General features: G+C 47.3%; 45 protein-coding genes and 1 riboswitch (1 of these 46 running past the window's edge). Of the genes, 28 read left to right on the top strand and 17 right to left on the bottom strand.

Features of this window, described 5'->3' with window-relative positions:
- Window positions 1-228: 228 nt before the first annotated feature.
- Entirely contained in the window at window positions 229-1,395 is a 1,167-nt protein-coding gene (locus tag ABD031_RS09050; protein ID WP_343850544.1) for an ABC transporter substrate-binding protein, read from the bottom strand.
- A gap of 101 nt (window positions 1,396-1,496) precedes the next feature.
- Window positions 1,497-1,746, top strand: a riboswitch (cobalamin riboswitch).
- A 122-nt stretch (window positions 1,747-1,868) separates the two neighbouring features.
- On the opposite strand from ABD031_RS09050, the gene ABD031_RS09045 reads away from it, so the two are divergent.
- Window positions 1,869-3,752: a TonB-dependent receptor plug domain-containing protein gene (locus tag ABD031_RS09045; RefSeq protein WP_343850542.1), complete on the top strand. Its 1,884-nt coding sequence runs from the start codon at window positions 1,869-1,871 to the stop codon at window positions 3,750-3,752.
- Complete coding sequence (locus ABD031_RS09040) at window positions 3,749-4,798, top strand: YncE family protein (RefSeq protein WP_343850539.1); 1,050 nt, start codon at window positions 3,749-3,751, stop codon at window positions 4,796-4,798. The genes ABD031_RS09045 and ABD031_RS09040 overlap by 4 nt, the downstream gene beginning before the upstream one ends.
- Before the next feature lie 300 nt (window positions 4,799-5,098).
- On the opposite strand, the gene ABD031_RS09035 is transcribed toward ABD031_RS09040, so the two are convergent.
- Window positions 5,099-5,515 (bottom strand): nucleotidyltransferase substrate binding protein, encoded by a 417-nt coding sequence (locus tag ABD031_RS09035; RefSeq protein ID WP_343850537.1) that lies wholly within the window; start codon window positions 5,513-5,515, stop codon window positions 5,099-5,101.
- A 302-nt stretch (window positions 5,516-5,817) separates the two neighbouring features.
- Here ABD031_RS09035 and ABD031_RS09030 point away from each other — a divergent pair, with 302 nt between their 5' ends.
- The 3 genes from ABD031_RS09030 (at window position 5,818) to ABD031_RS09020 (ending at window position 11,378) form a co-directional block, all read left to right on the top strand.
- Window positions 5,818-9,021: a SusC/RagA family TonB-linked outer membrane protein gene (locus ABD031_RS09030; protein ID WP_343850535.1), complete on the top strand. Its 3,204-nt coding sequence runs from the start codon at window positions 5,818-5,820 to the stop codon at window positions 9,019-9,021.
- 46 nt (window positions 9,022-9,067) lie between these two features.
- Window positions 9,068-10,462, top strand: coding sequence for a SusD/RagB family nutrient-binding outer membrane lipoprotein (locus tag ABD031_RS09025; RefSeq protein WP_343850533.1), 1,395 nt, complete (start codon window positions 9,068-9,070; stop codon window positions 10,460-10,462).
- A 205-nt stretch (window positions 10,463-10,667) separates the two neighbouring features.
- Complete coding sequence (locus ABD031_RS09020; RefSeq protein WP_343850531.1) at window positions 10,668-11,378, top strand: SusD/RagB family nutrient-binding outer membrane lipoprotein; 711 nt, start codon at window positions 10,668-10,670, stop codon at window positions 11,376-11,378.
- Between the two features lie 158 nt (window positions 11,379-11,536).
- On the opposite strand, the gene ABD031_RS09015 is transcribed toward ABD031_RS09020, so the two are convergent.
- Window positions 11,537-12,976: a S1C family serine protease gene (locus tag ABD031_RS09015; RefSeq protein ID WP_343850529.1), complete on the bottom strand. Its 1,440-nt coding sequence runs from the start codon at window positions 12,974-12,976 to the stop codon at window positions 11,537-11,539.
- A 222-nt stretch (window positions 12,977-13,198) separates the two neighbouring features.
- On the opposite strand from ABD031_RS09015, the gene ABD031_RS09010 reads away from it, so the two are divergent.
- From ABD031_RS09010 to ABD031_RS08980, 7 genes are all read left to right on the top strand, one after another.
- Window positions 13,199-14,365: a 1-deoxy-D-xylulose-5-phosphate reductoisomerase gene (locus ABD031_RS09010; protein WP_343850527.1), complete on the top strand. Its 1,167-nt coding sequence runs from the start codon at window positions 13,199-13,201 to the stop codon at window positions 14,363-14,365.
- Window positions 14,365-15,678: an RIP metalloprotease RseP gene (gene rseP, locus ABD031_RS09005; protein WP_343850526.1), complete on the top strand. Its 1,314-nt coding sequence runs from the start codon at window positions 14,365-14,367 to the stop codon at window positions 15,676-15,678. The genes ABD031_RS09010 and rseP overlap by 1 nt, the downstream gene beginning before the upstream one ends.
- Before the next feature lie 208 nt (window positions 15,679-15,886).
- A complete protein-coding gene (locus ABD031_RS09000) occupies window positions 15,887-17,155 on the top strand; it encodes an outer membrane beta-barrel protein (protein ID WP_343850524.1) in 1,269 nt (422 codons plus the stop codon).
- Window positions 17,156-17,159: 4 nt separating this feature from the next.
- On the top strand, window positions 17,160-19,217 hold the full coding sequence (locus tag ABD031_RS08995; protein WP_343850522.1) for a Kelch repeat-containing protein: 2,058 nt from the start codon (window positions 17,160-17,162) through the stop codon (window positions 19,215-19,217).
- Window positions 19,218-19,340: 123 nt separating this feature from the next.
- A complete protein-coding gene (gene lon, locus ABD031_RS08990; protein WP_343850520.1) occupies window positions 19,341-21,821 on the top strand; it encodes an endopeptidase La in 2,481 nt (826 codons plus the stop codon).
- A gap of 86 nt (window positions 21,822-21,907) precedes the next feature.
- Window positions 21,908-23,305, top strand: a complete 1,398-nt coding sequence (gene hslU / locus ABD031_RS08985) for an ATP-dependent protease ATPase subunit HslU (RefSeq protein ID WP_343850518.1) — start codon at window positions 21,908-21,910, stop codon at window positions 23,303-23,305.
- Window positions 23,306-23,339: 34 nt separating this feature from the next.
- Window positions 23,340-24,074, top strand: a complete 735-nt coding sequence (locus ABD031_RS08980; protein ID WP_343850516.1) for an SDR family NAD(P)-dependent oxidoreductase — start codon at window positions 23,340-23,342, stop codon at window positions 24,072-24,074.
- Here the strand turns inward: ABD031_RS08980 and ABD031_RS08975 are convergent.
- Window positions 24,071-24,562, bottom strand: a complete 492-nt coding sequence (locus tag ABD031_RS08975; protein WP_343850514.1) for a SixA phosphatase family protein — start codon at window positions 24,560-24,562, stop codon at window positions 24,071-24,073. The two genes, ABD031_RS08980 and ABD031_RS08975, sit on opposite strands and share 4 nt — an antisense overlap.
- An 89-nt stretch (window positions 24,563-24,651) precedes the next feature.
- On the opposite strand from ABD031_RS08975, the gene ABD031_RS08970 reads away from it, so the two are divergent.
- Window positions 24,652-24,843 carry a cold-shock protein gene (locus ABD031_RS08970; RefSeq protein WP_343850512.1) on the top strand — a complete coding sequence of 64 codons (192 nt, stop codon included), beginning with the start codon at window positions 24,652-24,654 and terminating at the stop codon, window positions 24,841-24,843.
- A gap of 18 nt (window positions 24,844-24,861) precedes the next feature.
- Here ABD031_RS08970 and ABD031_RS08965 read toward each other — a convergent pair whose 3' ends face one another.
- Complete coding sequence (locus ABD031_RS08965; RefSeq protein ID WP_343850510.1) at window positions 24,862-27,408, bottom strand: mechanosensitive ion channel family protein; 2,547 nt, start codon at window positions 27,406-27,408, stop codon at window positions 24,862-24,864.
- A 220-nt stretch (window positions 27,409-27,628) separates the two neighbouring features.
- Between ABD031_RS08965 and ABD031_RS08960 the strand changes: the two genes are divergently transcribed.
- The 4 genes from ABD031_RS08960 (at window position 27,629) to ABD031_RS08945 (ending at window position 32,121) form a co-directional block, all read left to right on the top strand.
- Window positions 27,629-28,057, top strand: a complete 429-nt coding sequence (locus tag ABD031_RS08960) for an Hsp20/alpha crystallin family protein (RefSeq protein ID WP_343850508.1) — start codon at window positions 27,629-27,631, stop codon at window positions 28,055-28,057.
- A gap of 168 nt (window positions 28,058-28,225) precedes the next feature.
- Complete coding sequence (locus ABD031_RS08955; protein ID WP_343850506.1) at window positions 28,226-29,722, top strand: S1C family serine protease; 1,497 nt, start codon at window positions 28,226-28,228, stop codon at window positions 29,720-29,722.
- Between the two features lie 311 nt (window positions 29,723-30,033).
- Entirely contained in the window at window positions 30,034-31,311 is a 1,278-nt protein-coding gene (locus ABD031_RS08950) for a serine hydrolase domain-containing protein (protein WP_343850504.1), read from the top strand.
- Between the two features lie 126 nt (window positions 31,312-31,437).
- The gene (locus tag ABD031_RS08945) at window positions 31,438-32,121 is read left to right on the top strand and encodes a dioxygenase family protein (RefSeq protein ID WP_343850502.1); all 684 of its coding nucleotides are present in this window, start codon (window positions 31,438-31,440) and stop codon (window positions 32,119-32,121) included.
- A 282-nt stretch (window positions 32,122-32,403) separates the two neighbouring features.
- On the opposite strand, the gene ABD031_RS08940 is transcribed toward ABD031_RS08945, so the two are convergent.
- Window positions 32,404-33,867, bottom strand: coding sequence for a sodium:solute symporter family protein (locus tag ABD031_RS08940; protein WP_343850500.1), 1,464 nt, complete (start codon window positions 33,865-33,867; stop codon window positions 32,404-32,406).
- A 102-nt stretch (window positions 33,868-33,969) separates the two neighbouring features.
- Complete coding sequence (locus ABD031_RS08935; RefSeq protein ID WP_343850498.1) at window positions 33,970-34,908, bottom strand: dihydrodipicolinate synthase family protein; 939 nt, start codon at window positions 34,906-34,908, stop codon at window positions 33,970-33,972.
- A 452-nt stretch (window positions 34,909-35,360) separates the two neighbouring features.
- Between ABD031_RS08935 and ABD031_RS08930 the strand changes: the two genes are divergently transcribed.
- From ABD031_RS08930 to ABD031_RS08910, 5 genes are all read left to right on the top strand, one after another.
- Window positions 35,361-36,731, top strand: coding sequence for a sulfatase family protein (locus ABD031_RS08930; RefSeq protein WP_343850496.1), 1,371 nt, complete (start codon window positions 35,361-35,363; stop codon window positions 36,729-36,731).
- A 252-nt stretch (window positions 36,732-36,983) separates the two neighbouring features.
- Complete coding sequence (locus tag ABD031_RS08925; protein WP_343850494.1) at window positions 36,984-38,957, top strand: FG-GAP repeat domain-containing protein; 1,974 nt, start codon at window positions 36,984-36,986, stop codon at window positions 38,955-38,957.
- A gap of 150 nt (window positions 38,958-39,107) precedes the next feature.
- Window positions 39,108-40,580 (top strand): DUF3748 domain-containing protein, encoded by a 1,473-nt coding sequence (locus ABD031_RS08920; RefSeq protein WP_343850492.1) that lies wholly within the window; start codon window positions 39,108-39,110, stop codon window positions 40,578-40,580.
- A 33-nt stretch (window positions 40,581-40,613) separates the two neighbouring features.
- Window positions 40,614-42,281, top strand: coding sequence for a ribulokinase (locus tag ABD031_RS08915; RefSeq protein WP_343850490.1), 1,668 nt, complete (start codon window positions 40,614-40,616; stop codon window positions 42,279-42,281).
- A gap of 163 nt (window positions 42,282-42,444) precedes the next feature.
- Window positions 42,445-42,984 (top strand): SRPBCC family protein, encoded by a 540-nt coding sequence (locus tag ABD031_RS08910; protein ID WP_343850488.1) that lies wholly within the window; start codon window positions 42,445-42,447, stop codon window positions 42,982-42,984.
- Between the two features lie 201 nt (window positions 42,985-43,185).
- On the opposite strand, the gene ABD031_RS08905 is transcribed toward ABD031_RS08910, so the two are convergent.
- From ABD031_RS08905 to ABD031_RS08880, 6 genes are all read right to left on the bottom strand, one after another.
- Window positions 43,186-43,380: a hypothetical protein gene (locus ABD031_RS08905; RefSeq protein WP_343850486.1), complete on the bottom strand. Its 195-nt coding sequence runs from the start codon at window positions 43,378-43,380 to the stop codon at window positions 43,186-43,188.
- A gap of 63 nt (window positions 43,381-43,443) precedes the next feature.
- A complete protein-coding gene (locus ABD031_RS08900) occupies window positions 43,444-43,791 on the bottom strand; it encodes a hypothetical protein (RefSeq protein ID WP_343850484.1) in 348 nt (115 codons plus the stop codon).
- Between the two features lie 416 nt (window positions 43,792-44,207).
- Window positions 44,208-45,551: a Gfo/Idh/MocA family protein gene (locus ABD031_RS08895; protein WP_343850482.1), complete on the bottom strand. Its 1,344-nt coding sequence runs from the start codon at window positions 45,549-45,551 to the stop codon at window positions 44,208-44,210.
- 563 nt (window positions 45,552-46,114) lie between these two features.
- Window positions 46,115-46,945, bottom strand: a complete 831-nt coding sequence (gene nagB / locus ABD031_RS08890; RefSeq protein WP_343850480.1) for a glucosamine-6-phosphate deaminase — start codon at window positions 46,943-46,945, stop codon at window positions 46,115-46,117.
- Between the two features lie 200 nt (window positions 46,946-47,145).
- A complete protein-coding gene (locus ABD031_RS08885; protein ID WP_343850478.1) occupies window positions 47,146-47,598 on the bottom strand; it encodes a YciI family protein in 453 nt (150 codons plus the stop codon).
- 11 nt (window positions 47,599-47,609) lie between these two features.
- Window positions 47,610-48,983: a TIGR00341 family protein gene (locus ABD031_RS08880; RefSeq protein ID WP_343850476.1), complete on the bottom strand. Its 1,374-nt coding sequence runs from the start codon at window positions 48,981-48,983 to the stop codon at window positions 47,610-47,612.
- Between the two features lie 374 nt (window positions 48,984-49,357).
- Between ABD031_RS08880 and ABD031_RS08875 the strand changes: the two genes are divergently transcribed.
- From ABD031_RS08875 to ABD031_RS08860, 4 genes are all read left to right on the top strand, one after another.
- Window positions 49,358-49,726, top strand: a complete 369-nt coding sequence (locus ABD031_RS08875) for a response regulator (RefSeq protein WP_343850474.1) — start codon at window positions 49,358-49,360, stop codon at window positions 49,724-49,726.
- A gap of 275 nt (window positions 49,727-50,001) precedes the next feature.
- Window positions 50,002-50,799 (top strand): MlaE family ABC transporter permease, encoded by a 798-nt coding sequence (locus ABD031_RS08870; protein ID WP_343850472.1) that lies wholly within the window; start codon window positions 50,002-50,004, stop codon window positions 50,797-50,799.
- 3 nt (window positions 50,800-50,802) lie between these two features.
- Entirely contained in the window at window positions 50,803-51,561 is a 759-nt protein-coding gene (locus ABD031_RS08865) for an ABC transporter ATP-binding protein (protein ID WP_343850470.1), read from the top strand.
- Window positions 51,558-52,541 (top strand): MlaD family protein, encoded by a 984-nt coding sequence (locus tag ABD031_RS08860; protein ID WP_343850468.1) that lies wholly within the window; start codon window positions 51,558-51,560, stop codon window positions 52,539-52,541. Before ABD031_RS08865 ends, ABD031_RS08860 begins: the two co-directional genes overlap by 4 nt.
- A 130-nt stretch (window positions 52,542-52,671) precedes the next feature.
- Here ABD031_RS08860 and ABD031_RS08855 read toward each other — a convergent pair whose 3' ends face one another.
- From ABD031_RS08855 to ABD031_RS08840, 4 genes are all read right to left on the bottom strand, one after another.
- Window positions 52,672-53,724 carry an endonuclease/exonuclease/phosphatase family protein gene (locus ABD031_RS08855; protein WP_343850466.1) on the bottom strand — a complete coding sequence of 351 codons (1,053 nt, stop codon included), beginning with the start codon at window positions 53,722-53,724 and terminating at the stop codon, window positions 52,672-52,674.
- 210 nt (window positions 53,725-53,934) lie between these two features.
- Window positions 53,935-54,714: a hypothetical protein gene (locus ABD031_RS08850; protein ID WP_343850464.1), complete on the bottom strand. Its 780-nt coding sequence runs from the start codon at window positions 54,712-54,714 to the stop codon at window positions 53,935-53,937.
- A gap of 128 nt (window positions 54,715-54,842) precedes the next feature.
- Window positions 54,843-55,619 (bottom strand): hypothetical protein, encoded by a 777-nt coding sequence (locus ABD031_RS08845; RefSeq protein WP_343850462.1) that lies wholly within the window; start codon window positions 55,617-55,619, stop codon window positions 54,843-54,845.
- An 85-nt stretch (window positions 55,620-55,704) separates the two neighbouring features.
- Window positions 55,705-56,163: a hypothetical protein gene (locus ABD031_RS08840; RefSeq protein WP_343850460.1), complete on the bottom strand. Its 459-nt coding sequence runs from the start codon at window positions 56,161-56,163 to the stop codon at window positions 55,705-55,707.
- A 269-nt stretch (window positions 56,164-56,432) separates the two neighbouring features.
- Here ABD031_RS08840 and ABD031_RS08835 point away from each other — a divergent pair, with 269 nt between their 5' ends.
- Window positions 56,433-56,570 carry a hypothetical protein gene (locus ABD031_RS08835; protein ID WP_343850458.1) on the top strand — a complete coding sequence of 46 codons (138 nt, stop codon included), beginning with the start codon at window positions 56,433-56,435 and terminating at the stop codon, window positions 56,568-56,570.
- A 198-nt stretch (window positions 56,571-56,768) separates the two neighbouring features.
- Window positions 56,769-57,671, top strand: the 5' portion of a protein-coding gene (gene pgi / locus ABD031_RS08830; protein ID WP_343850456.1) for a glucose-6-phosphate isomerase. Its footprint extends 747 nt past the window's final position; the window shows 903 of its 1,650 coding nt (coding positions 1-903); the start codon lies at window positions 56,769-56,771; its stop codon lies beyond the right edge, outside the window.

Below are 57,671 nucleotides of genomic sequence, written 5' to 3'. Positions count from 1 at the left end.
TGTTAAATTCGGATACAGGCAATTGGAGATTCGTTCACCAAGAGAATTTGAAAGATATGAAGACGACTGAGAAATCATTTGATGCTGTAAAGTTTATGCGGCAAGAGAGGGATAAAATTACTAAAGAATTGGTAAACCTTTCCGACCGGGAAATTTTGGAGTATTTCGAAAAGAAGAGATCACAAAAGCCTCAGAGAGCTTAGCAGGCTGGATTTAGGTTTATAATTTTTACTCCAACTTTTGATAAAAATACAAATCGTAATCCGGGAGCAAGTCCGGATGCAGGATTTTGATCATGTCCTTGAGCAAAAGGTCGGGGCGTACATAGCCGAGTTCGAAATACTCCAGCCCGCCGGTGGCGCCCTTTTTCGCAGTGTAGGTATAGACCTGCCCAGTTTTCCAAGCTTGGAAAGCCTGATAGCGGGGTTCCGAACTGCCCATCGTCTCGAGGTCAGGGAAGTCCGCCGAACCTACCCAAAAGTTCGCTTCCAGTCCCTTATCCAATACAAATTCATAGTTGAGCTGGAGGCTGCCCGTGCCGGCTTGATCGGCAAAGATGTAAGCCCCGCCGGCGTTTTCAAGGATCTGGGCTCCCCAGCTTTCGGCTCCCGGGGCGTACCAAATGTCCTGATACATCACCCCGCTGAGGACCTTTGGTTTTTGTTCTTCCGAAAGGGAAGCGGTGAGTTTTTCCGCAGCTTGGTAGGCAGATTTTATCTCTTCGAAAGCCGCCACCGACTCCTCGTATTTTCCCAGCAAAATGCCCGTAAACTTGATCCATTCGGCCCTTCCAAGCGGGTTTTGCTCCACGTATTCCCCGTTGATCAGGGCAGGGATTCCAGCTTGCGCAAAGAGCTCCAGATAGCGTAGGTCTTCGCCCAAGGTAGAGATCATCATCCAATCCGGCTGCAGGTCGATGACCATCTCCGGATTGGCGGATGGGCCGCTGCCGAGGTCGCTGACTTGGCCGGCGTCTATGAGCTTTCGGGCGGTGGGAGAGGAGACGAGATCCGTGTTTGGAAAACCCGCCAAGAGGCCCGCGGCATCCAGTAGGTCGAGGTGTGGAATATGGGTTGTCGAGGTCAACACCACTTTGGCTATCGGCAGCTGCACGACGGCGTCAAATCCGCTTTGGTCGGCGCTTGCGTTTTCTTCCAAAACGAGGTATTTGAATGTTCTGTCCGCGCCGGTGTAGCCTTGGGTCACGTGGATTTCCCAAAAATCATTTCCCTTGAAAATTTCAAATCCCCGGGCATATTCCAGGGCGATTGGCTTTTTTTCGGAGGCGGTTTCTACTTTTATTCCGCAGGCGGAAAGCAGGAAAGCTGCACAAAACAGAATCTGGCAAGCGATTGAAAATGAGCAGAAAAAGTGGTTTTTCGATTTTGAAGACATGGATATTACCAGACGAAATATTCTGCCAAGGTAAAAGAGTTAATTCCGGTTTTCCAAAATTATTGACGGTCTGGCGCTTTTTTGCCAAATCAAAATCGCTTTACTTTGCTCGCGATTTAGGTTCCCGATCTGAGCTGGTTCATCGGCTTGGCGCTCGGGATGAAAAGGGAATCCGGTGCAAAACCGGAGCTGTCCCCGCAACTGTAAGTCTGTCCTTTCCCGATAGCCATCGGGATCGGAAAATGCTTTTGCACCACTATGCCATTTTCGGCTTCGATAGCAATCGGGGTCGGGGAGAAGGCCGGCAAAAGTCAGATGAGCCAGGAGACCTGCCTTGATCTTTTTGATTCTGTGCTTTCGGAGGAAAAGCAAAAAGGATTTGTCGATTTCCCATCCCGCTGTCGGGACTGGACAGTTTTCAATTCTTTCCATTTCTCTTCAAGCCCGAATCGTTTTATCAAAATCGATTTGGCATGACGCTCTTGCTTTGGGTATTTTCTGTTTTCGCCTTTTCGGCGCCGCAAGACACGGTGGCGCTGGAGCAGGTGGAGGTCTATGCCCCAGCTTTGGAGCGTTTTGCGCAGGGGCAAAAGGTGTTCACCTTCCAGCCTGAGGCGCTGAGTGCCTATTCTGCCCGTTCGTTGGGCGATCTTTTGCAGGAAAAGAGCCCGGTCTTTGTCCGGCAATACGGCGCAGGCATGCTTGCCTCACCCTCGTTTCGGGGCACATCGGCCGGACATACGGCCATTTTTTGGAACGGCCTTCCCATCAACAGCCCCTCTCTGGGACAAAGTGATCTCAGCATCCTGCCGGTGGAGGCGATGGATGAAGTCCAGTTACAGTTTGGCAGTTCGGGGGCGCTCTTTGGCAATGAAGCGATTGGCGGAAGTGTGCATCTGGGCACCCAATCAGACTTTGGAGCGGGTTTCCAAGGCAAATTCTCTCAGACATTTGGCAGCTTTGGTTTGTTCAATTCCGCCGTGTCTACCGGATTTTCTTCCAAGAAAACCCTCCAAGGGTTTGGAACACTTGGAGGGTTAAAGGTCTTCAGCGCCAAAACCCGTCTTTACCGACAGTTTGCAGACAATGATTTTGCCTATCGCGATCTTTCCCAAGCCGGAATTCCTGAAATACGAGAAGATCATGCCCAAGTGGAGCAGATCGGCTGGGTACAGGATTTGGCTTGGAATCTGAGTGAAAAGTCCCAGCTGAAGGGTGCCTTTTGGTGGCAAAAATCCAACCGGGAGATCCAGCCGCCCATGGGTTCCAATACCCAAGACTCCCAGTCTGACGAAAGTATTCGCGCGGTGCTGGACTACTATCGCTTTGGCAGGCAGTCCGTCTGGAACCTGAAAGCCGGATTTGTTCAAGACGAACTTGTTTTCAACGAAACCCGAAACCAAACCCGGCAATATTCCCTGGCAACCGACTACGACTTTGAATACGGAACTGATTGGAAGCTGAAGGCAGGTGTCCGGGCGACCTTTGCGGAAGGTGATTTGAGCACCTATTCCGCCGATGATCAGCGCTACGAGTTTTACCAATCCGCCAACTGGCAGGCTGCTGAAGATCTCGCACTTTCCCTTAACCTCCGTCAATTTGCCTACCAAGATGGTTTTGCGCCCTTCCTGCCAGGTATCGGGATGGATTGGGGGTTTTGGGGAAATGAAAAGCAGCAAGTTTTGCTGAAAGCCTCGCTGGGAAAAGGCTTCAAAGTACCGACGCTCAACGACCGCTTTTGGGAGCCGGGAGGGAATCCAGACCTCCTTCCCGAGGAAAGCCTCAACTGGGAACTCGGGCTTCATTGGACAAAAGAAGGCGCTTTCTCTTGGGATCAAAGCCTGACCTACTACCGCATGCAGGTGGACAACTGGATCATCTGGCTGCCGATGGGTTCAGTTTGGACCCCGCAGAATATCCGCGAAGTGCGAAATCAGGGGGTCGAATACCAAGGCAAGACGGGATGGAAGATCGGAAATTGGAATTGGGACTTAGCCTTGAGCTATACCTATTCTCAGGCTTTGGATCTGACAACGGAGCCCTCCAATCCACAGCAATTGCCCTACACGCCAGAGCATCAGGCCAATGGGAATCTCAGCGCGGGGATTGGCGGACTCGCCCTGAACCTAGGCTCCTTTTTCGTGGGCCAGCGCGCCATCGGCACCGGCAATGCCCGGATCATGGACAGCTATCAGATTTGGAATGCGGGACTTGCTTTTTCCAAACTCAAATGGGGTAATACCAGCTTTCCGCTCAGCTTTCAGGTGCTTAACCTCCTGGACAAAGACTATCAGGTCCTCTACCTCCGGGCTATGCCCGGCCGATCGTATCAATTTAATTTAACTATACACTTATGAAGAATCTTCTCAAAAACCAACTGGGAGCGCTGGCTCTGATTTTTGTACTTTTTTCCTGTAATGATAATGGAGGAGAACAGCCGCTCGGTAAATATGATACCGGTGTCCTCATCATGAACGAAGGGAACTTTGGTACGAACGACGGGGAAGTTTATCACCTGGATCCGAGCACCGGAACTTTGACCGCCGATATTTTTGAGTTGGAAAATAACCGTCCTTTTGCAGGATTGCTGGAGGATATGGTATTGGAGCAGGATCGCTTGTACCTGGTCGCCAACACGGGCAAAGTGGAGATCGTAAATCCGGGCGACTTCAAATCTGTCGGTTCGGTGACTGATGAGCTGAATCAGCCAAGGTCTCTGGCCGCAGCGAGCGGCAAGCTTTTTATCTCCGATTATGGGCCCTATGACGCGAGCTATGCAACTCCGGATTCCTACATCGCGGTAGTTTCCGGATTGGATGGAGGGACCGTGAAAAAGAAGATCGAAGTATCCAACAAGCCGGAGGATCTGTTTGTCAACGGCAAATTTGTTTGGGTGGCAGGTTCGGAAGAAGGAAAGCTGGAAATCATCGATGCAGATGCGGAGGCAATATCCAAAACCATCGAGGTGGAAGGTCGCCCTGTTCTGTTTTTCGAGCAAAGCGGTGAAGTATGGGTCTATTCATACGACGAAAGCAATGTCTACTTTCACTCTTTGAACCTTTCCAGCGAGACGGTAAAAGAGGTGAAATCTTTTCCGATGGCCAATCCAACCGGCAGAATCGCAACAGGCGAGGACGGCAAAATCTACGTCACACTTAGCACGGGCTGGCCTGAGTATGTGGACAACATTATAGAAGTGTCTTTGGCTGATAACTCTGCCAAGCTATGGATGAATGGATCTGGCTTCTACGGGATCGGCTACGATTCCGAGCGCGGGAAAGTCTATGTGGCCAATTCCAAAGGATTCCAAGGAAACGGTGAGGTAAATGTCTACGAAAAGGACGGGGCTGACCTCAGTACCTTGGACGTCGGCAGAGGGCCGTCTGGCTTTTTGTTTAGATAATTGAATTGTCAACAGACGAAGGTCGGGCGTTCCTGGCAAGGCTCAATTTCGTTTTGAACTTCAGCTCTATTACGCCAGTGAAGTCGAATTAAACTTCAAGCTAGATGCTGCATCGTTACGAATAAAAGATAAAAAGCTGCCTCATTGGCAGCTTTTTTACGTTTGGTTGCATCAAGCGAATTGATTAGAAATGCTGGAATTTGGTTTTAGGGCTGGCTAATTCGTTACCGCCAGCTATCGACCTTTGACCGTCCTCTGTGGCTTTTTTGCCTATTGCCACTGCCAGCTGAATTTTTGTCTTTACTCCTCCAGCTTTTCCATCATTTTTCTTTCGAATCTGTCAAACATGCGGATATAGCGGTTTCGGATGTTTTCAAGGAAATTTTGTTGGGTATCCAGTGCATATACCGGGTTGTATTGGATACGGTCGATCACCATGTCCAACCAGCCCTTGCCATTGTCGATCAATTCGGCATGGAAGGCTTCTACTGTTGCATCTCTTGAACCTGAGAAGGGTCCTTTGCCTTGTTTTTCAAAATACTTGGAGATGACTTTCAAGGCCAGTTCGTGAGTCTCTTCAAAATGGGCGATCAGTTCCCGGGATTGGGATTCGCTCAGGCCGGAACTTTCACCACGGGTGGCATAGGATTTCAGGTCTTCCAGTGAGATTGAAAACTGTGTTAATAATTCTTCGCAGGTTTTGGGGGTTGCTTTCATTTTTATTTTGATGTTCTATAGTTTGACTTACTTTAATTTCGAAAAAGATATTTTAGGATAGTATTTATATCTAGGGGTTTTGTTTAAAAGTAATATACTATATAATGAAATAATATGCGCTTATAGACATTAATTTTTGTTTTAGCATTTATCAAATATTAAAAAAATGTTAAAAATTTCGCTCTTTTCATCCTGAATATTACCCGTTCATAACAAGAATGAGTCCGTTTATGTACGGTTTTGAGGTGGTTCCATTTATTAAAGGTCATATTGGAGGGTATTATTAAACCAAATTAACACTTATGAAGAAAATCTTATTCTTAGGACTTTCGCTATTTCTGGTAAGTGCGGTAGCATTTGCTCAGGGGCGTAGAGTGACCGGAACAGTAACTTCTGACGAAGACGGTTTGCCAATTCCCGGCGCCACCGTACTAGTCAAAGATACTAGCGTAGGAGCTGCCACAGACATTGATGGCAAGTACTCCTTGACCCTCCCAGAAAATGGGACTGTGTTGGTCTTCTCTTTTATAGGTATGGCTACTCAGGAAATTCCAGTAAGTGGTCAGTCGGTAATTGATGTTGTATTGGAGTTCGATGCCTCGGAGCTATCCGAAGTGGTTGTAACTGCGATGGGTATCGAGAGAAATAAAAATGAGCTCGCCTATTCTGCCCAGCAGGTTCAAGGGGATCAGGTTTCTCGGACAAGATCTGCGGATTTTGTATCTACACTTTCCGGTAAAGTTGCCGGTTTAGATATCCGTTCCAACAATACTATGGGTGGATCTACAAACGTAGTAATTCGTGGCTATTCGTCTATTTCCGGAAACAACCAAGCTCTCTTCGTGATCGATGGAGTGCCGGTAAGCAATGCCAATAACAGCCCCTCCGCTGTGGATTTTGGTAATACCGCTTCGGATATCAACCCTGATAACATCGAATCCATCAACGTGCTGAAAGGTGCTGCAGCGACTGCCCTGTATGGCTCTCGTGCCGCAAACGGTGTGATCATGATCACAACCAAGAAAGGTAAAAAGAACAGCATGAGTATTGACATCAACTCTGGTGTGATCTGGAGTAGCATGGACAAGTCCACTTTTGTAGAATACCAAAAGGAATACGGTGCTGGTTACATTCAGTCATTCCGAGCTTCCCAGGATCTGGGAAGTGGGGAAGCTCCGGTCGTACGGTTTCAAGATGATGCTTCCTATGGGCCTGCTTTTGATCCAAACTTACAGGTTTATCACTGGGATGCAATTGATCCTACCTCTCCCAACTTTGGAAAGACCAAGCCTTGGGTGGCTGCAGAAAATGATCCCAGCGCGTACTATGAGACCGGACTGAACTCCAATCAAAGTATCACTATTAGCGGCGGCGGAGATGAGACCACATTTAACTTGGGTTATACTCGAAACGATATCAAAGGCAACCTGCCAAACAGTACCATTGATAAGAATATGGTCAACTTTTCTGCTGCTTACAATGCTACAGAGAAGCTGACGGTAAGTGCTTCGGCAAATTATACCCGAACTGAGGGCATTGGTAGATATGGTGTCGGATACAATGGTACCAACCCAAACCAGCAATTCAGACAATGGTGGCAGACTAACGTGGATGTCAGGGAACAAGAGTCTGCCTACTTCAGAAACAGACAAAACGAAACCTGGAACTGGAACGGTGCCAATACCGGACCTATCTATTCCGATAACATTTATTGGTCTCGCTACGAAAACTACTCTAATGATGCCAGAGACAATATCTATGGGTATATCATGCTCAACTATGAGCTTACCGACTGGATGAGCGTCATGGGTAGGGCGACTCTGAATGCTACCACTGACATGCAGGAGGAAAGACTAGCAGTAGGTAGTGCGGGTGTGCCGTTTTATTCAAGATACAATAGGGATTTTAAAGAGTCCAACTATGATTTGATGTTGAACTTCGACAGGGATATCTCCGAAGATTTGTCCTTCAATGGTTTGTTGGGCGGAAATATCCGTAGAGAAGAGACCAGCTCAATTGATGCGAGCACTAACGGTGGACTTGTCGTTCCAAGACTTTATTCCCTGTCGAATACTGTCAACCCAATGACACCACCAGTAGAGGGATATTCCCGTAGAGGTGTAGACGGTATTTATGCCAATGCCAACTTTGGTTATAGAGAGAAGCTGTTTTTGGAGTTATCCGCACGTCAGGATAAGTCCACTACTTTACCGGAAGGTGATAATACCTACTTCTACCCAGCTGCGGGTTTGAACTACGTACTCAATGATGCTCTCAAAAACGTATCATGGATCTCTGCGGGTAAGATCCGTGCCAATTACGCTGAGGTAGGTAATGATGCCGCTCCTCTGAGCGTTTATGATATCTATGACAAGCCAACTGCTTTCGGTTCGATTCCGCTTTTCTCACTTCCAAGTACTAAGAACAACTCCAACTTGAAGCCGGAAAGACAGAAAAGTTATGAAGCTGGTTTGGAGATGGATTTTTTCAACAGCTTGTTTGGATTTGATTTTACCGTCTATCAGACCAATACTGTTGATCAAATCTTGCCTGTGGACATTACTGCAGCTACAGGCTATACCCGCAGATATGTCAACGCTGGTGAAGTTGAAAACAGGGGTTTTGAAGTGAGCGCTTACGTGACTCCGATTCAAACCAACAATTTCACATGGGATATGCGCCTTAACTTTTCCCGTAACCGAAACGAGGTGATCAGTCTTTATGGAGAGGGAGACAGCAAGGTTGAAAACGTGCCTTTGGCATCCTTTCAGGGAGGAGTTTCTGTCAACGCAGCTGTAGGGCATCCTTACGGCGTGATCCGTGGCAATGACTTTGTCTATACCAACGGACAAAGAACTGTTGATGAGAATGGCTACTATATGGTGGGCGCTGACCCAAGTACGATCATTGGAGATCCAAATCCGGACTGGTTAGGTGGCATCAACAATACCTTTACTTATAAAGGCTTATCACTTGCGTTCCTGATTGATATCCGCAAAGGTGGCGATGTATGGTCACTTGACAGGTGGTATGGCGATGCCACCGGGATATATCCTGAGACTGCCGGATTGAATGACAAAGGGAACCCTTCCCGACTTCCAGTATCGGAGGGTGGGGGAATGTTGTTGCCTGGTGTAAAAGAAGATGGTACGCCTAACGACATCTATGCAGAAAACCAAAATGGTGATGGACAGACTCCTTTGGGTTATGCCGCAAATAACTATGTGGGCACTCCAAGATCTCTGTATATCTATGATGGTAGCTATGTGAAATTGAGAGAATTGGTGCTTTCTTATTCCTTGCCATCTTCAATCTTCGGAAGCAATAGCGCGATCAAAAAGATCGATTTGGAGTTGGTGGGACGCAACTTATGGATCATCCATAAGAATATGGAATATTCTGACCCTGAAGAAGGTTTAGGAAATGGAAACTCTGCCAGAGGCTATCAGAGTGGTGCCTATCCAGCTATGAGAAACTATGGTTTTAACGTGAAATTGAATTTCTAAAATTGCAGAAATGAAAAAGATAATTTTAAGTCTATTGTGTTCATCCATGTTACTTGCAACGTCCTGCGTTGACAGCTTGGATGACTATAATGTGAGTCAAAAAAATGCGGCTGCGGTACCCAGTGAGACGCTGTTTAGTAACGCCGTGAAGAACCTGACGGATGCCTTGACCTCGGCGAGCGTCAATTCCAACAACTACCGTTTCTATGTTCAACACTGGACTGCGACCACGTATCTGGATGAACCGCGGTATAATATGACCTCCAGGATTATTCCCCAGAATATGTGGCAGAGTCTTTACCGCGATGTCCTGTCGGATCTCAAGGAATCCAAAAGGCTGGTGATGGAAAACACTGCGACGATTGAGAGTGTAAAGAATAACCAATTGGCGCAGATTGAGATCATGGAAGTATACGCTTGGTCTGTTCTGTTAAATACCTTCGGTGATGTTCCTTACACGCAGGCACTTGATCCGGAAAATTCGCTACCAGTATATGACGATGCGCAGACTACCTACAATGCCATTCTTGTGCGTTTGAACGATGCTCTGAGCTTAATTAACGACACTGCTGCAGGCTATGCGGATGGAGATCTTCTGTATGAAGGAGATATGGAAAAATGGGTAATGTTTGGAAACTCTCTCAAGCTGAAATTGGCCATGGTGATAGCCGATGTGGATGCCGCCCAAGCCAAGTCTCTTGTCGAACAAGCTGCACCGAATGTCTTTACCAGTAATGATGACAATGCTGTCTTACGTTATCTCTCGTCGCAGCCAAACAACAACCCGGTGTCGAATTCTGTGACCGGTATATATAGTACCCGAGAAGATTATGTTGCTGCCAATACTTTGGTAGATATCATGAATGATCTGGAGGATCCTAGAAGACAGCAATTCTTCACTCAGGTGGATGGTGAGTATGTTGGAGGTATATATGGGTATACGAACAGTTATCCCGACTTTTCTACCGTTAGTGCAAAAGTAGCTGCTCCTGACAATGAAGGATTGTTACTGGATTATTCTGAGGTGAGTTTTCTACTTGCCGAAGCTTTGGAAAGAGGATTTGCAGTAGGCGGAACAATTGAAGATCATTACAACGAAGCTATTACTGCATCTATCGAGTATTGGGGTGGAACTTCTGCCGAGGTGGATGCATATTTGGGACAGTCTTCTGTAGCTTACAATAGTGCAGCGGGGGATTGGAAAGATAAAATCGGGACCCAAAAATGGATTGCCTTGTACAATAGAGGATTTGACGCTTGGTTGGAATGGAGAAGATTGGACGCACCAACCTTGTTGCCACCCGTCGAAGGACTGGTTGTGCCATTGCGCCTAATCTATCCTGTCAATGAAGCAACTCTAAATGGCACCAATAAAAATGCTGCATCTGCGGCCATAGGTGGTGATAGTTCCGCCACCCCACTTTGGTGGAATGTCAACTGATTGTAAATACAGATCAAAAGCTGTTAAAAAAATAAAACAGTAGTTTTAATAATTTAAAAAACCGGTTGTTTAAGCCGGTTTTTTTTTCTATTCATGGCAGCTAGGTAAAAGAGGTAACTCTTTCCGAAAAGGAGATGGGCCGGATGTTAAAGCTATAGAGAGAGGCGTATCTGCGCTTAGCCACCTACATTGAAATTTTGCAAAAATGGCTGTCAGTTGGTGCGAGGCCAACAACCAAAACCCGTGGTATGGCAGATACTTGACTCGCGTCGATTATGCGATCAGCAACACCATGTATGACTACATGAAGCCGCTTGGTGACCCTCGTCTGGCTGTGTATGCTGACCCAGCTGCCAATACAGGTACTATTGTGTCGATGCCTTATGGTATCTCCAATGCAGAAGCCGGATCCATCACCAATGCCGAGGTTTCTTACTTGGGCATGGCCATCCGTGAACAAAATGCGGAATTGCCAATCCTGACTACTTCCCAGATCGAATTCAGCTTGGCTGAAGCGGCGTTGAAAGGATGGATCAGTGAGAGCGCTGAAGAGCATTACCTGAAGGCGATTGCGGCTTCATTCAGACAATATGGCGTGTACTCTCAGGCAGCTTTTGACGCCTTCGTTGCGCAGCCAGATGTGGCTTGGGATGCTACAAAAGGTATAGAGAAGATCGGTTACCAAAAGTGGGTAGCGCTTTTCCTTCAAGGATTTGAGTCTTGGGCAGAGTGGAGAAGGCTGGATTATCCAGTGTTGGCCCCAGCCGAAGCAGCGCTCAACTCCAGTAAGGAGATCCCGGTAAGACAGGCTTATCCTACTACCGAGCGTGATATCAACACAGACAACTATCTGGAGGCTGTAGCTCGCCAAGGCGAAGACGGCTTGGATACCAAACTGTGGTGGGATGTGAACTAATCCAATCCCTTTAAACGGGTCGGATTTAACAAACAAAAGTCCCGGGATCTCTCCCGGGACTTTTTTTATCTAACTCCGGTGATTTGACAACTTTTTGCACTCCGGTTTTTCGACGACAGCCTCATTATATATATAACTTTAGATTTGGCAAGATTGTTTTATCTCACATTGAAGCTTTGCAAAAATGGCTGCCCATTGGGTGCGACACCTTCGAGTCTTAGCCGACCGCTGTAGTTTTCCAGATATTTTCCCGCGACATCCGGATCTTTTGCAGGAATTTGATTGATATGAGTGATCACATATCCATCTCGGAATCCAAGATCCCGGAGATATCCTCTCGTCAGTGAGGTGATTTTGACTCCATAGGGTATTTTCAGCCGGTCTTTTTCTATGGTATTGACAGCTTCGAGTTTTGCACCCAGCAGTCCTGAGCTGTAGAATTCCCGCTTGATTACCCCTGTCGTGCCTTCCAGATTCTGCAGGGTTAATTCTGCGACTTGTGGGCTTCCTCCACGGGTATATTCTATGTTGATCTTGTCACCTGGATAATAATAAGAGATCGCCTCTTCGAAACTGCCTTTTCCTATAATCTTCCAGTCCGCTACCTTGGTTACCACGTCGTTTTTCATCAGCCCAGCACTTTCAGCGGCGCCTTCATTGACCACGTGAGTGATGATCACACCGTCCAGACTTTTAATCTTCATTTCTTCCGCCAACTCAGGAGTCAGCTCGACCACGTCCATTCCCGGAATAGCTTTTTGGACTTCGCCAAATTTGATCAGGTCATTGGCAATCTTCACCGCTATGTCTACCGGCACAGCAAAACCATATCCGGTATAGGTTCCTGTTCGGGAAAGAATCGCGGTATTGATTCCGACTAGCTCGCCATTTACATTGACCAGCGCACCTCCGGAGTTGCCGGGATTGATGGGAGCGTCGGTCTGGATAAAGCTTTCCAACGGAAACTCTCCCCCCAAAATATTGATCTGACGCTCTTTGGCCGAAACGATCCCGGCGGTCACGGTTGAGGTCAGATTAAATGGGTTTCCTACTGCCAATACCCACTCGCCGATCTTGAGATTGCGGCTACTTCCACGCTTGATTTCCGGGAGGTTCACAGCCTCGATCTTGAGTACGGCGATATCGGTGTTTTTGTCCGTTCCGACCAACTTTGCGGGATAGGTTCGTTTTTGATGGACGACTTCGATGGTTTCTGCGCGCTCAATTACGTGATTGTTGGTGATGATATAGCCGTCTTTAGACATGATCACACCGGATCCGGTGCTTACCTGCTGTTGCGGCCCGGTGCCAAAGAAGAAGTCAAACATGCTGTACCTGCTGGGATCGGTACCGCTGAAATTTTTGATAAAAACGACAGACTCGGTGCTGTTTTGAGATGCCTCGACAAAGGAAATGGTCGGGTCTACTCGCATTTCCGAAGGGGTATATTGAGAAGTAAATTGGTTATGAGCCACCGAATAAGCGTCGTTTAAAGGGAATTCAGAACCGGTAGGTTCCGAATCTATACTTGTCCAAAGTGCCGCTCCCGAGAGTCCTGCGACAAATGGAATTGCAATTGATTTGATCAGAGTTTTCATAGGTCTATTTAATCGGATATGCATTCTACAAGTTGTTTACCTTGGGGTTCCTTTACAAAATTTAAGAAATATTTCACCGGAGGAAGAGGCAATAATTTTTCCAATTCCCAAAATCTGACGGATTGTACAAGGAAAAGTCTTTTCAATTGGTAATTTTGTCAGCCTCAACCGGAAACCTTTCCCCAAAAGCAGAGGTTTTTTGTTGGTTTTTAATCCCACTGAATGACAGAAACAAAACGTGTAGCCATCCTCGGAAGTACCGGAAGTATTGGCACTCAGACATTGGATGTAATCCGTCAGCACGCCGATAAGTTTACGGTGGAGGTTCTTACCGCCCAGAATAACTCCAATTTGCTGATCGCCCAAGCGCTGGAGTTTCAGCCAAATGCAGTGGTCATCGGAAATGAGGCCAATTACCAGCAGGTCAAGGAAGCCCTTCTCCCTCACGATATCAAGGTTTTTGCCGGGCAAAAAGCAATCGCCCAAATCGTCGAAATGGATACCATCGACGTGGTTTTGACCGCATTGGTTGGCTATTCCGGATTGATTCCAACGGTAAGCGCGATCAAAGCCGGTAAACAAATTGCACTGGCAAATAAGGAGACGATGGTCGTGGCCGGTGAGCTGATCACGAAGTTGGCAAAGGAAAACGCAGTCAATATCTATCCCGTGGATTCAGAACATTCGGCGATCTTTCAGTGTTTGGTAGGGGAGTTCCATAATCCGATCGAGAAAATCATCCTTACCGCATCGGGCGGACCCTTCCGCGGCAAAGACCGGGCTTTTCTGGAAACTGTAACACGGGAGCAAGCACTCAAGCATCCCAACTGGGACATGGGCGCCAAGATCACCATCGACTCCGCGTCCCTGATGAACAAAGGATTGGAAGTGATTGAGGCCAAATGGCTTTTTGGGCTGAAAACGGAGCAAATAGAAGTAGTAGTCCACCCGCAGAGCATCGTGCATTCACTGGTTCAGTTTGAGGATGGTTCGATCAAAGCGCAACTTGGCTTGCCAGATATGCGTATCCCCATCCAGTTTGCCCTGAGCTATCCGCTTCGATTCAAAAGTGATTTCGAGCGGTTTGATTTCCTCAGGTATCCCCAATTGACGTTCGAGCAACCGGATTTGAAAACTTTCCGGAACCTTCAGCTGGCTTTTGATGCTTTGGCTAAAGGTGGAAATGCGCCTTGTATTCTAAATGCTGCGAACGAAATAGTCGTCGCTTCCTTTTTGAAAAATGAGGTTGGTTTTCTGGAAATGTCTGATTTGATAGAAATCACCATGGAAAAGGCTACTTACATCGCTCGTCCGACCTTGGAAGATTATGTGGAATCTGACCGGGAAACAAGAATTATTACAGATCAATTAATTAAGTCGAAAGTATAATGGAAACATTGATTATGGTGGGCCAGTTGCTCCTGGGATTGTCGATCCTGGTGGGGCTACATGAGTTGGGCCACTTGCTTACCGCCAAGATGTTTGGCATGAGAGTAGAAAAATTCTCCATCGGATTTCCTCCGAAGATCGCCGGATTTCAATGGGGAGAGACTGAATATTCTATAGGAGCGATTCCTTTGGGAGGTTTTGTAAAGATCTCCGGCATGGTGGACGAATCCGTGGACACCGAACAGTTGGCTGGGCCACCTCAGCCTTGGGAGTTTCGATCCAAGCCAGCTTGGCAGCGACTCATCGTGATGCTAGGAGGAATTATCGTCAATGTCGTCACCGGTATCCTTATTTTCTGGGCTTTGGTTTACAGCAACGGGGAAACATACTATTCTAGCGAGCAAGTCAAAGAAAACGGAATCGTAGCCTACGAATATGGAGAATCTATCGGCCTGAAGACTGGTGATAAAATTCTTGATATCAACGGCGAGCCCTATACAAGCATTTCGGAACTGACCAGCGGATCGGCATTGCTAAGCGAAAATGGCTTTTATACCGTGGATCGAAATGGCGAAATCCTTAAAATCGAGATACCGAGAGGCTTCATCAATACTTTCAATTCTGAGGAGGCTTTTACCAAATTTGTCGGAATCCGCCTTCCTTTTGAAGTCGGAGGCGTGGATCCGGGCAGCGCTGCAGAAGCGGCCGGACTTCGTACCGGAGATAAAATTCTGGCAATGAACGGTCAGGAAATCCAATATTTTGACCAGTTGCACGCTTCTTTGCAAGAAACCGCCAATCAGTCTGCGGAAGTAGTCAGACAAAGTGGAGCCACTATTGATACCCTCACGATTGCGGTGAATGATGAGGCAAGGATGGGATTTGTTGCATCAATCCTGACCCAACCGGTTAAAAGGAATTATGGCGTGGGTGAGGCTTTGGTGAAAGGCACTTCCCGGGCCTTTGGAGTAGTCATCGTCAATGCTCGGGCACTTGGCAAGATGTTCACCGGCGAGGTTTCAGCCAAAAACGTCAGCGGACCGATAGGTATGGCAAAGATCTATGGCGCATCTTGGGACTGGGGAAAGTTCTGGGGGATTACCGGCATGATATCCATGATTTTGGCCTTCATGAACTTGCTGCCTATTCCTGCACTGGACGGAGGGCACGTGATGTTCCTACTTTATGAGATGGTATCCGGTCGAACTCCTTCGGACGGATTTCTGGAAAACGCCCAAAAAGTCGGGATGGTTATCCTGCTGGCCCTGATGGTGTTTGCTATAGGAAATGATATTCTGAAGCTGTTTAATTAAGAGACGGAAGACGGGAGACCGAAGAACCTTCGAACGAATGCTACGATAAGACTGGGTCAGAGATGACCCGGTCTTTTTTTGTCCAAAATCAAAAAAGCCAGACCGGAAAGAAATTATTTATCAGTGTTTCAGGATCTTATTTGTGCAGCTTTTTAGACAATAGTTAATTTATCTATTCCTTCTTAACTAGACATTCAATTCTAGTTTTATGCTTAAAAAAATTACGCTACTTGCCTTGTTTGGCTGGATTTTCTATTCTCCGCCTCAGGCTTTCTCTCAAAGTAACAGACATGGGGACATCAACTGGACAGACCTCGATCCGACCTCGGGACGAGAGTCAGACTTTGTAGTTCTGAATTCAGGTGAAAAGCTTTTTGGAAAAATCCTCCGAAATTTTGACAAAACCTTCTATTCCGAAATCCGGTTCCAATCCGCCGGAGCGGTGAAGCATTATCTCCCCGCAGATCTCAAGGGCTTTGGCTTGGATAATGGGCAGTTGTTTTTTTCAAGACAGCTACCCGGTCAGACGGGTCTGTCCTTTGTGCAAATACTCGTGTCAGGCACTTTGGAGTTGAGCGAGTATCGAGGCAGTCTGTTTTTCGATGATGGTAAAAGCTATCGGAAGCTTGACGCCTACCAACGGGATATTGAGCGGAATGGTCAGACAGTCCGCAAGCAATACAAGCCTTTTATTTTCATTCTCAAGACTGCCTTGAATGGGGATTGTGCGGTGATGCTCTATCCACGAGTCGACCGGCTCAACTACCACCAAGACCAAATCGTCCGCTTGTTGGAAGACTACTATGTCTGTCAGGGAAGCGAATATACGGTTCATGTAGAGCGCGTGCCCATGTTGCAACTTTCGCCGACAGCAGGAATCGGAATGCCGTATTATTCCCTGGGCAATCCCCAAAAAGATGAAGGGAGAAATGATCAATTGGTAAATAATTCCGGATTTCAGGGGTTTGCTGGCTTGAGGATTCATGATTTCAGGATAATACCGCGACTCAGCATGGATTTGAGGCTGGGGTATTCCATTTTTAACACCACGGTGATATCCAGCTACGAGGCACCGCAATTTCTGTGGACTGCTTCCGAGGATGTGAGGGAAACAGCATTTTACGTTCCGGTGAGCCTCAATTATAGTGTGGTCAAAAACCAACAGTCGGACTTGTATGTCGGTGTGTTTGCCGGGCTCTGGGCCAAGCAGGTGACCTTGTCGAATGGGATAGTTGACGAACGGGTTTTTGGCTCGGGAGAAACGTTGATTTGGGAAGAGGCGATTACCACAGTCACCGATTCCAATTTTATCTCAGGAGTGAAAGTCGGCTATGGTTTTTCACTCACCGAGATGGTTCGGCTGTTTGGTGAGCTCGAAGTCAGTTCCCAAAAAGAGTACTATCAGTTTAGCTTGTTCGCGAATGATTCGGAATACGCTAGAGACAGATTTTCATTTCAGATCGGTTTAGAATTTTGAGCGCATGATCAGACGGATACTTATAAAGGTTTTAGCGGCCTGGACGATGATTTCCTGCGGAGAGGATGAGGTTGCGCCTCGAAGCAATCCGAGGTTCAGTGTGGCTTATGTGCAGGATATCAATGCAAAAGGAGCCGAGTTTGTGGCAAATGTCTATGACTTTGGGTCGGAGGAGATTCTGGAATATGGCTTTGTGTACAGCAAGGGCGCTGAGCCAAGAATCGGGAAGGGGGAAGTGATAAAATTGGTAGGCAGGCCTGAAAACTCCTTCAAATTGACCGGAGACCACTCCATGAGCAAGGGGCAGATATACTACGTAGTCGCATTCATCAAGACAGAACAGTCGATTGTGTATTCCGAACCTATGGCTTTCACGAGTCTGGGGGTAGAAGGCTTCGTTTTCGAAAGAATTGAGGGTGGGCCTGAAGTTTACTATGGGGACACCCTGACGGTGTTTGGGGATCGGTTAAGCACTGACCAGAGCCACTATGAAATCAAAATTAATGGCGCTGAAGCAAGAGTAACGGATTTGGCCAAAAATAGCTTTAAGATTATCATACCCGACGAGATGGGGTTTGGATATCCTTTTGACTACGATGGTAAGCTTGTGCTGTCGATCAAAATTCTGGATAAAAGGCTGGAATTAAACTCTGACCTTCAATTTTATGCCCCCGTTTTCTATGCTGCGGACAGGGAGTCTAAATACGAGGAAAACTTCAGCATCAAGGGCAGGTATTTGCGAGACCCAAATTTGACAATTCGATATCCCAATTATCATACGGAGCTTGTCAGTAACTCGGATACGCTGATCGTGTTTAAGGCGCTCGCTAATTTTGGGACGCTTGAGCCCTCATTCCAAGTGTATATGCGAGGTAGGAGCTACGAAGTAGACGGAAGCGTACGAATCGAGCCGACTGAGATAGAGCCAAATCAACACTTGAAGATCGGATCAATCTATCACCATCTTCTGATCAAAGGGACAAATTTCAACGCAACCTTGCCTTACTCGAATGTTTTTGTTTCCGATGTTGAACAGGAGGCTCAGCAGTTCTATGTAGATGGGATGGCTTCCGATGAGGCAAAAGTGTCTGTATACATCGATGTGGTGCCGAGCCCAAGGTTCTTCAAGGTATGGGCGTTCAATGGAGGAGTCAAATCTTCCCACTACGCTACGATAGAAAACACGGAGCCGATGCTGCCCTACCTGCGGACCCATTCATTTCCTTTCAATGCAGCTGCGGATGGCAGGTCGGTCACTTGGCGGGATAAGGGGATTTGGTTAGCCGATGGCAAAATCTCCGAAGTGGATCCCAAAAATAATTCCGGCAGAATTTTGAAAGCGGTCGATATCAACCGGGGAAACATCGCTTCCTCTTTTGCTGTGATCCATCAGGATGTAGTGTATTTCGCCGGCAAAGAAAACACGATCTCGGACACACCCGGAAGATTCTACAGTTATAATTTGAATTCGGGGATTTTGCAGGAACTACCCGCCATTCCGTCTAAGGCATCCACTCCCCGTGCTGTTTTCGTGTCGGGCGGGTACCTCTATTTTGGAGGTGGGTTCTATAGAGATGAAGTAGATGTTCACAAGGTCACGGAGGGCTACAAGTTTAATTTGGCTACGCAGACCTGGAGCACTTGGGCCAAGAAATTCCCGATTTCAGACTATTGGGATTTTGAGAATACCTTCGTTCACAAAAGCCAGGTGTATGGACTGGTGAATGAGGTGGATGATTCTGGTTACCACGGTACCAGATTGATGCGGTTTGACCCTTCTCGGGAAGATTGGACGGAATTGGCAAAGTATCCTTATCTGGGATATACCAATGGCTATTCGGCCATGTCCCTAGGGGATGCGGTGTATGTTTTCATCGGGGAAGCACTCGTCAAGATCGACATGGACAGTTATCGCAAGAGGACGATATCCGGGATTTCGCTGTATGACAGAGGGTACACAGGGCCGCCATTTTTCTTCCTTTCAGAAGGAAAGATTTATTACGCAGCCTACAACGAATATCTGATTCATCAGATCGATCCATTTTACTTTCGGGAGCAGTAACTGCCAATTTGACCCGATCCCCTTTTGGCATTGACCTTGACTTAATTGGAAGAACCTTCGTAAATAGAAGGTTCTTCTCTTATTTTAGCTAATTACTGACAGCTTGGCTGTCATCCTGTCCATATGCATCAATTCGAAAATACGTTCTTCCAAAACCTAATGACTGGCGACTATTCCGGCGAAGGCGATCTGATCCAGCTGATTACCGACGAGGAAGAAGAAGATCCGGGCAAAGAGGCCTTTGGAGAAGAAATCCCCATTCTTTCCGTCCGCAACACCGTCCTTTTTCCCGGCGTAGTCATCCCGATCACGGTTGGGAGGCAGCGCTCGATTCGCTTGGTAAAAAAAGCCCACAAGGGCGATAAGATGATCGGAGTATGCGCACAGATCAATCCAAACAATGACGATCCGGCCTGGGATGACATCTATTCCGTAGGCACTTTGGCCAAGATCATCAAGATGATTGTCCTGCCTGATGGCAATACGACGATCATCATTCAGGGAAAAAAACGATTCAAAGTCCGTGAGCAGATTACCGATGATCCATATTTCATGGCCAAGGTGGATTATCTGGATGAAAATTTCCCCAAAAACTCCAAGAAGATAAAGGCGCTGGAAGAATCTCTGAAAGAGGCAGCAACCAAAATACTTCACCTCAATCCGGAGATCCCCCGCGAAGCTCAGGTAGCCTTGGACAATATTGACAACACGCCCTTTCTGACACATTTTCTTTCATCCAATATCAACTCGCCAGTGGAATCCAAGCAGCGTCTGCTGGAGATCAACGATGGTGTAGAGCGCGCGACGCTTCTGCTGGAGTACATGATGAAAGACATCCAAATGCTGGAGTTGAAATCTGAAATCCACAAAAAAGTCCATACCGATATCGATCAGCAGCAGCGGGATTACTTCCTAAGACAGCAGATGAAAGTCCTGCAGACTGAACTTGGAGAAGAAGGGCCTGAAAAGGAAGTGGAAGACCTCCGCGAAAGAGGAGATTTGAAGCTTTGGTCTCCTGAGGTGAAAAAGCACTTTGACAAAGAGCTCGACAAAATCCTACGCATAAACCCTGCGGCAGCGGAATATCCCATCGCGCTCAACTATGCCGAAACCTTGGTGGATTTGCCATGGAATGAGTTTACTCAGGATAACTTTGATCTAAAAAATGCAAGGGCAATCCTGGACAATGACCATTTTGGTCTGGACAAAGTCAAAGACCGGATCATCGAATACCTCGCGGTATTGAAGTTGAAAAATGACCTCAAAGGTCCTATCCTCTGCCTCTATGGTCCTCCGGGTGTGGGGAAAACTTCCCTCGGAAAGTCGATTGCCGCAGCTTTGGGCAGAAAGTACATCCGAATGTCGCTCGGCGGATTGCACGACGAAGCAGAGATCCGCGGACACCGCAAGACCTACGTCGGGGCGATGCCGGGCAAGATTATCCAAAATATGAAGAAGGTCAAGATCTCCAATCCGGTCTACGTGCTGGATGAGATTGACAAACTTTCCTCCGATTTCAGAGGCGATCCTTCTTCCGCATTTCTGGAAGTGCTCGATCCGGAGCAAAACAGCACTTTCCTTGACAACTACCTCGAAGTCGAATATGACCTGAGCAAAGTACTCTTCATCGCCACTGCCAACTCGTTGGATTCGATCCAGCCGGCGTTGAGAGACCGGATGGAGATCATCGAAGTGACCGGATACACCCAGGAGGAAAAGCTGGAAATTGCCAAGCGCCACCTCGTGCCTAAGCAGCGTAAAGAACATGGCCTAAAAGCCAAGGACATTACCTTTGAAAAAGCAGCTTTGGTGAAGATTGTCGAAGATTACACCCGTGAATCCGGGGTCCGAAGTCTCGAACGAGCCATTGGTAAAGTCATCCGAAACATCGCCAAATCCATTGCGATGGAGGAGGAATACGATCATAAAATCAATGCGGCAGCGGTACGGAGGATTTTGGGTGGTGAGATTTTTGACAAAGAAATCTACCAGGACAACAGCGTCGCCGGTGTGGTGACTGGTCTGGCTTGGACGAGTGTGGGGGGAGAGATCCTGTTCATCGAGTCCAGTCTGAGCAGAGGCCGCGGGAAGCTCACACTTTCCGGCCAATTGGGAGACGTAATGAAAGAGTCCGCGATGACGGCACTTTCCTATCTGAAATCCAGAGCAGAAACTTTGGGCATCGACCATCGGGTCTTTGACCAATATGATTTGCACGTTCACGTGCCCGCCGGCGCGGTGCCAAAGGACGGGCCGTCTGCGGGTATCACCATGCTGACCGCGATGGCTTCCGTCTATACCCAGCGGAAAGTGAAGGCCAAAGTGGCCATGACCGGCGAGATCAGTCTGATCGGCAAGGTCATGCCTGTCGGTGGGATCAAAGAGAAAATCCTTGCGGCAAGAAGAGCCGGGATCAAGGAGATTATCCTTTGTAAAAAGAACATTCGAGACATCGAAGAGATCGATCCACAGTACGTCAAGGGTGTTGAATTTCATTTCGTGGATCGTGTACAGGAGGTTTTGGATATCGCATTGACCAATACCTTGGTGACACGCCCACTGAAATTTACCTTCTCTTCGGAGACTAAGACAGCTCAGGAATAATACTTGGGAAATGGCTTTCACCCAGAACGGGGGAGCCTTTCAATCATTTGGAAACCAAACCATTTCACTAGACCACAACATTTCCTATGAAACCTATCGAATCACTTACTCCCAGACAGATCGTCGTGGAGCTGGATAAATACATCATCGGACAGAAAGACGCCAAGCGAAACGTCGCCATTGCGCTCCGCAATCGCATCCGGCGGATGATGGTGACTTCCGAAATCCAAAAAGACATTGTCCCTAACAACATCTTGCTGATTGGCAGTACCGGTGTTGGTAAGACGGAGATTGCCCGCCGGTTGGCGAAAATTGCCAATGCGCCTTTTACCAAGGTGGAGGCGTCTAAATTTACCGAAGTCGGCTACGTCGGCCGGGATGTAGAAAGCATGGTTCGCGACCTCGTGGAGCAGTCAGTTCACCTGGTGAGTGAGATTAAAAATGAAGCGGTGAAAGTCAAAGCGGCGGAATCGGTCGAGGAGGTTATCCTTGATATTCTGATTCCACCAGTGAAGAGTGCAGGTTTCACGCGGGCGATTCCTGTAAATATAGATTCCGAAACTGAGCCAGAGTCCGACTCGGAACTGAATGAGAAAACAAGAGACCGCTTCCGCGAAAAACTTCGAAACGGTGAATTGGACGATCGAAAGATCGAGATCAATGTCAAAGCCAGCTCCTCTGTAGGGATCGGAATGATCGGCAATGGGATGATGGATGATGCCAGCATGGCAGGATTGCAGGATATGATTTCGGGCATGATGCCGAAGAAAACAAAAAAGCGAAAGCTGAGTATCGCTGAAGCGAGGAAGGTGTTGTTGGACGAGGAGGTTTCCAAGTTGGTTGACTTTGATGAAGTCAAAGAGGAGGCGATCAAACTAGCCGAAAACAACGGGATCATCTTCATCGATGAGATTGACAAGATTGCGTCCAAGTCAGGCAAAGGTGGTGGCGGTCCGGATGTGAGCCGTGAGGGCGTTCAGCGGGATTTGCTTCCTATCGTGGAGGGATCTGCCGTAAATACGAAATATGGGGTGGTGAATACCGACCATGTGCTGTTCATAGCCGCCGGAGCTTTTCATGTGAGCAAGCCGTCTGATTTGATTCCTGAGTTGCAGGGGCGATTCCCGATCAGAGTGGAGCTGCAGAGTCTGAGTCAGGAGGACTTTTCGAGGATTCTCCGCGAACCTAAAAATGCGCTGACTAAGCAGTATCAGGCGCTCTTTGGGGCTGAGGAGGTTTCGTTGGAATTTACCGACGATGCGATTGAAGAGATCGCACGAATTGCTTTTTTGATCAATCAGGAGGTAGAAAATATCGGAGCCAGAAGACTTCATACCGTGATGAGCCACTTGCTCAACGACTTCCTCTTTGAGGTGCCGGATGTGATCGAGCCCAATTCCAAGATCATGGTGACACATGAAATGGTGCTTGAGCGACTCAATCCACTGGTCAAAAACCGGGATCTGTCTCAGTATATCTTGTAAAACTAATCTGGCACTTCGGTGCCTTTTTTATGCCGTGAAAAAGTCACTCCTCATTCTCACCGGGCATACCAAGGGACTTGGTAAAGCCATTCTGGAAGGATTTCTATTACAGGAAAACTTCCAGATTCTGGCAGTTTCGAGGTCGGGTTTGGATATGCGAAATGATAACCTTACACAAGTTAATCTAGACTTGAGCGATCTCGAAGCCCTGGAAGCAAAGCTGCCAGAGATTTTTCCCGCAGGGGAGTTTAAGAAAGTAATCCTGATCAACAACGCAGGCTGGATAGGCGAGGTCAAGCCGGTGGGCAAGCTGGAACCAAGGGCTATAGCGAAAGCCATGAGCCTGAATACCGTCGCTCCGATGATCCTGGTAGATGCATTTGTCAAAGCCTATTCAGACTCGAAGTCCGAGAGGCTCATTTGCAACATCAGTTCCGGTGCCGCACGCAAACCGATGCCGGGGTGGGCAGAATATTGCAGTAGTAAAGCCGGCCTGGAGATGTATTCCAAGGTCGTAGCAGAGGATCTTCGGGAAAAAGGATTTCGGGTTTTTTCCCTGGCTCCGGGAATAGTGGATACGGAGATGCAGGCGGAAATCCGAACCGCCAACCCATCAGATTTCCCTGCGTTGGAGCGATTCACGGATTTCAAAAGTGAAGGAATGCTGAGCACTCCTCAGGAAGTTGCGGAGAAGATTTTCTATCTCCTGAGCAATCCTGAACTCTTTAATGACGTCGTTCAGGACGTCCGAAATTTCGAAGCGCATTAGTCGTCTTTCTTGGGATAGTCTAAAAACCAAGGTTGCACATTTTCAGGCTTCAGTTCTGCCCAATGCTCTGATTTTAGCTTGAAACCAAACTGACCTGCGGTTGGTAGATTGTCGATCTCGCCACCCAAAAATGTGATCAAATCGTTGAATCCAGGGTTGTGGCCAAAGATCAGGATCGTGTTGTGGTTATCATTTTGACTACGGAGGTATTTCAACAAGGAGTGTGGAGAGGCATGAAACAAGCTGCTATCAAATACAATTTTTTCTTTCGGGTAGTCTAATTCCTTTGCGGTAATCTTGGCGGTTTCTTTTGCCCTAATGGCTGAGGAGCTGACAAGCAGGTCAGCGTGGATTCTCCGTTTTTTGAGTCGTTTGGCCATTTTAGGAGCATCTTTCAAACCTCTTTCTGCAAGTGGGCGGTCGTGATCGCTGAGAGAAGGGTCGTCCCAAGCAGACTTTGCATGTCTTACCAAAATTATTTTTTTCATAGCGCCATAGAATATGCGTTTATTTTTGTTTTTTTTAATCAAATATTTACTTTTAATGCACTTTCACTTACAAATTATCACTATTTATTATGTTTACCGGAACAGTAAAATTTTACAATGAAGCAAAAGGTTTTGGATTTATCGTTGATGACCAAACCCAAGGAGATGTGTTCGTTCACGCTACTGGTTTAGTTGACAAGGTTGTTCAAAACGACAAAGTCACCTTCGATATCAAAGAAGGTAAAAATGGCCCCAACGCCATTAACGTCAAGAGAGCCTAATCCAATCGAGCGAATAGACTAGCTTAAATCATCCTCTGAATTCAGATTCGGAGGATTTTTTTTGTCCGATTTTTTAGGAGTGGCTTCAGTGGAGCGCTCGATTTTCGGTATATCAACTTTCGACATCTCTTCAGCGAGATTTTTGATGTACAGATCTCGTTTTGGAAACGGGATCTCTATCCCATTTTCCTTGAAAGTCTGAAAGATGGCGATCATTACTTCATTGCGCATCTCCAACATCATATCCATAGATTCGATCCAAAAGAGCACTCTGAAATCGACAGAGCTCTCATTGAAATTTTGCATCAAAACCCGCGGAGTTGGGCTGGTTAAGATTCTGTCTTGCCGAAGTACTTCGTCGATTAGAGCTTTTACTTTCACCATATCTGAGTCGTAGGCCACGCCAATCAGCAGCTCGATCCGGCGCCTTTTATCCGAAAGCGTCCAGTTAACCAGGCTTTGCGACAGCAAGTCGCCGTTTGGAATTACTACTTCAGAACCGTCATAGGCCAGAATCTTGCTCGCCCGGATTCCGACCTCTTTGACCTGTCCACTATTCATGCCTACCTCGATGTCATCACCGATCTGAATCGGTCTTTCGAAAGCCAGGATGATTCCGGAGACCAAATTGTTGATGATGGTTTGCAGGCCAAAACCTATCCCTACAGAGAGTGCTCCCAGGACGATGGTGACTTTGTCTAGTGGAATTTCCGCTGCGGTAGCAGCGATTACAAATCCAACGATCAGGACGGCTAAGCGGATCAATAGCACGGAACTTCCCAGTCGTTTGGTTCGGTTGCCGGAATGCTTCTGATCCTTTAGGGAAGCGAAGTAAGCAATATTGTTTGCGAGAATAGAGGAGACGTAGATCAAGGCGGCAAACAAGAGGATGCTGCCAAAAGTAAATGAGGTGGATCCAAGTGTTCTTTCCTGATTGAGCAGGGTTGTCAGCAAATCGAACACGTAGTCGCTGAGGGCAAGATTTTGAAGAAATATCAGTACCCAAAAAAGTATAGCTACGAACATGAAGAAGCCACGGATTCTTTTCTGAATACCCTGAAAATCGATGTAGGAAGTGAATGCGTCTGCATCGCGTTTGTTTTCCACTACGACATAGATGATCTCCATGATGACTTTGATGAAAAAATACAGCACGATCGCGTAGACAAAGCCAACCACCCCGGCGACGCTGAGGATTTTTGCGAGGCTAAACCTGCCGAAGATATTGGCGATGATCCCCGAAACAAGGAAAACCATCGTCAAAACCCGAAGCCGGTTGAGAAAGCTTACTTCTTTATTTTCTCCAGACTGGAAGCTTTTTGGGATTTGCCACAGAAGGATCAGTGATAGGATATTTCCGATCTGAAAATAGATTCGTTCCTGATAGGCGATTTCCCAATAGAGGTTGCTAATAGAAAAAAACAAGAACACTCCTACCAGCGTGATCCATTTGAAAAAAACACGAATCGAAAACGCCATGTGTATCAAAATGGAGGAAAAGAATACCATCAGATACATGAAAAAAGTCAGCAGTGCTATTGAGCCCGTATCAAACATGAAAAACACCAACGGAAGTATTGCCACCATCGAGGAAGCGATAGGCCTCTTGGCCAAGTATTGTACTCGTCCCAAGATGATTTTCCCGTATTCCTTGTCTTTTTCGATGCTTTTCATCAGCCGATAGATCAGCACACAGCTGATGAATAGGATAAAAATTGCCACGACTAAGACCAATGGTTCAGAGCGGAGATAGCTTATGAGAAATACGTAGTTGATCTTGAGTGAGTCCAGGGTGATATCGAGGATGCTTTTTGGGGAAGGGATGGAGTAGGATTCCCAAATGAAATTGATTTCTTTTTTTAGAATATTCTTTTCAAGAATCGTCTTGTTGGTTTCCACATAGCGCTTCAGTTCCATGATGCCAATCGAAATGGAGCTGAGCTTTGATTGATAGCGAGCGGCCTGCAGCTCTTGTCTGTAGATCGTGCTGTCGAGACTATGGATATTTTCTTTGAGGTTCTCTATCTCTTCTGAATACATCGGGAGAAGTAGTGTGTCCCGGATTTTGTATTTGAAAAAACTATCCTTTCTGATGTTGCTCAACATGCTGTCCAGATTTTGCAGTCTGTCGAGGCGTGATTGTAGAATCTTGTTCAAGTCCCGGTTGTTTTCCTCAGTGGTAGACATGATTCTCAGCAGCGCATTGACATAGCGGAAGTTGAACTTGGTGTTGGGGTTTTTTGCCCGATCGCTTAGGTCAGCAATTCTTTGCTGCATTGTGGGGATTTCCTCAGCAAATCGCGTCGTGTCCAAGGTCTCATCCAGCTCGAGCATGATCTCATTGGCCTGTAGTGTATAGATCCTACCCTTATTGATCAGGTCTTCCAGAGTGGGTGCGGCGATAATTTCCGGTTCCACTGTTTGAATAAATGTGGAATCCAGAAAGATCAGGCTGTCCTTGGGTGAAGTCAGGAGACTGTCAATTTTTTCAGTAGGGACGGGTTCCTGGCCGAAAACGGGAATGGCTAGCACCAGGAAAAGTAGGATCGAAAAATGCTTTTTCATCAGGTCAGTGTACGCGAATAAAATTAAGGATTAAATCTAGAATTGTCGGAAGTGTTCCGAAGGCGTTTATTACAGGGAATCCGGCAAAAAATTCAGATTATTCGGACGTTTTGTCTTGATTTTGCGACGAACAGATTAAAATCAAGACAAAAAGGCTGAAAAAAGCTATTGGAATAGATTTTACAGGAATGGAAACATTGAACATTAAACCACAAGCAAAATGAAATTTGTAAGACACAATCATCTCGAAAACCAGGTTCCGGCGACATTCAGTGCGATGCTCGACACCTTGTTTAACGACTCTTTGAAATCAAATCTGAAGCAATTCAATCCAGCGGTGGACATCGCGGAGGATGAGAAATCCTACGAAATCCAACTTGCCCTGCCGGGAATGAAAAAGTCTGATTTCAAGATCGATTTGGTAGACCGCAAGTTGACTATCTCCGGTGAACGTAAGCAGGAAGAAAAGAGGGAAGGTAAAAACTTTCACAGCCTAGAGACTCAGTTCGGTTCATTCCGACGCTCCTTTTTTGTACCAGAGGATGTGATCGAGGAAAGCGTAGAAGCTAGTTATCAGGACGGGATGCTCAACTTAGTTCTTCCCAAAAAAGAGAAAAAGATCAGCAAAGCTACGATCGAAATAAAATAAGTTGGAAGTGGGGTCGCCCACTTCTTTTTATTTACGGGTATTGAGCAAAAACCTCCTAAAAGCGGTTAAATCTTGTTAATTTGAGAGATTGGATTAATCGTTGCAGGATACTTTTGAGTCTATACATCAAATACGGTTTAAGACAGAAACATAAAATCAGAAAAAATTATGAGCAAAAAACAGTTCTTTCTAGGTATGTTGCTCGCTGCATTTATAGGTGGTGTAGTAGCGCTGGCGGGTGTGAGTTTTCTTGTCAAACCACAAAACGCCGGAAACTTTGACGAAAAACAGCAAGCAAGTTTTGTTAACCTTCTTTCGGGTGAGGATTTTACCATCCCCGACGGAATAAATTTTGTAGCCTCTGCACAGCTGGTGACTCCTGCGGTAGTACACGTGAGGAGTCAGGTTGGCTATGCTTCGAGATCGGAGCGGGATCCCGTACAGGAGTTTTTCGGATTTCCGGATCCGAGCGAGGAGCAGAGAGGCCGGGGAGGTTCGATGCCAATGAGCTCAGGCTCTGGGGTGATCATCTCCAAAGATGGCTACATCGTGACCAACAATCACGTGGTAGAAGGTGCCTCTAGGATTGAAATCTCCCTTGAAAACAACAAGCGATACGAGGCTACCCTGGTGGGAACCGATCCTACGACGGATTTGGCACTTCTGAAAATCGATGGCAATAATCTTCCTTTTGTCAAGTTTGGCGACTCAGATAAGACAAACATCGGGGAGTGGGTCTTGGCTGTCGGCAACCCATTTAATTTGAATTCCACGGTGACAGCAGGGATTATCTCTGCCAAAGCAAGAAACATAGGAATCCTGCGAGGTGTTGAAAACAACCTTCAAATCGAATCCTTTTTGCAAACGGATGCCGTGGTCAATCCAGGGAACTCAGGAGGGGCTTTGGTCAATCTTGCAGGAGAACTCATCGGGATCAATACCGCTATTGCAACTCAAACCGGCACATTTTCCGGATATTCATTCGCAGTGCCGAGCACGCTGGTGAAGAAAGTAATGGATGACCTTATGGAGCATGGGGCTGTCCAAAGAGGCTTGTTGGGCGTGAGCATTCAAAATGTGAGCCCTGAGTTGGCAGATTACCTTGATAAGTCCTTCCCAGTAGAGCAAGGCGTGTATGTGGGTGGAGTCAATGCTAACTCAGCTGGCCTAGAAGCAGGCTTGAAAGAGGGCGATATCATCATCGGTATAGATGGTAGAGCTGTCACTAATGTGGCTAATCTACAGGAATTAGTAGCTCGGAAACGTCCTGGAGACAAGATTGACGTGGAATATATCCGGGACGGGAAAACTGTTAAAACTTCAGCTACTTTGAAAAATTTTGCTGGCGATACGAATATCGTAAAGCGTGAGGTACCAAAGACGTTTACGTTCGATGGGCTTCAATTTGAAGAAGTCAAAGAGCAGGTTAAGGAGAACCTGGAGATCAGCGGCGGAGCGGTGATCAAGATGAACAGCAACGAGGCTTGGCGCAAAGCCGGTGCCAGAAATGGGTTCATCATTACCTCAGTCATCTCAGATAGCGGCAGAACGCGTATCAACTCTGCGCAAGAGATGATCGATTTCCTCGAGGAAAATTCCGGAGAAGATATTGTGATTCTAGGCATGTTTCCTGATGGAACAGAGTATTATTTTGAAGTGGACTGAGATAGATTTTCACAGAAACATTGAAAAAGCCGGAGCGATCCGGCTTTTTTTTAGTTCCGGGTTGCCCGGCTTTTCCAGAAGCTGGATTTGGAATTTTCATCGCAAAGTTCATGGTTATATTTTTGCCGGTTTGGGATTTTTTCTGCGGCATCTTGTCTTTGGGAGAAATTGTCCTTAAGCCAGCCAAGACGCTGAGGCGCAAAGGTTTTTCAAACAGGTAGGTTTTTTTTCGTTGATTCAAAGATCTTAGGCGGTGCCAATTTAATGTCCCATTTTTCCTATTTTGAAAGCCATTAAACCTAATATTCTCCATGAAGAAAAGATTTATCGCCGGGCTAGCGCTCCTATTTTCGGTCTGCCAATACTCATTTTCGCAGACCATCACCGATCCAGGAAAAACTCCTGTTCCGGGCATTTCTCAAGAACGAGTTGCCAAGCTCGATGCCATGCTGGAAGAGGCCCTGCAAAAAGAGCAGATCCCCGGCTTGGTCGCCATGGTGGTCAAAGATGGGAAGATCGTCTATCACTCCGCCAAGGGTATGGCCGACGTAGAATCAGGTAAAGAGATGGAGAAAAACACCATCTTCCGCATCGCTTCCCAGACCAAGGCGATCACTTCCACCGCTGTGATGATTCTTTGGGAAGAAGGAAAAATCAGACTGGACGACCCGATCTCCAAGTACATTCCGGAGTTCACGGATCCGCAGGTGCTGAGCACCTTTCGCTATGCCGACACGACGTACAATACCAAACCCAGCACCAAGCAGATTACTATTCGCCACCTGTTGACCCATACCTCTGGTTTGGGCTATGGTGTGATCGACGGAGATGAGCGGATGAAGATGATCTATCACAAAGCTGGCGTCACTGACCTATTCACCACCGAAAACATCAAGATCGGAGAAAGCGTCAAGCGCCTGGCCGCACTTCCGCTGCATCATGAGCCGGGAGCAAAATTCACCTATAGCGAAGGTCTGGATGTGTTGGGTTACCTGATCGAGGTCGTGTCCGGAATGCCGTTTGACGAGTTTCTGAAAACGCGGATTTTTGATCCGATTGGAATGAGCGACACACGTTTTTATTTGAGTGATGCACAAGCTCCTCGGCTGGTGACGGTTCATACCCGAAAGGATGGGAAATGGGCTTCCTATCCGGTGACTTTTTACGATCCGGCTTATCCCAAGACTGGCGCAAAATCTTTCTTTTCCGGAGGAGCGGGACTTTCCAGCACTACCGCGGATTACGCGAAATTCCTTCAGATGTATCTTAACGGAGGCATTTACAACGGCAGACGAATCCTCAGCTCACAGACGATTAAGACGATCATGACCAATCAAGTCGGAGATTTGCTGGGGGATGGAGGCAAGAATTACGGGCTGGCCTTTGGCTTGGTTGCTGAAAAGGGCGTGGCTCAAGGGGGAATTGGCAGCTTGGGAACGTTCGACTGGGGTGGTTATTTCAACACCCAGTACTTTGCCGATCCTAAAACCAACACCATCGGTTTGATCTTCAAGCAAACCTCAGGAGCTGGAAATGGCGACGAAACGGGATGGAAGTTTAGACAGATGGTGTTTAGCCTGATTGAGTGAAAGAATTTAATAATGCAAGACTAGAGCTGCGCAAAGGAAAGATCCTTTGCGCAGTTTCTTTTTTAAAAAAAATCGGATAAGGTGCTGGATTTCAGTATATTTTAACTATCCATAATCCGCTTTACCATGAAAAAACGTGACTTTCTCAAAAAGACCCTGACCAGTTTTGGTTCGATAGTCGCGCTGCCAGTTCTGGCGGGAGAGGGTTCTATCAGTAAAGCCGGCGAAAGAACTCTCGCTTGCGAGGTGTCACCGAAAGAAACCCGAGGGCCTTTTCCGATCAAGTCTCCGGCGGAACTGATGCGGGCCAATATCGTTGCCGACCGCCAGGGCATTGCCTTGCAAATCGATCTCAAAATCCAGGATCATAACTCAAACTGCCAGCCGATCACGGGTGCACAAGTCGATATTTGGCATTGTGACGCGGAGGGGAACTACTCTGAATATGGAGGAATGCGAATGCAGGAGAAAGACTACACAAAGGTCTCATTTCTGAGAGGTCGGCAGACCACGGATGAAAACGGGGAGGTTTCCTTTATCAGCATTTTTCCGGGATGGTATCCGGGAAGGGCCCCACACATTCATGTGGATGTACTTAAGGATGATAAAATCGTGCTAAGTACGCAAATAGCTTTTCCGGAAGAAAGCACAGCAGCGGTGTATGCGAGTCGCGGGTATGCCGGGAAAGAAGATACGCCAAACGCAGCCGATGGCGTATTCAGAAATAGTCTCGCCGCGAATATGGCAGATGGGGTGATTGGGAATCCTCGGGATGGCTATACACTGAAGAAAGTGCTCACTGTCGGGTAATTGCCATTAGCGATTTACGGAGTGATTAATAGAGCTGGAGTCGATTTTCGATATCCGGTGTCAAATCCCCCTAACCCCCTTTTACAACGATTTGTAACCCGAAATGAAACTCGAAATGAAGGGGGAGTGCCGCCCTGCGAGCATCAAGACGAGCAGTAAATTTCAGCTCTTCACTACTTGCCACTTACAAATCGTACCGCTTACCAATTCGTCGGTCACCGGACATCCGGCATTGGACATTTTACTGCTTACCAGTTCATCGGTCACCCGGCATCCTGCACCTTATTTTTTCTTCCCAAACCAAGCCAGCCCAAAACCGACCAAGAAGATCGTCAAGGTGCCCATCACGATCGCCATATTGGCGTGAAGGGGATTTGCCAAAGTCTCCGGAAGTCCGTTTTGAACCATGATGGTGGATAGACTCATCCATCCGATCACCAAGACTCCCAAAATCACAGCAAATATAGCTTGAGGATTTTTGGCTTTCGAAAGCAAACCCAACAAGAAAAGTCCCAAGATACCTCCGCTGAAGATGGACGAAAGTGCCCACCAGGCATCGAGTGCGCTGGTGACTCCATTGAAGGCCAAGCCGACTAAGATCGCGAGCAGTCCCATTCCCATGGCACTCAATCTGAGTACCCGCAGGGAAAGCTTGTCGGAAGGGTCTTTGTTAATGTATTTGCGAAAGTGATCCGAGAGGATGACGGTAGAGGAACTGTTGATGCTGGTGGAAATCGTGCTCATGCCTGCGGCAAAGATCGAGGCGATCAGCAAACCGGTAAATCCAACTGGCAACTGGTTGACGATGAAGTGGGGAAATACTTTGTCACCCGCCATACCCGACGGAAGGAGATCCGGCTGAGCTTGATAGAAGGCAAACAAAGCCGAACCGATAAAGAAGAATAGAAGAGAAACAGGTACGAAAAGCAAGCTTCCCAACCATGTGGATTTCTTGGCTTCCTGCTCCGTTTTGGCAGTCAGGTAGCGCTGCACATAACTCTGATCGATTCCAAAATTTTGAAGATTGATGAACAATCCATAGACCAAGATCATCCAAAATGTCGAGGTTGTAAAGTCCATCTCATAGCTCCCGAAGCTGAATTTGTCTGCGTCACCGGCGATCCTGAAAACCTCCGAAGCTCCGCCCGGGATCTCGGCGAAGATCACCAAGATGCAGGCAAGTGCGCCGCCGATTAGGACGATGCCCTGGATAGCATCTGTCCAAATGACCGCCTCAATTCCGCCCCACATCGAATAAATGATGACACTGATTCCGGTAATGATGATAATGGACGGGATGCTCATTCCCAAGAGTGAATTCATCGGAAGAGCCAGCAAGTACAAAATTGCGCCCATTCTTGCCAATTGCGTAAGCAGGTAGCAAATGGAGGCGTATGTCCTTGCCCAAGGACCGAAGCGCTGCTCTAGGTAGAAATAGGCTGATTCACTTTTTAGACTTCGGTATAATGGAACAAAGTATTTCACCGCAACCCAACCTGCCAAAGGAATTGATAGACTGAACACAAAACCGTTCCAGTTGGAGCTGTAGGCATTCCCTGGATAAGCCAAGAAACTGATACTGCTCACAAAAGTCGCGAAAATTGACATCCCAATCGCCCAGGCTGGGAGCCTGCCTCCGCCGGTGGTGTAGTCAGAAGAAGATCTTTTACGAAAGGAAAACGAAACCCCAAAACCCACAATTGCAACCATGTAAATCAGGAAAATGGCAAGATCTAGAATCGGCATGGGGTTAAATGGGTCTGGTGATAAAGGGGATGAGAAAAAGCAATATAAGGCGCAAAGCCGACAAACCTCACGGGAATCGGCTTTGCATCCTTGTATGTTGTATTAGATCGACTGAAGCAAGGCTTGCTCGACTTGATCTTTCACGTTCAGGAATCGTGGACGAAGGTCGGCCAGATCTGTGTCTGAATAGGAGTAAAGGGGCAAAGCCAAGACGCCATTGCAAAGCCCCTCAAACGACAGAGAGCCTTTGAGGCCTTTCAGGTAGCTGGATTTATAGGTGCCGTTTTGGTAGATGTTTTCGCTGACGAACTGAATGGTGTCCTGTAGACTTTGGACTTTTTCTGTCTCGTTCTTTTGAAAAGCTTCATACAGGCTCACATAGAGTTTCGGGAACATGTTGGCACCACCGGATACCCCACCGTGTCCACCCATTGCCAGTGCTTCGCCGAGGATCTCTTCTGGGCCGATGAATAGCTTGAATTCAGGTTGATCCTTGAACGCTTCGCAAAGTGCAGCGAAATTGGCCTTGTCTCCGGTACTGTCTTTCAGGCCGATGATGTTAGGATGTGCGGATAGTTTCACGGCCGATTCGATCTCGATCTTCACCTTGGTGTGCGAAGGCATGTCGTATAGAAATAGCGGCAATTTCACGGCATCGGCCAGTTTTTGAAAATAGTTGACTACCTCGTCTTGGTCGATATTGATGTAGAAAGGAGTTGCGGCTACCAGCGCACTTGCACCTGATTCGAAGGCGATTGCTGCCAGATCCAGGGCTTGCACAAAGGATGACTCGGTGATCCCCACCAAAACAGGAACTCGGCCATTTACCTGCTTGCAGGTCAATCGGATCAGATCACTCTTGACATCAGGTGAGATACTGGCAGACTCGCCGGTGGTACCGATGATGAAGATACCGTGAGCTCCGCCTTCGATGAGATGTTCGATGAGTTTTTCAGTATGCGCCACATCCAGAGAAAAATCCGGATTCAAGGGGGTGATCATTGGGGGAAATATCCCCTGAAATGCTTGGCTAGGGTTCATAGGTCGAAGCAAGAAATAAAATTAATCGTTGAGAAGGAAGTGTATTACCCAGACTTTGTTGAACGCGTAGCGACTCAGACAATGTAGCCGTCGGACTCTGTCCTGGCTGAATCGCTAAAATTGCTCTTGCTTTCATTCAACAAAACCGCGGTTTTTCGTAGGTAATACCTTCAACTAGGTCAAAAAGACTAATCTCGTTACTTTCTTTTTTTATCGGGTTGCAATTCGGGAAGTGTTAGTGGCTTTTCGGGTGTGCCGCATCGACACCCAATTTGTGATTGATTAAGCTGGCCGCAAAACGCTAACTCTGAGCCGGATCGAGACCCGCGCCAAGTGATCGTCGCTTTCCATTTTCCTTAAAAAGTTTTAGCAGCCTGACTTTTTTTTCAGAGACAGATACCACAGGACGAATTCCTGTTTGACTTGTCCCAATATGCCGTAAATTAGAATTCATGCGTACTCTCTTTCTACTCCTGCTTTTTTTAGCACCAAAGTTGGTTTTGTCCCAGACCGGGCGACCCAATATCATCTTTATCCTCACTGACGATCAGCGTTGGGATGCGCTTGGATTTGCGGGGAATCCCATCATTCAGACGCCCGAGATGGATCGCTTGGCCGCGGAGGGGACTTACTTCGAAAATGCCTTCGTCACCACACCAATCTGCGCAGCCAGTCGGGCCAGTATCTTAACCGGAATGTACGAGCGGACACATGGCTACACCTTCGGGCGGGGCGACATCAAACAGCCTTACATTGATCAATCCTATCCCGTCAAGTTGCGGGAGGCGGGGTATCACACCGGTTTCTTTGGGAAGTTTGGTGTGAGTTATTCGGGATTTTCCAGCCTTTTTGACCAGGGAGACAACTATGATCGAAATGGGAAATATGCGGATCGCCGAGGGTATTTTTTCAAAACCCTCGAAAATGACAGCGTCCACTTGAGCCGCTACACGGGGCAGCAGGCGATTGATTTTATTGCCGAAGCACCCGCAGATCAACCTTTTATGCTTTCGCTCAGCTTTAGCGCGCCTCATGCGCACGACCCGGCTAAGCTTCAATATTTCTGGTCACCTGAGTACGATACGATGTACCAAAATGTCTCGATCCCAGATCCTGAGCTAAAGGAGGAGTCCTATTTTCTGGCACAGCCTGAGTATGTACGAACCGGAGAAAATCGTACCCGTTGGCACTGGCGGTATGATACGCCGGAAAAATATCAGCATAGCGTGAAGGGTTATTATCGCATGATTTCGGAAGTGGACGCAGAGATCGGCAAGATCCGGAAGGCTTTGGAAGCAAAAGGCCTTTCAAAAAATACGGTCATCATCTTCATGGGTGACAATGGATATTTCCTCGGAGAGCGACAGCTGGCGGGCAAGTGGCTGATGTACGACAACTCTCTGCGGGTGCCGCTGATCGTGTATGATCCGAGAGCAACAGGTGGCGAGCGAAGTACCGACTTTGCGCTGAATATCGACGTGCCGTCGACCATCCTGGATTTTGCAGGCATCAAGGCTCCCAAGACTTGGCAAGGGGAAAGCCTCAGATCAAATGCCTTGGCTAAGCGTAAAGAATTTTTGACAGAGCACCTGTGGCAAGTTGAGATCATCGCGCCTAGTGAAGGAGTTCGAACTGAAGGCTGGAAGTATATGCGCTATATCAATGATCCTGCCCACGAAGAATTATATGACCTGAGTGTCGATCCTATGGAGATCAATAATCTTGCAGGTAATCCGGCTTATCAATCCCAGCTTTCCAAGCTCAGAAGCAAGATGGAGAAAATGGCAGCGGGATATACGGAGGCAAAGTTGGTGAAGGAGTAGTGTGGATTCAGGGGTTTAGTCTCAGACTCAGCGATCAGTCCTCTAGCGGGAAACAACGGGGAAGGCTTTACTTTTTTTATTTTGTCTGAATAGCCTTTTTAGTGACCAAGTGCAGTTCTATGCTACGAGAAAGGATTGTGAGCTAAAGCCATTGTGCTTCGGTATACTTGAGTTCTGGTCCTTTTTTTCGTGAGCTAAGGGATATTTGGTAACCCTTATTTTGCTTGTCCGGAAAGCCCAAATTGACTCGATATGAAATACGTTGTTCCTCTCTTTGCCTTCTTGTGTCTCTTTTTCCTGTTTTCCCACGTGGATATTGGCAGGCATCGGGTTGCGGTGACTGATTCCGAGATCGGCGAGTTCACTATCGTCAAATACAACAATCCCGGCGCGACGTCTTTCGTCGGAGTTGGACTTTGGGCTTGGCCGATGCCAATGGATTACGACGGAGATGGAGACATGGATTTGTTGGTTTCCTGTCCCGACAAGCCCTTTAATGGCCTTTACTTTTTTGAAAACAAATCCGGAGAAAGCTTCCCAGTCTTCGAGCCTCCGGTTCGGTTAGGTCCGGCAATCTCCCAAGTTCAGGTATCGCACACCGATGGACAAGCTCGGGTTTTGGTGCCGGGAACGGAGTTGAAAGACTTTCAGAAAAGCCTGGATCAAAGTCCGGAGGCACTTTTTCCGAAGGAAGAGATCCTGAAAGACTTTGAAAAAAATCCCCGATTTAATCAGTGGAAGATGATCGACTACGACGGCGATGGGGATCAGGATATCTTGGTTGGGGTCGACAGTTGGAGCGACTACGGCTGGGACAACGCCTTCAATGCCGAAGGGAAATGGACAAATGGCCCGCTGCACGGGTTCGTGTATTTGGTGGAAAATGACAAAGGAGCCTACAAAAACCTCGGTAGAATTCAGGTCAAAGGAAAAGATCTCGATGTCTATGGAGCGCCTTCGCCCAACATGGCGGACTTTGACGGTGACGGAGATTTGGATCTGATCACAGGCGAGTTTCTCGACAAGATGACTTATTTCGAAAATGTGGGCACCCGGACGAAACCTGAATTTTCCGAAGGAAAGCTCCTGAGCAACAAGCATGGAATCATTAAGATGGATTTGGAGATGATCTTGCCGGTCGCGATCGATTGGGATCAGGACGGCTGGGTTGATCTGGTAGTAGGTGATGAAGACGGACGCGTGGCTTTGGTGAGAAATACAGGAAAGAACAAAGGTGGAATTCCGGTTTTTGACTCTCCCAAATACTTTCGCCAAAAGGCCGACAACCTGAAGTTTGGCGCTTTGGTCACGCCGGTTTCCTACGACTGGGATCAGGACGGTGACTTGGATATTGTGGCTGGGAATTCCGCAGGACACGTGGCGTTCATCGAAAATCTCAAGGATGGCCCGGCGCCGCAATGGGCTGAACCGGTGCTTTTGGAAGTGGACGGAAAGCCCTTCCGCGTGCAAGCTGGCGAAAATGGTTCCATCCAAGGACCAGCCGAAGCCAAGTGGGGTTACACCACGCTTTCCGTTGCGGATTGGGACGGAGACGGCAAGGGAGACATTATCATCAACTCGATCTGGGGAAAAGTGGAATGGCTCAAAAACGCAGGGAAAGGAAAGCTTCAAGCTCCCAAGCCTGTGGAAGTGGCCTGGGGAAATATACCCGTTCCGTCTCCCGCTTGGAATTGGTGGAAGCCAGGATCAAGTGAACTGGCGACTCAATGGAGAACAACGCCTTATGCCATTGACTGGAACAAGGATGGCTTGATGGATTTGGTAATGCTGGATCACGAGGGGTATCTGGTATTTTTCGAGAGAAAGATGATCGACGGAAAACTGATGCTCACCCCTGGACAGCGGATTTTTCACGGAGTAGATGCTTCCGTATTTGGAAACAAAAATGAAGTGGAAGTGGAAGCTCCGGGGCTATTAAGGCTAAACTTCAAAGAAGCCGGAAGTAGCGGCAGGCGCAAGTTGAGTTTCCTGGACTGGGACAACGACGGTGATCTGGATATGCTGGTCAACAGTATCAATGTGTCGCTTTTTGAACAGGTGAAGGCCGAAGATGGAAAAGTGTTTTTTAAAAACCAGGGGCAACTTGCACCGAATATCCTGGCCGGACATACGACCAGCCCGACCTTTGTCGACTGGAACAAAAATGGAGTATGGGACGTCTTGGTCGGCGCCGAAGACGGGCATTTTTATCATCTGTCACGCTAAATCTATGAACTTCAAAAGTGGAATAGTCGAGTTTATACTTCAAACTTTGATTTGGCCAATTCCCCCTTTCTTAAAGGGCTTAGGAGGTTTTTTTAGTCAATCTGTTTGGATGAAAATTGATTAACCAACTGGATTCGTCAAACGCAAAAAATGAATTTTAATCAATCAATCAATTCCCTTAGCTCTTTGCTCAACAGCTATTTTCCGGATAGCCGAATGCACTTGGCGCTTTTTGCCGTAATCCTAAACTCTTGCTCTCAACCTACAAACCAAACCACCGTGAATGTGACACCCAACCCAAACGCTGAAGAACGACAGCTTACCCAAGGACTTCAGGGATATTTTGTAAATCATCGGCAGGCTTTTTCGCCAGATGATCAATGGGTGGCATTTGACGGGAGGGGTGAAGATCCCAAGATGGGCGAAAATGACCTGATCGGCATGGTTAATCTCCAGTCTGGCGAGGTCAAAGAACTTTATCGAGTTCCTGGACAGCAGGTATACGGACCGGGTTCCGGCGCGGTGAGCTTTAACCCACAGGGAGGAGAAGTGGCATTTATCCGCGGCCTGCTTTCTGCAGATGCAGAGCACCCATACGATATTACCCGTAGATCAGCCATCGGACTTGACTTGAATGACTTGGCTAATCCCGTTTCGCACAACCTCGATGCAAGAGATATCACAGCACCTTACACCCCGGGTGCTTTGCGAGGCGGGAGTCATGCCTATAGCTACACGGCCGACGGGAATTGGATCAGTTTTACATACAATGATGCCGTCCTGTTAGAGACTTCCAAGACCGATCCGACGGTAAAAGACATCCGCACGGTGGCATTTACGGTTAAAGGCAAAGCAGTGGAGGTTCAGACTGAACTTCCAGGTCAGGAGTTTTCCGGGAGTGGTTTTTCGGTCATCGCCGCGGAAGTGGTTCCTTTTCCAAGGCCTGGTTCGGATGAGATTCAAAAGGCAGCCGAGGAAACATGGGTCGGTGCGGAGGGCTTCACCCGAGCTAACGGCGAAAAAGTCTATCGTGCGATGGCCTATCTCGGAGATGTCCTGACTGCCGAAGGCAATGTCGTGACCGAGGTTTTTGTGACCGAAATCCCTGAAAACTGGGAGCAGAGTTTGGCGGAAACTGACCTGAATGGTTCAGAGACCAAGATGCCGGAGATGCCAAAAGCCTTTATTCAAAGAAGGGTGACTTTCACAGCGGATAAGAAATATCCCGGCGTGGAGGGGCCAAGACATTGGTTGCGAACTTCGAAGAAAGGAGACAGGATTTTCTTCTACGCCAAGTCTGATGACGGCGTCGTTCAGTTGCACTCCGTGTCACCGAATGGCGGCGAGCCGGTGCAGCTTACGCACAATGACTTTTCTCCGGAGACTGGTTTCAGTCTGAGTCCGGATGAGCGTTGGGTTGCTTTTGGGCACCAAAACCGGGTGTATATCGCAGACGTCACGAGCGGCAAAACCACGCTCGTGGGGCCTGCGCCTCAGCCGAATCATGGACAACTGTGGAACTTCAACTGGTCTTATTCCGGTCAGACTCTGGTATATAATAAGCGGGTCGATGAGGCCGGGGGTTCTTTTTTTCAGATTTTCACCATGAATCCTTTTAAGTAATCTAAAAGATTCAGATCAATCGCTAAGCAAACTATGGAAAATAACTATGTCATCGGTGTGGACTTTGGGTCTGATTCCGTGAGGTCAATCGTCGTCAATGCCCAGAGTGGTGCCGTGCTCGCTACATCGGTTTTCGCTTACCCCCGTTGGAAAGCAGGAAAATACTGTGATCCGGCCCGAAGCCAATACCGGCAGCACCCTTTGGATCATCTGGAGGGATTAGAAAAAACCATTGTCGAAGCGCTGGAAGAGTCCGGCATTGATCCCAAAAAGGTCAAAGGAATCGGTATCGATGCGACAGGGTCTTCACCAATGCCTTTGCAAAAGAGCGGGGAACCATTGGTTTTTGCAGCGGAATTTGCCGAGGATCCCGATGCGATGATGGTACTCTGGAAAGATCACTCAGCCATTGCTGAAGCAGAAGAAATTACCAAGCTTGCCCAAAACTGGGGCGGAGTAGACTATACCCGTTACTCTGGTGGAATGTACAGTTCGGAGTGGTTTTGGGCCAAAATCCTTTTTATCTACAGAAATAATTCAGCCATCGCTGCAGCCCAGCCCAACTGGGTGGAGCATTGTGACTACATCGCCGGAGAACTGACCGGTTTGCTGAAACCCGAAGAAATCAAACGCAGCCGTTGTGGAGCCGGACACAAAGGGCTTTGGCATGCCTCCTGGGGCGGTTTTCCGTCAGGAGAATATTTGAAGCAACTCCATCCCGAATTGGCGGCTCTCGGTCGACTGATGGGGAACGAAACCATGACTTCGGATCGGGCTGCAGGAAATCTTTCTCCCAAATGGGCTGAGAAACTTGGGCTTTCCCCCGAGACTGTCGTGGCTGTTGGAACAATTGACGCCCATGCCGGCGCGGTGGGAGCTGGAGTGAAGCCCGGTACACTGGTGAAAGTGATGGGAACCTCGACTTGCGATATGTTGGTGGCCAACTACGATGAAGTCGATCCGGAACCTGTCCAGGGAATCAGCGGTCAGGTCGACGGATCGATTCTTCCTGGATTGATCGGGTTCGAAGCAGGTCAGGCAGGATTTGGAGACTTTTTGGCTTGGTACAAACGATTGGTTTCTACGCCGACTTTTGACTTGATCGAGGCGAGTGAAGTTTTGGATCAAGGCACCAAAGAGCAATTGCTGGCGGAACTTTCGGATAAGCTGATGGGGTACCTAAACGCCGAGGCGATGAAAGTTCCTTTGGAATCTTCCGTGGTTGCGGTGGATTGGATCAATGGGCGCAGATCACCGGGATTGAATGAGTCGCTGAAAAGCGCGCTTGCGGGTTTGGATATGAGTGTCGGAAACGGGCAAGTATTTAAGGCTTTGGTCGAGGCACTTTGCTTTGGTTCCAAAGGCATCATCGAATGGTTTAAGCAAAACGGCGTGCGAATCGATGAAGTCGTTGGGATCGGCGGCATTGCGAAGAAGTCTCCGTTTTTGGTGCAGACCATGGCCGATATCTTGGATATGCCAATAGGTGTATCAGCCTCCGAACAAACACCGGCATTGGGTGCGGCGATCTTTGGGGCAGTTGCCTCAGGGATTTATTCCAATTTGCAAGACGCCTCCGATGCGATTGCCAGTCCGAAGCAGGAGGAATATCAGCCGATTCCAGCGAATGTGGAATACTATCGAGGGAAATATCAGGAATATTTGGAGTTGGGGAGGTTTGTGGAGTTTGGAAAGGCGTAGGTTTTTTTGCTTAAGTCTTCGGACTTTCGCCGTTTTGATATTCTAAAAATAATCCGAAATCGCAAAAGGCAAACAGAAAAGGAGTGGATATCAAGGATTGTCTAGTGATTGATTTTCACCCGGATATTTTTTATTTTCAGTGTAAATCCAAAAAAAGAAAGCCATGAAAATTCTAAAAATCCTCGGGATCATTGTCCTTATTTTGATTGGGGTTCCGTTGATCGTAGCGCTTTTTGTGCCCACAGATTATGGAGCAAGCCGCGCAATCGTGATCGACCGTCCGCTGGACGAAGTTTACGATTTTGCCAAGTACCTGAAAAACCAAAATCAATACGGGAAATGGAATCTGATGGATCCTGAGATGGAGCATTACTATGAGGGTGAGGACGGAACGGTTGGCTTTGTCTCAGGTTGGAAAAGCGACAATCCCGAGGTTGGTCATGGGGAGCAGGAGATCATCGCGATGCAGGAGGGAAAGCGAATCGATTTTGAATTGCGGTTTTTTGACCCCTTCGAAAGTACCGATAAGGCCTATATGACCTTTTCGGAAATCGATGCCGGTCAAACGGAAGTGGCTTGGGGATTCGATGGAAAGATGGCCTATCCAATGAACCTAATGGTGCCGATGATGGGTATGGAGGAGATGATAGGCAATGATTTTCAAACTGGACTGGACAATCTGAAGCGTTTGTTGGAGAAGTAATGGGGGAGTCTAGGGGACAATTATCATAGTGGCGGATGTATGGCCATACCCTGCCAGGCTTTGATAATAGGGGAGTCCGAGAAAAATAACCTTCCCGGTATAAAGAAAAAAACCTGTCGGAACCCCTCCCGACAGGACTACTGGAACTAAAGTCCAGATATCACCCCAAAAAATTACTTATGAATGTTATGATATGACAGGTTAATTGTCGGTCTTTTCTTTCTTTTTTACCTTTTTACCCCTTTCGTGGATTTCGTCAAAATCCTCCTCCTCCGGTGGTCGGGCACCTTGATTGTTGCCCGGTGTTTTTCTGTTAGTTCCTTTATCCACATCGTCATCGTGTTTTTTGCCGGTCACCAGGTGGGGAATAAGGTAGGTGTTTACTGAAGTTTGCATAGGTCAATGATTTGGTCGTTGAAAAATAGATTTAACTAAAAGTGCACTTGCTCAATCCGGCTTTTATCGTTGCCACAGGTCCAGCTCTTTCATCTCATCGACTGGAACGCGCTTGATAAACTCATTGTAATATTGATTGTCGTCGTCAGAGTAGGTGCCATAGGCATTCAGGATGAACCCTTTTTCGCCAGAGTCACTATGCAACAGGTAGATAACTGCCATATCCGAAGGGTCAGACTCTCCTTCAAAACGATAGGTCTTGACGATCTTGAGTTGCTCGGGTTGCAGGATTTCCTCGCCCTTGTCAAACTTTGCACCTGCTCTGCTGATGTTTAATTCCTTGCCGTACCCTTTGGCTGGCAATTGATTCAATACCTGAGAATAGGTAGTCATATCCTTGGATGTGCTCATGATTTCCGGGTTTAGGAGAAAAATTGGTCTCTGTTGAACTGATTGAAGCAAGTCTGAGACCAGTGTGTTGGAAGAGAGTTATGGTCTTTTATAAATCTTCTGAAAGTGGCTTTTGAACCATTGAGAGTGCTTTTTTTATTGTTATCGGCCGTAAACTTGAATCAGTCGAATGTAATGAAAGTGGAAAAAACGCCCCGAAATGGGGTGGCGTTGGGAAAAAACTGGGTGATGAAATAATACTGTCCCAGTTTAAAAACCTATTGGACATTTCAGTTTGATCAAGCTTGAAACACTTCAAAAAATTCCGAGCAAAAGGCTCCACAATGGATTCCTTTAAAACCCAAAAAAACCCGCTCGGATTCCTCCAGGCGGGTTTTCTGTTTCAAGGCGTGAGAACTCCAAGCCAATCTCAGTCTTTAAACTGACTTCGGTACCTCAAATCCTTTTCTGTAATCACGGGTCAGCATCGCATCAGCTTCTTTGTCGTTGACGAAAGTTTCTGATTTAGGATCGAACTCAAGCACTCGATCCAGTCTGTAGGCGATATTTCCAAGATGAGCCAGCGCAGATGACAGGTGAGCAGTCTCTACTGGGCCATTCAAGATAGAGCTGTCGCGTGCGCGTACTGCCTTGATGAAGTTTTCGAAGTGGCCATCTGTGCCTCCAAGTCCGCGATCGACACCGTCGGCTACCGGTCCACCATCAGATTTCGACATTCCTGGCTTGTTATCCTTCCCGAGGAACGAAGTGTACTTGTCGTAGCCGTCCACCACGATGTATCCCTTATCTCCATAGAAGATGTTACCGACTCCGGCACCGCCTTCGGTGTTGGTCAACCAAGGTCTAACTTCGAACTGGATGATTTTCTCCTGTTCAGGATAGTGATAGATCGAGGTCAGAAGTTCGGGAGTCTCTTTGCTGTCTTTCCACAGGAATTTGCCACCCATGGAAGTGATCTTGGTAGGCAAGCCAACGTCCAAGCCCCATTGGCAAAGGTCAGTCTCGTGGATTCCCTGGTTTCCGACATCGCCATTGCCATAATCCCAGTGCCAGTGCCAGTTGTAATGCACCAGATTTTCTGTAAAAGGCGCTTTCGGTGCCGGGCCAGTCCAAAGTTCGTAGTCCAGTCCTTCTGGTACCGGAGAAAGACCTTTGTCGCCAATGTCACCCCTCATTCTGAATACGAGGCCACGGGCCATGTACACCTTACCGATATAACCGTCTCGCATGAGTTGAACGGCTTCCTGTACGGCAGGAGAGCTTCTCAACTGCACCCCGTGCTGCACGATGCGCTTGTACTTATGGGCGGCTTCCACCATTCGGCGGCCTTCCGAGATGTTGTGGGAGCCGGGCTTCTCGACATAGACGTCTTTGCCTGCCTGGCAAGCCCAGATTGTAGCCAAAGAATGCCAGTGGTTTGGCATGGCGATGCTGACCACATCGATATCCTTGTTTGCAAAGACTTTGCGCAGATCTTGCTCGATCGCAACATCGGCATTGTATTTTTCCTTAAAGCTTTTCTGATTTGCGGTGAGCAACCTCATATCAGGGTCACAAAGTGTGGTCACCTGAAGATCCTTTTGCGCCATAAAACTAGAAATGTGGCTTTGTCCCCTTCCGTTTATTCCCAATACTGCCGCGTTGATTCTGTCATTCGCACCAAAAGCTGATGACGGGATAAAGGTGGGGATCGTAATCGCCGCTGCCCCCGCAAGTGCGGTTTTTTTAATGAATGTTCTTCTTGTTGGATCTTTTGACATTTTATTCGTTGTTAGGTTATTGTTTTTTAGTTTGAAGATGATTCCTCAACACCTGCATCGGATTGAGGATCGAATCCGAGCCGTGTACCAAATGGGTTATTGCTTGTACATTGAAGTTAAATGTTAATTCTCTAAACATTAGCAATATTCTATGTGGGCGGCAAAGTATTAACTCAAACGATTTCGTGGCGTATTTCTCTGAAAGCCAAACAACTCCCGTTTTGACTAGTTCCGGATTCGTCGTCCAAATTTTAAACTACAATAGAAAGGTCGCGGAATCATACGCTCGGCGTCTTTTGTTATTACGCTGGTTTTTCCAAAAATGACTACTCTGAAATTGAAGTCGTTAAATGCTGGGGGCTGGTTTCCATCAGATTAACGCTGGATAGAACGTGCCGTGGTAGATGGAAATTCATCGAGGCAACGACGATGAGGTTTGATGCACAGGTTGTAGTAAGAGGACTGACTCAAAAATTAACGGTATCGTAGGACTGGATTGCAATCCGATGACCACCGAAACCCAACTATCACCACCGGCGGAATTAACGTAAACTCCAATCGATTTAGAACAGGTACTGATCGCCTTGGCTGGCAAGAGCGGGATCGATGTTGTCCTTTTCGATATCCTTGAAGTATTTGTATGTGCTGACCTTCAGTTCGTCGGTAGCTCCTTCGTCGCAGACGATCATGGATTTGTGATGCAACTGAAGCGCGCTGATGGTCCACATGTGGGAGACTCCGCCTTCCACGGCCATGTGCAAGGCGCGGGATTTTTGGTGACCGCTTACAATGATAACTACCTCCTTGGCATCCATCACCGTGCCGACGCCGACGGTCAAGGCGAGTTTGGGAACCTTGTTGAGGTCATTTTCAAAAAATCGAGAATTGACCATCCTGGTCTCCGTATTTAGTGTTTTGACTCTGGTTCTCGAGGTGAGGGATGATCCAGGCTCGTTGAAAGCGATGTGTCCGTCGTTGCCAATGCCACCCAGAAACAGATCGATCCCCCCGACGGCTTTGATTTTTTCCTCGTACCGTAGGCATTCCGCTTCGAGATTTTCGGCATTCCCATCGAGAATATTGATGTTCTCCTTCGGGATTTCTATATGGTTGAAAAAATTACTGTACATGAACGAATGATAGCTTTCTGGGTGAGACTCCTCCAACGCTACATATTCATCCATGTTGAAAGTGATGACATTTTGAAAAGAAACCCTCCCTTTCTGATTGAGTTTGACCAGTTCGCGATAGGTTCCCACCGGTGAGGAACCGGTAGGAAGGCCGAGAACAAAGGGCTCGGAGGTTTTTTCCTGGTGGGCTTTGATCTTGCCTACAATGTAATTTGCCACCCATCTCGAAAGCAAGTCATAATTATCATGAATGAGGAGTCTCATCGTATCTCTGGTTTAACTGTTAATTAACGCGGTTTTCTGAAGTCTCTTGGAGCGAGCTTCCTCAAGTAATACTCCAATTTTTGGAAATAGTACTAGACCGATTTTCTGAGAAACGGATATTTTTTTACAATCAAAAAAACCAAGTGTCAGGTGCTGGTAAAAAGCAATTGAGGTTGTTTTTTACTCGACTTCCGAGTTGGTTAGAAATTCTTCTTCGTGACCTTGGGATAGAGATCGGTAAGTAGGATTAGGGCTGCAGAACCATACCATTCCTTCAGGTCCATCTTGAGGACTCCAGCTTTGATCGCCGGATCGGTTTCCGTCAGCGTTTTGGCTTCGTCCAGACTTTGGACATCGAAGACATAAATGCCGCGAAGGTCCTCGTTTCCAAAAAATGGACCGGCGAGAACGAGAGAGCCTTCTTCAGCCATCCTGCCGATATTTGCCATGTGGGCACCCTGAATCTCCTGACGCTGCTCTGTCGTGTACTCAGAGACTCGATCGCCTCGGAGGAGAAAGGCCATGACGTATTTCTTCATACCATACTCGTCAGCGCCGAGTTTGTGTGCGAGTGCTTCGTCGTATTCACTTTGGGCAAATCCTCCGGAGATGACTCCGAATAGGAGGGCGAATGTTGTGATTAGCTTGGTCATATTTTTGGGTGCTAGTACAGGATCAAGGCGATGGTGTCAGATTTGGTGCGGACTTTAATCCATTCGGTCAGCTTTTTCGACTCGGTTTTGGTGGGTTTGGGAGAAAACTGTGCATAGGCTACCAAGAGCGTGTCAACCTTGTTTTTTTCCAAGTCTGACATCAGAGTACGTCCAAAGGTAAATTTCTTAAGATTGGGGTGGTTGATTCTAGCCTCTTCGGCGATTTCTACACTGAGCTGGCGGGCGTTTATATCGGCCAGAATTTCATTTTCGAGGAGGGCGATTTTTTTGTCCTTGTCCTGAATCAGCAGTTCGTTTCTTTCATAGAGGTCTTTCAGAATATCATTTCTGAGAAGGTTGAGATCAGTCCCATTGCCACTTTGAAGGAAATTAAGTGTCGTTTCTTCCAGACCAAAGCCGATTAGTTTTTTTCTCAGGTTTGCCAATTCCTGTGGCGGAAGTTGATCCCCGATCAGGCTCACTTCGATCGTTTTTGGAGGGACGTGATAGTGGTATTCGGCGGCTAATACTTGGGTGTTGGGATATTGGATTTGGACCTCTACAAAATTCCTAGCCTGCTCATTCCAGAGTGCCTTTTTGACGATCCCGTAGGCCAGATACACGCTCGGGATGATGGTCATCAGGGTGATGATGGTGATATAGGTTTTTACTTGAGTTTCCCGTTTCGGATCCATAAAATCCTTTTTTGGGTACTTCATAAACCGGACGATCAGGTAGGTGGAGAGGCTGATAAAAACAGAATTGATAAAGAAAAGGTAGAACGCTCCGACGAAGTAAAGGAGGTTTCCTGTGGCCAGGCCGTAGCCGGCCGTACATAGCGGAGGCATCAAAGCGGTAGCAATGGCGACCCCAGGAATGGCATTGCTTTTCTCCTTTCGAGACCCCGCGATGATCCCGGCGAGTCCCCCAAACAAGGCAATCAAAACGTCCCACACAGTCGGTTCAGTCCGCGCCAACAACTCCGAATCGGCAGCGCTGATCGGAGTGATCGCAAAGTAGATGGTCGAGGTCAGGATTGAGATGAAAACGGCCACTCCAAGGTTGCGGATAGAACGCTTGAGCAGCTCGAAATCATTGATGCCGGCGGCCATGCCGATACCCATGATCGGGCCCATCAGCGGAGAGATCAACATCGCTCCGATGATGACTGCGGTGGAGTTGACGTTGAGGCCTACTGAGGCGACAAAAATCGCGAAAATCAAAATCCATAGATTAGCTCCCTTAAACTCTACGTTCTTTGAGATGTATTCTATCGTTTCCAGTTCATCTTCCTTGCCTTCTTCCAAGTCAAAGCGGTGGGCCATATAGATGAAAAACCGGAGAAGTCGGTTTCTTTTTCTCGAGGCAGGGGGTGTAGAAGCCATAGCAGTGTCAAGCCTAAAAGTTCGGTGAAAATAAGGATTATAGTTAAAATCTATTATCCGAAGCTGAGAAATCAGAGCTGGGAAGTTGGTCTCAACGTGATGTGAGGAGAGGACAGTTGGGGAAAAAAGATGGGGAGTTATGTGTTATTTATGAGTTTATTTAAAGTGTGTTAACATATTGATAAATAATGGAATAAAGGGAGTTTAGAGTGTTCTTAATTTGATATAGCTAAAAAATTTAGGTAAGACTTAAAATAATTTCGAATTTATTCCTGGTGCAGATATCTGGGAATTAGACCTAGTTTTAAGAATCGATCCGGTCAGTTTTTGCAAGACTAAGGAACGATTGACTTGATATTCCAAACGCTTACCGAATGACCCAGCTAGTTTACTTGGACGACGACAAGATTCAGCATTTACTGATGAAGAAGTTGATTGGAATATACCTTCCCGATTGCTCGGTTCAGTTTTTTAGCGAGCCGGAAAAATTGGACTCTTGGCTGGTCGAAAATGCAGCGGATTTGATCCTTTCAGACCTCAATTTTGATTCCTCCTCGGGCTGGGATTGGCTAGCTGATTTTTCCTCAAAATCATCGGCACCTATCGTGTTTGTCACCGCGAGTTCTTCGTCGGAAGACAGAAGAAAAGCAGGTAAATTTGCCGTAGTCAAAGCAGTCATGGAGAAGCCGATTTCAGAGGAAAACTGGCAGGTACTGGCAAATTTGATTCTCGGTTTAGGCTAAGGGGCGAGCAAGCCATCGCATGATTTTTTCTTGAAAGTGCGGGGATTTACCCCGTGACGTTTCCCTAAGTGGGGATAGATTTCACGGTACCAAAGTCTCAACGGAACCCGTAAAATCAACAAGAGATTTCCTATACGTTCGGATGGAGACCGTGGCACCGGGGTTTTTTCAGATTCTAAAAAATAAACCACTCGGAGGAAGGGTTGGTTTATATTTTGTTTTCTTTGTACTACTTGCCAAGCGGATTCAGGATTGATCGAATAGATTAGAGAAATATGGCCGAACAATCGGGAGATAGAAAGCCCTTGCTTTCAAAAAAGATAGATAAGTTTTTTACGGGGTTAGCGGATGCTTGGAATTTTGTCCGGCGTTTCTTTCAGGAGGTTTTCATACCACCCTACGAATTCAAGGAAGTCATTCATCAGTGCTACCGAATCGGCGTTGAGTCACTGCCCTTGATTTCATTGACAGGATTCATCGTCGGGATCGTATTTACCAACCAATCACGTCCTTCGCTGACCGAGTTTGGCGCAGCTTCTTGGTTGCCCTCGCTGATATCAATCGCCGTGGTACGAGCGATGGGGCCTCTGGTAACGGCGCTGATTGCGGCTGGCAAAGTCGGATCGAGCATCGGTGCGGAGATCGGCTCAATGAAAGTGACAGAGCAGATCGATGCCATGGAAGTGTCGGCTACCAATCCGTTCAAGTTTTTGGTGGTTTCGCGGGTTTTGGCAACTACCCTGATGATCCCCCTGCTCGTGATGTACACGGACTTTGTAGCTTTGATGGGTTCCTTCCTGAGTGTCAATGCAAACGAAATGGTCAGTTTGACCACGTTTTTTGTGCAGGTGTTCGAAGCGATCACCTTCTTGGATATCATTTCATCGGTGCTTAAATCCATCCTGTTTGGATTTACCATTGGGATAGTAGGGTGCTACAAGGGTTATAATTCTTCCAAAGGAACCGAGGGCGTAGGGCGCGCAGCGAATGCCGCCGTGGTGATGGCGATGTTCCTGATCTTTATCGAGGAATTGTTGGTGCTCCAGTTGGTCAACGCAATCAGGGGAATGTAAGCTATGGAAAAACGGGAAAAAGTAGTTGAAATACGAGGCCTTGAAAAGTCCTTTGGCGACCTTGATGTATTGAAGGGAGTTGATTTGGATTTGTTTCGCGAGGAAAACCTCGTAGTACTGGGAAAATCCGGTTCCGGAAAATCCGTCTTGATCAAGATCATGGTGGGGCTTCTGAAGCAGGATTCTGGAAGCCTGAAAGTTTTCGGCAAAGATGTGTCCAAACTGAACAAAAAAGACCTCAATGCGCTTCGCTTGAAGATCGGTTTTTCATTTCAAAATTCCGCTCTGTATGACAGTATGACTGTGAGGGAAAATATGGAATTTCCGCTAGTCCGAAATGAAAAGAACCTGACCCGAAAGGATATCAATACAAGAATCGAAGAGTTATTGGACAGTGTAGGCCTGCCTCAGACCATCAATCAGATGCCTTCGGAGCTGTCCGGGGGACAAAAGAAGCGAATCGGCATTGCCAGGACTTTGATTCTCAATCCCGAGATCATGCTCTATGATGAGCCTACAGCAGGTTTGGATCCGATCACCTGCGGCGATATCAACAATCTAATTTTGGAAGTGAGAGAGCGGTACAAGACATCCTCTATAGTCATCACCCATGATCTGGCCTGCGCCAAGCAGACCGGTGATCGAATGGCCGTGTTGCTCGACGGTCAGTTTGATGCCGTTGGAACCTTCGAGGAAGTGTTTCCAAATGCTGAAGACGAGCGAATCAAATCATTCTACGATTATAATTTTATAAACTCATGAGAGGCGAAAATAAGAGATCCGTTATTGTAGGCATATTTGTCTTTATCGGCATAGCGATTTTGGTAGCTGGAATATTGACCCTTGGGGGTCAACAAAAGAAATTTGTGAAGGCTATCCAGCTCAAGACGGTGTTTGACGACATCGGGGGTCTCCAGACTGGCAACAACATCTGGTTTTCCGGTGTGAAGATCGGCACGGTGAAGAAGATAAACTTCTATGGAGATGCGCAGGTGGAAGTAGAGATGAACGTGGAAGAGGAAGTGGTCGAATTTATCCGCAAGGATTCCAAGGCAACCATCAGCTCAGACGGTCTTATCGGCAACAAGATCATCGTGATCTATGGCGGAAGTACCGAAGTACCCCAGGTAGAGGACGGCGACAGACTTGAAGCGGTCATGCCCTTAGATACCGATCAAATGATGGAGACGCTTCAGGTCAACAACGAGAATCTGGTGGAAATCACCGCCAACCTGAAAGTGTTGACAGGCAAGATTGCTGAAGGTAAAGGCATCGTAGGAGCAGTGATGACTGACTCGCTGTTGGCACAAAACTTCAAGTCGATCCTCGTCAATCTGGATCGAGCATCGGTTAATTCCAACCGAATGATCAACGACTTGAATACCTTCACCGCCAAACTAAACCAAAAAGGCTACCTGTTCAATGATCTCGTGACGGACACGACGGTCATGAAGGAACTCAAAGCCAGCATGGAGAGTCTAAATGCAACCGCAGCCAATGCGGAGCAATTGACCACACAGCTCAAAGGTGTCGCTGACAAGCTGGAGTCCCCTGACAACTCCATGGGGATGCTGCTGAATGATCCGGCCTTTGCAGAGTCGCTGAAAAGCACAATTGAGAACACGGATTCCGCGACCTACAACTTGAACAAAGGCATGGAAGCGCTGGAATATACCTGGCCGTTCAACAAGGGTTTTAAGAGAAAAGCCAAGGCGGAGGAAAAAGCTGCCCGAGGCAATTGAGGAAGGGGCTGGTTGTCGGATGTCCGATGCTGGTGCTTCTAAGTTCTAAGGTCGAAACAGAGAAAGAAATCGTGAGGTTCGAATCCTCAATTGGGCCTCGTAAATCAGAAATCGTATTTCAAAAAGCCGGTCAATCCTGATCGGCTTTTTGGTTTTCATGGCCATTGGTAATTTTTTCCTCAGCTTCTTGTTCCTCTTCGTTTGTCGCAGACTCTGTATCTGTGGTATCGTTGGCCGTGAGCGTCGCCTTCAATTCAATAGGGAAATGATCTGAGCCAATTCCCGGCAAAACGTGGATGGCAGCAAGTCCGAACTGCTTGCTCAGAAACACATGGTCCAGAGGCCATCTAAAAAGAGGGATTTTGGCATGAAATGTATTGAAAAAACCGCGGCCACGTCGGGGATCGGCTAGCTCTGATGTTTTTAGAAAAAGAGAAGTGGTGTAACTCCAGGCGACATCGTTGAGATCCCCTATGACAATAGACGGAAGGGGATTTGCCTTAGATTTTTTGCCCACAATCAGAATTTCTGCATCCCGTTCGGTGCTGGTTGAATTTTCACCCGGAACCGGCGGCGTGGGATGAATCGCATAGATCGTGATGACCTGTCCACCTCTCAGCTCTAGATCAAACTCTAGCGAGGGTACCTCCTCGTCGATAAGGTAGTTGATTTCCTTTCGCAGAATCGGCAATCTGGAGTAAAGCACCAGACCGTAGGTATTTTCCAAAGGGCAAAGAATCCGATACGGATAGCCTTCATGAATCGGCGTCATCGCATCAGCCCAGGCTTGATCCGTTTCGACTAAAAAGACCAGATCGGGATTCCTGCTTTGGATCAGGCTCAGCGTTTTTCCAAACTTTCGATTGTATTGGTACACATTCCCGATCATAAGATGGATGCCGTTTCGAGAGTCGTAGGGTACTTTTTGGATCATCTTTTTTCCGAAAGGACTGTATGGCCATACCTGAATCGTGAGGTAAACGGCTCCGATTGCCAGCAATCCTACCCAGATTCCTTGTTGGATAGCATTTTCTCCAAGGATCAACCACGCTAAGATCAAAAGGAGATGAATGATCAGTTTCTGAAATCTTGGGTAGTCAAAAATCCTGATCGACCAATGATCCCACTTGATCAGCGGGATGTAGGCGGAGAGAAAAAAGAAGGCACTCAGTCCGGTCAGCAAGGTTGGGGGGATTGGATTAAGGTGAAAATTAACCCTTTTCTTCAAAGGATTATTCTTTTTATGTGAAGAGATCAGGAATTGCTTCGGCTTTGTGTGAACAAACTCAAGCGGTAAGTGGAGTCAGCACCCGAGGCTTCCTTCTCAGATTGCGAAGGCGTTTAATGGTTGTTGCGAGTCCATGAAAGTTAAGTGAGTTAGCGGATTCAATCCCTAGTGGAAGTCGAGGTCAAGGAATATGAGGGCGCCTGTTCCCATGTGAAATGGAATGGTCAGCCACTTGGAAACCGGCTGCCCAAAGGAATCCAGTGCAGGATGAAAATTGTTGCCCCAGAGTTCGACCACCCGGATGTATTGGTCGGCGACTTTGGGATTGCCTCCCATAGGGTTTGCCCATTCGATTTGGTCCACCATTCCGTGTTCATTGACTAAAACAGCGATTCCATACCACTCGGGCTGTCGGGGGTACAGCTTAGCACTCAGCCGGAATTTCTTGGAGGCAAACTCATAAAATTCGTTTATGGGGACACTGAGCTGTGGATCGAAGTCATTGAATCTTTGCGGTTTGGGCTCGCTCTCCCCGTTTCGGGCTACGTAGGAGAGAGTGTCGGACTCCGATAGGACTTGCCCCACTACCTCGTTGTTGTAGTAATACATCGTCATGTATTTCCCGTTATTGCGATTTTGGGTCTTTCTCCACGCCAGTTCATTGTAAGCGTTATACTCGTCGGTGACCTGCTCGTAAAACTCCTCGGTCCACGGCTTGGTGATGACTACTCGCTGGATCTTGCCATCGCGGGTGAATATCCGCTCCAGCTTCGTTCCATTCTCCGAGAAGGAGACGAGCTTGTCGTAAAAGTGGCTGGCAGTGTCCTCAGGAGCAATCTCAAAATAGTGCCGGTTGAGGGGGATCAGCGTGTCGTTTTCCGAAGGTAGCTGAGCGCACACCAAAAACGGGAGATAGCAGAAGAGAAAAAATAGAATCAAACGCATGCGTAGTATTTAAACTAATTCCCTTAAAATATAGTGTTAGCGTTTGACTTACTCAAATTCGGATTGTAAAAAAACGAGCTTGATTCAGCCTGAAAAAAATTTCGCGAAATAAAAACCTAGTAGGCATTTTAGTCAATGAATTCGATTTGATATCTGATTTTTCCCTCAATTCGAAACGGAATCAGGAGCCATTTGGAGACCGGATTGCCGAAGACATCCAGCGCCGGAGTGAAGTTGTTGCCCCAGAGCTCGACTACGCGGATGTATTGTGCGGCCACTTTGGGATTGCCTTCCAGAGGATTCGCCCACTCGATCTTGTCCACCATGCCATGTTCATTGACCAATACCGCAATCCGATATTCCTCAGGCCTATCCGGTTGCAGTTTTGTACTTAGCCTGAATTGTTTAGATACAAACTCATACCAGTCTTTCTTGGGGCCGTTGATTTGGGGTTCAAAGTCATTGAAACGCTGTGGCGTGAGTTCATTTTCCCCATTTCGTGCCACACGAAAGAGATGTCGTGAATCGGAAACGACTTGCCCGACCACGGCATCATTGAAAAAGTATTCGGTCGAAAACTTAGGGATGAGGAGGTTTTCACTTTTTCTCCATTCCAGCTCATTGTAGTCGCCGTATTGCTCAGTGACCCGGTCTAGGTCTTCATATCTCGTATGCTTTGTCAGGACGACCCGGCGTAGACGTTGGTTGAGGGTATAAATCCGCTCTAATTTTGCTGAATTGCCTAAAGATGAAACCAGTTTGTTGTATGCATGATTGATCGTGTCCTCAGGCGGAATCTCATAAAAGTGCTTATTCAGGCGGACTAGCGTTTCTTTCTCGGAAGGTAGCTGAGCAAAAACAGGAACGGAGAGGAAACAGAAAAGAAAAAATAGAATCAAACGCATGAGCAGTATTCAAACTAATTTCCACAAAATATAGGGTTGCCGTTTGACTTACTCAAATCCCTGCTTTAGAAAAACGTTGCGTTCTTCAATACTCAAACTTGATCACGGTGTAGAGGTCGGAAAAGGTCTCCGAACCGTTGCGGACGAGTTCTTCGAGTGTGTCTATCCTGCCCCAGCATTCCGAATTGTGCTGGGAGAAGAAAGCCTGCAACGTATCCACGTTTCCGTCGGGATAGGCCAGATACAGGTGTCCCTTGAGACCACGGATATCCGCATAAATTACCTGATTCCCTGAGTAAGATTCATTCGGATAGATGTAGAGTTCATGTGAGAACCTCTCCGACCCGCGCAAGCTGTAGAGCTCAAAACCGTATGGGTCGAGAGCGGGTGCGTCTCCGGATATCAGATTGTCACCAGTCTCCGCATCCACCACGGTGAACTCAAAATCATACTTGGAGACCAGGGCATCTGCATTGCCACAGGTGTCGCAGGCAAAAAGAGTGGAGGCAAGAGACAGGATTAAAACAATGCGGAAGTGGCGCATGATAGGATTTGTTTTCTTGGCGTACTTATAGCCAAACGCCAATAATAGTCGCAGTGCTACAGAATCTTCCCTTATACTCGGGTTATTTTTATAAAAAATAGTGCATACGGTCAATTTTCAGGATTTTGGGATGAAGCCTTGGCTAAGATTGTCATAATTGACCTAAAAAAATAAATTGTACTGTTCGGCTTTTGACATAGGCATGTAAGCTCCCCTAAAAGTCGGCCACTTGAAAGTTGAATTGAAATTATCAACTTTAAATGGTTATTATGAAAAAATCGAGATTCACAGAAACGCAGATCGTCAAAGCGATCAAAGTTCACGAGGCCGGCAGGAAAGTCGAGCAAATGGCACAGGATCTAATAAAAAGAATTGCCCGATACCAATCGTTTTTCAATATCGAATAGGTTTGTCATTGCAGTATAATTGAGAGCATTTTTTTGGTTCTGGCTGCGGTTGCGACATTTGATCTCGTCACACAGCCGGCGGACCTCCTACTAGGAAACCTCTCTTTTCTACGTTTTTAGATAGGAGTCCACTTTTTCCTTCATTCCCCTCCAAATCCTCTTATTTTTGTCCTTTCCCTCATTTTACCTCATACCAAGATGAACGCAATCAATCCTACAACCACCCCTGCCTGGACTAGACTTTTGGAACTGGTCGAAAAACACAAAAACGACAGCATCGCTTCCCACTTTCAATATCACGGACGCTTCGACGAATTCAGTGTCCGCTTCGAAGATCTACTCGTGGACTTTTCCAAAAACAGAATCTCTGACGGTATCCTAGCCGCTTTGATGGATCTCGCTCGCGAGACGGGTGTGCATGAGGCCATCGAATCGATGTTTACCGGAGAGGCGATCAATGTGACCGAAAACCGCGCGGTGCTTCACACGGCTCTGAGGAATAGAAAAGGCCATCCAGTCTATGTGGATGGCAAGGACGTGATGCCGGATATCAATGCCGTTTTGGCGCAGATGAAGGGCTTCGCCGACAAAATACACGGAGGCCAATGGCTTGGTTATACCGGCAAACCGATTAAATCTCTCGTAAACATCGGCATCGGTGGCTCCGACCTCGGTCCGGTGATGGTGACCGAAGCGCTGAAGCCCTTCCAAAATCGTGACTTGGAGATTTTTTTCGTTTCCAACGTGGACGGTACGCACATCGCAGAGACTTTGAAGAAAGTTGATCCGGAAACCACACTTTTCTTCATTGCTTCCAAGACGTTCACCACTCAGGAGACCATGACCAATGCCCATACGGCTAGATCTTGGTTTTTGGAAAAAGCAAAAGACGAAGCAGCTGTGGCCAAGCATTTCGTCGCTTTGTCCACCAATGCCAAGTCCGTTGCCGAATTCGGTATCGACACGGCGAATATGTTTGCTTTTTGGGATTGGGTAGGAGGTCGGTACTCCCTCTGGTCCGCAATCGGCCTGCCCATCGCCTGCGTGGTCGGTTTTGACAACTTCGAAAAACTGCTTGCCGGGGCAAATTCCATGGATGAG

Origin of the sequence: Algoriphagus jejuensis, from assembly GCF_039523455.1 — a bacterium.
In the GTDB taxonomy this organism is placed as follows: domain Bacteria; phylum Bacteroidota; class Bacteroidia; order Cytophagales; family Cyclobacteriaceae; genus Algoriphagus; species Algoriphagus jejuensis.
This window is presented reverse-complemented; position numbering and strand designations above follow the sequence as displayed.

Excerpts from the sequence above, each read along its gene's own strand:
- ABD031_RS08840 (WP_343850460.1), bottom strand. The coding sequence starts at position 56,163 with ATGCGCCACTTCCGCATTGTTTTAATCCTGTCTCTTGCCTCCACTCTT.
- ABD031_RS09010 (WP_343850527.1), top strand. The coding sequence starts at position 13,199 with ATGACAGAAACAAAACGTGTAGCCATCCTCGGAAGTACCGGAAGTATT.
- ABD031_RS09030 (WP_343850535.1), top strand. The coding sequence starts at position 5,818 with ATGAAGAAAATCTTATTCTTAGGACTTTCGCTATTTCTGGTAAGTGCG.
- ABD031_RS08955 (WP_343850506.1), top strand. The coding sequence starts at position 28,226 with ATGAGCAAAAAACAGTTCTTTCTAGGTATGTTGCTCGCTGCATTTATA.
- ABD031_RS09050 (WP_343850544.1), bottom strand. The coding sequence starts at position 1,395 with ATGTCTTCAAAATCGAAAAACCACTTTTTCTGCTCATTTTCAATCGCT.
- ABD031_RS08970 (WP_343850512.1), top strand. The coding sequence starts at position 24,652 with ATGTTTACCGGAACAGTAAAATTTTACAATGAAGCAAAAGGTTTTGGA.
- ABD031_RS08865 (WP_343850470.1), top strand. The coding sequence starts at position 50,803 with ATGGAAAAACGGGAAAAAGTAGTTGAAATACGAGGCCTTGAAAAGTCC.
- ABD031_RS08930 (WP_343850496.1), top strand. The coding sequence starts at position 35,361 with ATGCGTACTCTCTTTCTACTCCTGCTTTTTTTAGCACCAAAGTTGGTT.
- ABD031_RS08965 (WP_343850510.1), bottom strand. The coding sequence starts at position 27,408 with ATGAAAAAGCATTTTTCGATCCTACTTTTCCTGGTGCTAGCCATTCCC.
- ABD031_RS08910 (WP_343850488.1), top strand. The coding sequence starts at position 42,445 with ATGAAAATTCTAAAAATCCTCGGGATCATTGTCCTTATTTTGATTGGG.
- ABD031_RS08905 (WP_343850486.1), bottom strand. The coding sequence starts at position 43,380 with ATGCAAACTTCAGTAAACACCTACCTTATTCCCCACCTGGTGACCGGC.
- ABD031_RS08895 (WP_343850482.1), bottom strand. The coding sequence starts at position 45,551 with ATGTCAAAAGATCCAACAAGAAGAACATTCATTAAAAAAACCGCACTT.
- ABD031_RS08975 (WP_343850514.1), bottom strand. The coding sequence starts at position 24,562 with ATGAAAAAAATAATTTTGGTAAGACATGCAAAGTCTGCTTGGGACGAC.
- ABD031_RS08875 (WP_343850474.1), top strand. The coding sequence starts at position 49,358 with ATGACCCAGCTAGTTTACTTGGACGACGACAAGATTCAGCATTTACTG.
- ABD031_RS08995 (WP_343850522.1), top strand. The coding sequence starts at position 17,160 with ATGATCAGACGGATACTTATAAAGGTTTTAGCGGCCTGGACGATGATT.
- ABD031_RS08940 (WP_343850500.1), bottom strand. The coding sequence starts at position 33,867 with ATGCCGATTCTAGATCTTGCCATTTTCCTGATTTACATGGTTGCAATT.
- ABD031_RS09020 (WP_343850531.1), top strand. The coding sequence starts at position 10,668 with ATGGCTGTCAGTTGGTGCGAGGCCAACAACCAAAACCCGTGGTATGGC.
- ABD031_RS09015 (WP_343850529.1), bottom strand. The coding sequence starts at position 12,976 with ATGAAAACTCTGATCAAATCAATTGCAATTCCATTTGTCGCAGGACTC.
- ABD031_RS08835 (WP_343850458.1), top strand. The coding sequence starts at position 56,433 with ATGAAAAAATCGAGATTCACAGAAACGCAGATCGTCAAAGCGATCAAA.
- nagB (WP_343850480.1), bottom strand. The coding sequence starts at position 46,945 with ATGAGACTCCTCATTCATGATAATTATGACTTGCTTTCGAGATGGGTG.
- ABD031_RS08925 (WP_343850494.1), top strand. The coding sequence starts at position 36,984 with ATGAAATACGTTGTTCCTCTCTTTGCCTTCTTGTGTCTCTTTTTCCTG.
- lon (WP_343850520.1), top strand. The coding sequence starts at position 19,341 with ATGCATCAATTCGAAAATACGTTCTTCCAAAACCTAATGACTGGCGAC.
- ABD031_RS08885 (WP_343850478.1), bottom strand. The coding sequence starts at position 47,598 with ATGACCAAGCTAATCACAACATTCGCCCTCCTATTCGGAGTCATCTCC.
- ABD031_RS08880 (WP_343850476.1), bottom strand. The coding sequence starts at position 48,983 with ATGGCTTCTACACCCCCTGCCTCGAGAAAAAGAAACCGACTTCTCCGG.
- ABD031_RS09035 (WP_343850537.1), bottom strand. The coding sequence starts at position 5,515 with ATGAAAGCAACCCCCAAAACCTGCGAAGAATTATTAACACAGTTTTCA.
- ABD031_RS09045 (WP_343850542.1), top strand. The coding sequence starts at position 1,869 with ATGACGCTCTTGCTTTGGGTATTTTCTGTTTTCGCCTTTTCGGCGCCG.
- ABD031_RS09040 (WP_343850539.1), top strand. The coding sequence starts at position 3,749 with ATGAAGAATCTTCTCAAAAACCAACTGGGAGCGCTGGCTCTGATTTTT.
- ABD031_RS08950 (WP_343850504.1), top strand. The coding sequence starts at position 30,034 with ATGAAGAAAAGATTTATCGCCGGGCTAGCGCTCCTATTTTCGGTCTGC.
- ABD031_RS09000 (WP_343850524.1), top strand. The coding sequence starts at position 15,887 with ATGCTTAAAAAAATTACGCTACTTGCCTTGTTTGGCTGGATTTTCTAT.
- ABD031_RS08850 (WP_343850464.1), bottom strand. The coding sequence starts at position 54,714 with ATGCGTTTGATTCTATTTTTTCTCTTCTGCTATCTCCCGTTTTTGGTG.
- ABD031_RS08935 (WP_343850498.1), bottom strand. The coding sequence starts at position 34,908 with ATGAACCCTAGCCAAGCATTTCAGGGGATATTTCCCCCAATGATCACC.
- ABD031_RS08945 (WP_343850502.1), top strand. The coding sequence starts at position 31,438 with ATGAAAAAACGTGACTTTCTCAAAAAGACCCTGACCAGTTTTGGTTCG.
- ABD031_RS08920 (WP_343850492.1), top strand. The coding sequence starts at position 39,108 with ATGAATTTTAATCAATCAATCAATTCCCTTAGCTCTTTGCTCAACAGC.
- hslU (WP_343850518.1), top strand. The coding sequence starts at position 21,908 with ATGAAACCTATCGAATCACTTACTCCCAGACAGATCGTCGTGGAGCTG.
- ABD031_RS08900 (WP_343850484.1), bottom strand. The coding sequence starts at position 43,791 with ATGAGCACATCCAAGGATATGACTACCTATTCTCAGGTATTGAATCAA.
- ABD031_RS08960 (WP_343850508.1), top strand. The coding sequence starts at position 27,629 with ATGAAATTTGTAAGACACAATCATCTCGAAAACCAGGTTCCGGCGACA.
- ABD031_RS08845 (WP_343850462.1), bottom strand. The coding sequence starts at position 55,619 with ATGCGTTTGATTCTATTTTTTCTTTTCTGTTTCCTCTCCGTTCCTGTT.
- ABD031_RS08860 (WP_343850468.1), top strand. The coding sequence starts at position 51,558 with ATGAGAGGCGAAAATAAGAGATCCGTTATTGTAGGCATATTTGTCTTT.
- rseP (WP_343850526.1), top strand. The coding sequence starts at position 14,365 with ATGGAAACATTGATTATGGTGGGCCAGTTGCTCCTGGGATTGTCGATC.
- ABD031_RS09025 (WP_343850533.1), top strand. The coding sequence starts at position 9,068 with ATGTTACTTGCAACGTCCTGCGTTGACAGCTTGGATGACTATAATGTG.
- ABD031_RS08870 (WP_343850472.1), top strand. The coding sequence starts at position 50,002 with ATGGCCGAACAATCGGGAGATAGAAAGCCCTTGCTTTCAAAAAAGATA.
- ABD031_RS08915 (WP_343850490.1), top strand. The coding sequence starts at position 40,614 with ATGGAAAATAACTATGTCATCGGTGTGGACTTTGGGTCTGATTCCGTG.